The organism is Desulfuribacillus stibiiarsenatis (assembly GCF_001742305.1).
Classification (GTDB): Bacteria; Bacillota; Bacilli; order Desulfuribacillales; family Desulfuribacillaceae; genus Desulfuribacillus_A; species Desulfuribacillus_A stibiiarsenatis.
Map to the genome: position 1 here is coordinate 57,672 of NZ_MJAT01000002.1, position 57,671 is coordinate 115,342.

Consider the following 57,671-nt stretch of genomic DNA (forward strand, 5'->3'; position numbering starts at 1 on the left):
AAAGTCGACAATCTTCCGCCTGCTATCACTACCCATTTTTTTCACACACCCCACTATTCAATGGCGTTACCCAGACTTCATATTCCGAATACAAGTCTTCTTTCTTAGCGATATTTCTTGCAAGCCTCAACAGCTAATACATCTGCTCGCTCGTTCCATTTATCCCCACTGTGGCCCTTCACCTTATGCCAATGGACATCATGTTGTTCCACTAACTCTAACATCGTTTCCCATAAATCTTTATTTTCTACAGGCTTCTTCTGACTATTTTTCCATCCGTTCTTTTGCCAATTTACGTACCATTTCTGTTGAAAGCAATTATATATGTATGCACTATCGGTATAGATGTGAACTTCACAACGTTCCTTTAGATTTTCTAAACCTTTGATTACGCCAAGCATCTCCATGCGGTTATTGGTTGTGTCTTTTTCTCCGCCAGATAGTTCCTTAATATGCTCTCCGTACATCAATACTGCTGACCAACCACCTGGGCCAGGATTGCCTGAGCAAGCCCCGTCCGTATATATCACAATCTTCTTTACCATCGAAAAAAATCCCCCAAACAAAAAGCCTTTGAATCATCATTCAAAAGCTTCTGTAAATTTCTATATTTAATTATACCACTGAAATTCAATTGTTAAAGTGTGCGTAATACTTTTCACAGCATCTTACACTACTCTTGCTAGAAGTCTCTAATATAAAATATTTTTGGTTTAGTGCCCTTTTCAATTAACAGTTGTTTATGAGTATAACGGCTCAACAAATGATTAATTTCACTATCAGGGTCGTCTAAATCTCCAAAAATTCTTGCACGAGCAGGGCATGCAACGCAACAATACGGATATTCACCTTTTTTGATTCGATGATCGCAGAAATTACATTTCTCCACGACACCTCTTGGACGTACACCTCCGTAAGTTTCCTCGCGGTCAGGGTTGTAATAAGGGATAGGAGTATTGGTCTTATCAATCACTTCCTTAGGTGCTGCTGTGACATTCGGAATTAAAGCTTCATCACTTTGCCAACTCTGATGCGGGACTTTATAATTCACATTGATGACGCCATACGGATCCGCTAATACACAAGTTTTACAGCCAATACATCGTTCAATGCTATGTAATGTAAGGCCATTGTCATCTTTATACATCGCCTTTGTAGGACATGCTTTTACACAGGGGGCATCCATACAGTGATTGCATAAGGTCGGCAAGTACTGGAACTTCACATTAGGGAAAGTTCCTGTAGTACTGACCATATGATTAGACCAATAAAAGTCAGATGGGACGTTATTTTCGTTTTTACATGCAATATCACACGCACCACAACCTACGCAGTTTTGCAAGTCGATTACCATCGCATAATTTGGCATAGAATATCACCTCACTCATTTAAATTTTCACAATTTTTACTCTAGTTACCCCACCATGACGGGCTGTACTACCACTTAATCGATCATAGTCTGCAGGGAGTATCAAATTATTGTTACCACCACGCGGGATACCTTGTTGGAAGTCCTTTGCTGCTAACGCGCCGTATGCCCAATGGCCTTGTCCATAACACTTTGCAATAGTTCCTGGTCGAATCCCCTCCCAAAGCTTCGCATGGCATGATATTTCACCAACTGGAGATATAATTTTTACTGTATCTCCATTATTTACTCCTATTTTACTGGCATCTATTGGATTAATTTTTACTACATCATCCCAGCGTTCATCCCCAGGATCGACATCCTTATGAGCATAGTACCAAGTGAGATTCTGTGATCTTCCTTCACGATTTAAGCGCGACCTATGTTCGAAGAATATAAACGGAAACTCTTCCTCATTCCCCCACCTATAAGCTTCTTCATAATGAGGGACAAACGCAACTTCACCACGTGCTTGATATTTGGTTGTTTCTAAGACATCATCAATTGTTGTTACGTGTTTTTCAGCATGTTTTTTTAACGCATCTTTTAATGTTTCGCTATAGAATTCAAACTGACTGGTAGATGTATTGAAATTGCCCCATTTGCTTCGATAAATATAGTCTGAAGAATTCCACACTCCGACTTCGCGGAAATTTTCCCAACCAGTAAAGAAATCACCTGACCATCTACGTCTTCTTTCCTTTTCATCGATATCCCAAGACTCATCTTCGATTGGTGGTTGCTCATCCTTCGTTTTATAGAGAGTAGGATCCCACATCGGTTGTGTTAACATTTTTAAAGAAATTAACGAAAACTCTAATCCATTTTTAGGGCGATCCCCGGTTTCCGGATCTATAAACTCTGTACTATAGTATCGGTAAAGGTTATCGAATCCTTTTTCTGCTAGCTTTTCAGCCAACATCCACGGAATCTCTGTTTCATCCATTTTAACGTCCCATAGGTTATCTAGTACTGGTTGATTTAGTGTTGCATATGATACACGATTATATTTACTTTTTACATATCCCCACTTCTCAAACATCTGATGACCAGACGGAAGAACGATATCTGCATATTGACTCATTTCCGAAATATTTGTAGTAATATGAGCGAAAAACGGAATCTTCTCCATTGCCTGTTCCCATCGTGATGCACCTGAACAAGAAAATGTGAAGTTATTCCAATAACCAATTGCCATCTTGATATCATAAGGGTCATCAGTAAGTATTGAGTCCGCGACTTGGTTTATAATCGAACCTCCGCCAGACTTCCCGTCTTTTAATGAAGGATAAACTTTCGTCCCACGATGGTCCATTTTCTTTTTCTTGCCATTGGTAAGCGCAATTTCATCCTGATAATCCGTAAATTTGGGAATTGTATTATCTGGAACTTTCATACCTTGTAGCGTTCCGCCTACATTGTCCACTGATCCAACGAGTCCATTCAGAGCGTGTGCAGCCATTGCAGTGTATCCGCCTCTTACTTGCATACTAGCCCCGGGAGATACCCACGAAATACTATGTGGGGCAGCTGCTGCGAACTCTCTAGCCACATTATATATGGTTTCAGGAGAGATTCCAGTTCGCTCACTAGCCCATTCTGGAGTTTTATCTTTCAGTTCTATGTTCCACCATTTCACAACACCAAAGGTATAATTTTCTTTAAAAGAAGCCTCATCCACTTCTTTCCCAACATCAAATTGTACCGATTGGTCGATAAAATCCCCCACAAACTCTTTATTCCATAACCCTTCCGTTAAGATTACATGGGCAATCGCCACTGCTAATGCTCCATCTTCCCCTGGTATTACAGGAAGCCAAATCTTTGCTTTTGCTGCCGTAGCCGATAGACGCGGATCCACAACCGCTACTTTCGCACGATCAAGTACTTGTCCCCAAACATTTATAGCGTGGGGAACTTGTCGATTTGAAGAAATTGGATCGGCGCCCCAGGCTAATACGTATCGAGTGTTTAGAAGGTCATAATCGCGGTAATCCCAAAACCCTTCTGTATAATAAGAACCAAATTTCTCTGCTTCTGCGCAAATCGAACTATGTGAAATGTTGTTCGGAGTGCCATAAATTTTCGGTAATGCTTCATAGATAATATCTCTCATAAACGAATACCTACCACGAAGAAGCATGAACTTGTGACTTTCGTTCTCATTTCTAAGTTCAATCATCTTTTCAGCAATTGTATCCATTGCTTCGTCCCAGGTAATAGGCACAAATTGCGGATCGATGCCCTTTCCCTTTACTGGGTATGTCCTTTTCATTGGGCCTTTCAAGCGATCTGGGTCATACATTTGCTGAAGTGCCATATGCCCCCTTGGACAAACGTTCCAACGGTTTGCTCTTGCATTAGTATTTCCCATAACTTTAACAGCCCGCTGATTCACTATATAAACTTGAACTGGACACCACGATGTACAGCCTTGGCAAGTACTTGGCTTCCATTCTCCTTGCTGAGTCTCTGGATTGATGTCACCCTGCGCTCTTGCCTTTTCAGAAAAGTATTTTAGACTTAGACTACCACTAACAATTGTAGCACTTGAAATCGCTGTCGCTTTTATAAAACTTCTACGATTCATTTCCATTAGAAGACCTCCAATCTATCACAATTAGAAATTAAAAAATGGTACTAGGGTTTGGCCAATCGTCAAGATAATTTGTTTAGCTGTAAAAACACCTACCAGAATACAAATACTTATTACTCCAGCAGTACCTGTTGTAAGGGTTCGTTTGTTATACCACTGGACTAGCAATACTATAATAGGTAAAATTGTTCCAATCGCTAAAACTATTGTCCACCAATAGATTGAATATCTTTCTAGCATTAAAGCATATACAGTTTCAACCTCAACTCCAGCTCTGCTTGTGAAAAAGTGCCACAGCCCGATAAATATTAATTGCATTACCAATAATCCTAATAACCATGGCCTAATCACTGTTAAATCAAAACTCAACTTTTTCTTAGAAGAATAGGCAATCCAGATAATCGTAACGAGTGCAATTCCAGAAGCTATGGAAGAGACAAAAAAGATTGGTACGATTAGCTCAGACCAAAGTGGTCTTTCAACGGATGCTAATAATAAGCCATGGTAAAGTCCTACTGCAATAGCAAACGGCACTCCAATTAATTGGATCAGTTTTACTAATTGGTTATTTGTTTGCTGCTGATTGCTATAGAGCATGTAAGCATAACCAAGGGAAATGATTACAAAGGCAGTTTGCAAATATACTCCTATAGAAAGAACCGACTGAGGATTTACACGAAATAGAGTAGTGATAAATTTCTCTGGTCTACCAAGCTCTGTTACAAGAAATAACAGACCTAACATCACGGCTACAGGAGCAACATAAGCACTAATTCGTACCAATTGACCACTATTATCTTTCTTCGTTGAACTTAAATACACGGATAAAAGAAAAGCCCCTACCCCGACTCCACCGAAAAACAAATCTAATGTAACTCGAATATCCCATGGAAAAATAACAACCATACAATCCATCCTTCCTTATGTAAAAAATGGTGACATTACTATTTTGCGCATTAGATAAAATTTACATACAAAAAAAGCCTTTGCAATAATGCAAAGGCTTTTTAATACTATCTATTTAAACGTTTTTCTCGCTTCTCTTTGGTTCTGTGTCATCATCAAAATTCGTTAAGTCTCTTGTAGCACCCTTAAATTCTTTTATTGTTCTACCTGCAGCTCTTCCAAGCTCAGGCAATTTATTCGGTCCAAATACGATTAAAGCAATAACTCCAATTAAAATCATTCCAGGAACACCGATGCTTGATAACATGTGAACACCTCCTATATATGCTTGTATACCATTATACCATACCTAATAATAAAAGTCTTTGTTTTGTATTAAATCATAACATCTTACCCTTATATTATTCTCCGACTTTAATAATATCATGCTCAAGAGCGTACTTCACAAGGTCGGAACGCTTTTTCGTATTCATTTTCTCCATGATATTGGATTTGTGGCTTTCCACCGTCTTAATACTTACAAATAGCTGATCTGCGATTTCTTGTTGTGTATATCCTAAGGCAATCAGTCGCAATACATCTGCTTCACGCTTCGTTAAGGATACTTCTTGAATGGACGCCTTTTGTTTCTTATTCATCAATTGGTTTGCAACGTTTTCCTTCAATCCCTTGTATAACACAAATTCTCCTCGAGAAACGGCACGAATGGCATCTAATAATTCTTTATCTGCTGCGCTCTTTAAAATGTAACCAGCTCCACCAATTTGCAAGACTTTGCCAATGTATTCTGCTTCATCATGCATCGTAAGGAATAAAATCTTGATATTACCATACACCGAAATGATTTCCGCTGATAAATCCATACCGTTTTTGTCTGGCAAATTGATATCCATCAAAACCACGTCTGGCTGTAATTTCGCAACTAATGCAGTCGCTTCGAAAGCAGTCCCCGCCTCACCAATGACTTCCATATCATCTTGTGAATTTAATAACATTGCCAACCCACTACGGAGAACCGTATGGTCATCGACAACTAGAATTTTAATCGTCATAGTAGAATTTCCTCCTGGTCTTCAAACACGAGCGGTATCGAAACATAAATCGTTGTTCCTATTCCAACTTTTGATTCAATTTCAAAATTACCATTGATAAGTTCAGCCCGTTCACGCATCCCATGAAGCCCTAGATGCGTATCATGTGTATCACTTGAATAGTGCTCGTTGACATCAAATCCTATGCCATCATCTTCGATAATAATTTGAAGCGCATCCTGTTTAAAATTCATGATAATACTCACGTTTTCTGCTTTTGAATATTTAAATATATTCGTGAGCGCTTCTTGTAAAATGCGGTAAATCGTTATTTCTAATTCTGCTAAGAGGCGTTTTTCAAAAGTATGACCATGGACGATAAAATCAATATCTGTATGATTAAATTCCTGATATTCTTGAACTAATCGCTCGATTGCTGGTATTAAACCCATATCATCCAAAACACTAGGACGTAACTGCCTAGAAATTCGTTTTACTTCGCCAATGGTACGAGAAATCACTTTCCTCATATTATCGACGTTTTGATCGAAGTTCTCTTGTTTGCCTACTTGTTTAATACACTGCAATTGTACCATAAGTGCACTAAGAAGTTGACCGGTTTCATCATGTAGTTCACGACTTACACGCTTTCTTTCCATTTCTTGTGCAGTAATTACTTTTTTTAGTAAACTTTTTCTTACTTGTTCCTTTTTTTCTATTTCAGCTAATAACTGTTTATTCTCTTTTTCTTTATGCGCAAGGGTTTCCCCCATTTTATTAAATGCCTGTCCCAAATTCCCGAACTCATCATTACTTGATACTTCAACACGTTGAGTATAGTCTCCCGCAGAAAACTTATGGGTAGCTTCTACTAATCGTAGGATAGGTTGATATAAGACATTCGCAAGAATGTATGCCGCTAAGATTCCTATGATCGACATTAAAAGTGTCGTTTGAAGAATGGTAGTTGTAATCTTTTGAACAGAAAATATCACATTTGATTGGTCTAATCCTATTCTAACAACGCCCACTTTTCCACCTAAAATTGGCATTGCAAAATCGTGAATCTTTCCCTCGCCAGTATTAATAAGCCTACGGTTAGGATTGTCTTCAGATGTAAATGTGTTGATATAAATTAAATTAGTCGGTACACCATCCGCGAATGTATGAGCAATTACATCACCATCATGGTTGATAACAAAGGCATACCTGACATTTCGATTATTTTTCCTAGTGTCGTTGAGCAGTTGATGGAGTATAAAAACTTGATTTGTAAGAACTAAATCGGCACTTCGTGCTGACAAGTCCCGCGAAATTGAAACACCTTGCTTATCTAACTCTTCTAGCATTAGATTCTGAACAATATTTCTCATTTCTAGGGTAACCCCTGCCCCAAGTACAAGGATAAATCCTACTGTGATACCTAAAATCTTTATCTCGAGGTTCACTGCATCTGATACGCGTGTAATCCACTTAAAAATTTTATTTAACATTGTAATCAATCTCTGTCTTATTTAATAAGTCTCGAATATAATCGTAAGTCATATCGTCAGCCATAACGAAACGCTCAAATAATAAACTCTGCAAAGCAATTTTGCCCTTCTCATCGTTGTGCATATTTAACAATAACCTACGCAGCATTTGGAATTCTTCGTCTGATGTGTTAACCCCTACAACAACTGGCGGATTCCCAACTTCCGGAGAAGAATGAATGATCTGTAATTGATTCGTAATTTCCGGGTATAAGAACGCATGATAATCGTATACCATATGGTCAATGCATGCAGAATCTACTATGCCATCTAGTACTGCCTTTACCGAATTATCGTGGCTGTAGGTGTAGATAATACTGGAAAAATACTTTTCCGGCTTCTCTCCGATGTTCGCCAATTCGCCAATCATAGCGGCCCTTCCCGAGAACGACATCGGATCAGTAAATGCAAATCTCTTGCCACGCAAGTCCTCTAATGTCTCAATTCCACTATTTTTTCTTGTAATAACTATCGAACGATATACTGCACTCCCTTGTACTTGAGGGACACTAACAAGCCTAGCGCCAAAAGTTCGTTCGGCTTCGACATAGGATAATGTACAGATAAATGCTAAGTCTACTTCGCCTTGTTCAATTAAATCATTAATTTCTCCATACGTTTTTCTCTGAACTAGTTCAACCTTCCGACCGAGCTTTTCTTCGAAATACTCTGTTAACGGACGGTATCCCTTAACAGTTTCCGTTGGTGAAATAACGGATGAAACAGCTAAACGAAACACCTCTGGGTTCGGTGTTTTTTTAACTTGCGGCTCCACTTTAGTAAAGTCAACATAAACAGCTTCTGCCTCCGTGAAATCTACACTATTATAAATGGTTGTGCCTAATAACATGAGCACAAAAATGCACCAAAGGATAATGATATTCCGAACTTTAAGATTCACATTCACACCTTCTTCTATAGGACATGATAGACTGAGTAACAAGTATCATTTTCAAAACCTTATATAATTATTTTAAACGATTTAATCTCAAAAGAAAACAATATGAACAAAAAAAGAAGACAAATCGTAAAGATCCATCTACCTTCTTGTAATATTAAATGCAATTTTAAATACCTTACATATCAATAGTTTCAATTGTTTCTTGTATGTATATGATTTAGCTATGTAAAAATCACTAATTCCAATTACACGATTTTCTTGGATTTAAATCGCTTCGCTATTAGTGACAGCATGTCTAAGTTAAAGCCAACAGCTACTTGTTGCCCATCCGTCACAATTGGTCTTCTTAATAGCTTCGGTTCTTCTGATAACAACTTTAATAGTTCGCTAAACTTCATATCGAGATGATTGATTCCTAGTTGACGGTAGCGATTGCTGCGTACAGATACTAGGCTGTCAATCCCTTCTTCAGAAATTATACTCATGTGTTTTAGTTCCTCTGGTGTAGGTGGTTTCTTAAAAATATGACGTTCTTCGAATGGAATACCATTTTCTAAGAACCAAGATTTTACACGACGACAAGATGTACAGCTTGGGTACGTATAGAATATAACTTTGTTTTTCATTTGAGACACCCTCCAGAGGATTTTTTTCCAAAACATAGAATTATTCCTGTTGCTATTTTCCTGATTATTTGGATATCTTTATTATATTTTAGTAATAACACTATGTCAATAGTGTTTATGTTAAAAAACGTTAAAAAGTTTGCATTTTTTTGTAAAGTTGTTTATTATTTTCTTTGGTAATACATTTGTACTAAATCAAATGGTCTGTGCGATACAAATTTAACGCATAGGAGGATAGGACAGAAGATATATAGAAGAAAAGAAAATTTATAGAAGCTATATAGTGATGTGTTTATTAGAGGATTATTGTTAATTAATATTATGGATTATTGTAAATAATCATGATAATGAGAGGTGTATCATGAATGAAAGAAAATATGTATAAAATTGCAACGGTTTTAGCAGACCGCACTCGTTACTCGATTTATGACTTTGTTTGCTCTACCCATGACGGTATATCCGTCCAAGACGTCGCTCAAGAATTTTCAATTCATGCGAATGTGGCGAGATTACATTTAGGCAAGCTAGAAGATTCCGGACTCATTCAATCTCTTTTTGACAAAAAAGAAAAAAAGGGCGGACGCCCTAATAAACTGTATCGTATTAGTAATGAAACTATATCGTTTCATTTTCCATACCGCGATTTTTCGTTATTAACTACCCTTGCAATGAAGACTTTATCAAGTCTTGGGCCGTACGCCTGGAAGGCGTTTATTGCGCAAAATTATCAACATGGCAGAGATCATGGTCTACATGCACGGAATCGCCAAAACATAACGGTTGATTCATCAACAGACCAGATTATTGCTGGCATTAAAATTACGTTAAGTGAACTTGGGCTCAACCCAGTGATTGAGCTAAATGAAGAAGGATACATTATTTTTAACATCCGTAATTGCACCTTTAAAGATTCTATAGATATCTTTCCAGAAATATTATGCAAGGCCCATCAAAAATTGCTTCAAGGGCTGTTCGAATCGTATTTTGAGCATTTACGATTTGAACCAGTGAAAACCTTGCAGGACTTTAATAACTGTAGCTTCTGCCATTATCGCATTCAATTAGTACCATCTGACTCAGACACGAACATTCCCAATGATGACCCAGAAGCGGACTATCACATTTAATCAAGTCGGTTTCGATGTATGCTCACAAGGGTTGACATGGATTAATACATCTTCTACATCCTTCATTTCAGTAAGGATCTGATGTTTGGCTTTCCCAGCAATTTGGTGACCAACTTCAACTGTCAGATCCTTATTGACACATATTTTCATATCAATAAAGATCCGCGGGCCATTAAATCTCCCTTTCACATCCTGTACCGTATATACTCCTTCCACAGTTAACGCAACTTCTTTGATCTTGTCTAAGATCTCCGACGATGGCGCTTCATCCATAAGCTCCTTAGTAGCAGTCCAATATATTTCAATAGCAGCATAACCAATCATGATTGCTACAATGATACCGGCAACAGGGTCCAATATTGGATAGCCAAGCAATGCCCCACCTATCCCTATAAGTGCAGCCACCGACGATAACGCGTCCGTACGATGATGCCATGCATCAGCTTTTATGGCAGAACTTCCAATCTTGTTCGCAACATTCATCGTATAACGATACATCGCTTCTTTAGAAATAATGGATATACCAGCTGCCCAAAGGGCTGCTTTTTGTGGTATCTCAATAACTGGCTGAATTAAAGTAGTATAGGCTGCATATGCAACTCCCAACCCTGTAAGAAATAACAGGAACGCAATTAACTTTGCTACCACAGATTCTGCTTTTCCATGACCATAATGGTGATTTGCATCTGCAGGTTTTTGTGCTAACTTAAGACCCCATAAGACTATGACAGAACCTAATACATCAGATAATGAATGGAATGCATCGGCAACCATTGCCATACTACCAGATATAAATCCTATAATTGCCTTAAAAATCGTCAATATTACGTTCCCTATAATTCCTATATACGTCGCTTTTTTACCTAACCTATAGCGTTCTTCCTTTTCCAAATCCTCACCCACATTTCCCATTTATTAAAACCTAATAATTTTCATAATAACTTATAGAAAGACTAACACTATAATTGCAGGCATATCTATATTCAATCTTACATTGAAGGAGGTAATCGAATGTTACCTAAACCTCGAATTGGGTGGGCACCTTGGGCGATTTGGCATGCAATTGTAATTCCTGCGCTATTCTATCTTGGATATGCATATTTGTAAGTATTATAAAAATATTTACTTATTACGACAGTGGTTTCTCGCTGTCGTATTTAATTTTTCTCATCCGAACTCCTCTTTGAGTGTTTTCTTTTATTTTCTCTGAATTAAAACCTTAAAAGTATCTCCCATTCCACCAGGCATAATTAGCTGCTTTATTGCATTATTCCTTTTGAAAATTGGATCAAATGGATTGCTTGAAAGATTTTGGCTCAGTTTATCCAAAATGCCATTTTGCATTAAAAACTCATGCTGTGTCTGATACGAAACTGTTTGTAACCCCTCCACCTCACCCCACTGTATAAGCTGTGAGAAATTGACATGGCTTGTGATATCTTGCAAACCGATACGTACTAAGGTATTATCGGATACTTGATGCTTATTGTAGCATTGAAGAGTTCCCGTCATTCGTGCGGGAGCATAAATTTCATCTGCTGTATATCCATAGTCAATCGTTATTATATCTCCACCATTTAGATATTTCGCCGATTGTTGTATCCATTGCTTTGCTTGCAGATTCACTTCTGCTTCTTGATGATTGATTAGGATAACTTTTTGTTCATTAAAAAATTCACATAATTCAATACTTGCTGCTTTTAACTGAAATTCAAACTCCCGATTCAGAGGATTATAAGTAACAAACTTTTCATGCAATTGATTATCTATCATTTGTACTATATGCACAGGAAATGCATCGAATAACTCATTCGAAAGAATGCAACCAACAACATTATCAATCTCTTCTAGACTATTCACCCATTTTACTGGATAACCCTGCAATAACTGCTGTTGCATGTGTCGAAAGCTTTCGCTTGCATCAATGATATAGTACTGCAGACTTGCGTATAGCTCTTGTTCGTTAGAAAGCACACCCAATATTGCGTGTGCTAGTTGTCCCTTGCCTGCACCGAACTCGACAATCTTGAAGTTTTTCGGGCATTCTAAACGTTCCCAAAGTTTCTTAATATAACTTGCTATTACCTCTCCAAAGATCGGAGATACATTCGCCGATGTATAAAAATCACCTTGTTTGCCAGTTCTTTCACGATCTGCTTGGTAATATCCAAGTTTCGGGTAATATAAACACATATCCATGAAGTCTTTAAAAGAAATTGGACCCTCTTGATTGATGCGATTTTTGATAATATGAATTAACTGCTCGTTTCCCATTACTTACAACACCGCCTGTGATTAAACTAACGCAGAAAATATTTGATTTGGAATTAAAATGGTAAACTATACCGTTATAGTTTACCATTTTATTATAATTGGCGGTGTGCGTAAAAGCAATTCGCTAGTCCCAGCCGACCATACTGTCAATGCCATATTTCTCAAAGTGATTCCTTAAATGAAATATCGTCTTCTCTGGAACGTGGAACAAGTTTGCCATTTCCTCATCACTCATATTGAGTTTTAAACACTCGATAAATTCATCGAAATTAACTTTCACTTCCTCAGTTTTTGCTTGTAAACTTTCTTGCCAGCCCCAAGGTGCTCCTCTAGTTCCATAATCTTCTTGGCTTAAGTGGCGTTGCGATTCCTCACTATTCGTCATATTAACCCTCCTTAAAGCATTTGATGTAATTCTATACTTATTCTTTGCGAATTTATCTTTGGTTATGAAAATACGAAAGGGGAAAACTAAAATTCGAGGAGGTGTATTTATGCCAACTAATAAACAAAAGAAAAACGGCTTAGTCCCAGAAGGCTTAGGCTCTGCAGACTTGGTTAACCTACACGTGAATAACTCAACAACAAACGCAAGAGGCAAGTCGAAGCGTCCAAAGAAGATATTGGAGGTGAATCATAACAGTGACGGAGCGAACTCATAATCAAGCAGTCGGAGAAGTAAGTCCATCCATCGGTTGGGGTAGCTGGATTGTACTACATGTCATAGCGATTCCCGTTGTCGTGTTTCTAGGGAGTTTATTAACAAGGTTTTAGTCATTACCGCCCCGACTGGTTCGGGGCCTTTTATATTTGCAGATTCACAATATGATTCTTCCTAGCACAAAACCATGAAATCATGTATACTACGATTCATGGAGGTGTACAACTATGGCTCGATCAAAATTATTACAAATCCGATCCAAAAGCTTTATATGGTTAGTCGTTGGTATCGGCTTTTTATATCTATACTTTATCTTCAAAATCGCGAAAATCTTTGCGCTCATTGGTGTCCTAGCTATGGGAATCAGTTTTTTCATGTTTAGTAGAGCAGGTCATTTTGCTGCAAAAGCAAAAGAAATAGACTGCCCAGAATGTGGACGTATAATTAGGGTTGTTTCTAGAGCAGATGCTTGTAGCCACTGTCGTGCCCCACTGATTGACGAGGGGAACGGAATTTATAAAAGTGTAAAGCCTAAAAAATAAAATTTCTTAGGAAAAGTTTCTAGACACAGAAAAAGGCAGTCGCTTATGACTGCCTTTTTTACATAGTAATAATTAATAGTCTTAGTTATCAGGTATTGGATTCCTAGTTTTAATTTTCCAAGCATTAATTCTCAAGAACTAATTCTGCTGGCTGTTTCAGAAGAAACGTTTCAATTGTCTCCCATATTTCTGGAACTTCGAAACCTCGCCTCCACGATGCCACACCTGCTAAATCATATTTACGCACCAACTTGATTCGTTCCTGCATCGATTCCGGTGTCTCAAGCCAGATGCGGTAGCGATCTTTCCCAATCGAATACTCTGCATAGAATTGCATAGTCAGAGCATCGAATTGCACTTCCGCCTTTTGTTCTTCTACGATATCCCACGCACGCTGCATCGACACAGCACTAGAGGATACTTTTATTTTACCATCACTTTGCATTTCTTCTTTCCATACCCTTGTATAGAACGGCACTCCAAGTACTAATTTGTGCTTCGGCACTTCATTCAGTACTCCCTGAAGCCCCTTTTCTACCCACGGTAATGAAGCTACAGAACCAGCAACAGGACTGGAACCCCAATGCTCATCATACGTCATGACCATGACATAATCGACAGTGTCTGCAAAGGCTTTGCGATCATATACCATAGACCAATTCGGGCTTTGCGATATAATCGTGACATCGATGGATACCACTAACCCTTGTTCCCGTAGATACGGAGCAAGCTCTCGCACGTATTGGGTTAATAAATCCTTATTCTCTAGGTACACGTTTTCAAAATCAATGTTAATCCCATCTAATTGATACATCTCTGCATAGCCAAGAATCTGTTGAATGGACCGTTTCCTAGCCTCTGGATTGCGCAGGAAGTCCTTTGTTAATTCTGGATCAAACTGATTACTATAAAGTGCCCACACTTGATATCCGCGGTCATGGGCCCATTTCACATACTCCTTGCTTGCCTTTTCGCCGCTGACATTGCCTTGAGCGTCTTTCAAATGAAACCACGTAGGCGAAATGACATTGACGCCTGGCATCACGGGTAAATCTTTAGGGTCTGGCGTAACTCTATGGACATGTTCCCAGGTTAAATTGATTCTGCCACCAAGGGGTTTCCAAGCTAATTTTCTTTCTTCTTTTATCGCTTCATGAATTTTAATTCCCGCAAGCTGAATATCGGATTTTAACCCAAAACCAAAAATCCCTTCTTCGGTACGTACTTTATACCAAGAGCCTTTTTCCCCTAAAATATATAGTTTCGTGTCCTTGCTGATATGTGCTACAATTGGTTCTTTGACATTCGCATCAAGACGAATCTTGCTTTCGTCTTTGCCTACAACCCCTCTTTGCACTGGAATTCCGATGCTATCGATGATTAGGGTATTGGTCTCGGGATAATATTGCGTCATAATCTTATAGTACTTAGCGAAGAACTCTATCGGCAGGAAAGGTTCATTGTCTACGACTGTAACCGGCACCTCTAAGGCAATTGATTGGTCGTTCATAAACGCCGTTAATTGATCCGTCTTCATTTCCAATACAACGGTTTCTGTCGTCATAATTAATAACTGATTGGTTTCATCCCAATGAATATACGGGTCAAAGTTTGATTTCACAAAATCATAGGAAAGATACGCTTGATTCTCAATAATTTCTATTACTTTCCCTTCCGACTGTGCGGAATGAATTAACTCATTATCTAGAATCAATGTTGCATTCTCCAAGGAATACGTTTGTATTTGAGTAGCATTTGGCACTAAGAACAGCCACGCATATACCCCAAACAGCAAACATCCGACAATTGTAATCACGGTAATGATGATGCTTTTGATGGATTTTCTCTTAGGAGATTTCCTATGCAATGAGTAATCTTCTGTATGAATCGCTGTTTCCATGTTAATCTCCCCCCTCTTCTATTATACATGACTTCTATCAAAACCTGTATAAAGAAAACTTGGTATTCGCCAAAGAGGTGGAAAATATATTACTCACATCGCTCCGTGTTTAAAACATTCGTACGTATTTTATAAAAGTATGGCCCTTGTTTTTTGGCTGATTTGACAGCCTTATGGTATAAGAATAATTGCGCATTCAGTTTCATTTCTTCGTTCGCTTGTTTTTTGTACACACCATCCGATGCTAATAAACGCGCTTTCATATTATCCTGTAGTTGCACACACAGGACGTCTTTGACGCGCTCCTTTAAGTCTGTTTCTAAAATCGGAAACATTGTCTCTACACGGCGGCTTAGATTGCGTGTCATCCAGTCCGCACTAGCTAAGTAGATACTCTCTTCGCCATTATTATAGAAATAAAAGACTCGACTATGCTCTAAGAACCGTCCGACAATGCTTCGTACGCGGATGTTTTCACTCACCCCTGGCACACCTGGACGCAAGCAGCATATACCTCGGATTATTAGTTCAATCTTGACCCCTGCCATCGAAGCAGTGAATAGTGCTTTAATGATTTCTTTATCCGTTAAAGAGTTCATTTTCGCAATGATTTTTGCAGGGCGTCCAGCCATTGCATGCTGGATTTCATTTTCAATCAAGCCAATAAACTTGTCTCGCATCCCTAATGGTGCTGCGCTAATCTGGCGCCACATCGGTGCTCTCATATACCCTGACAAGTGATTAAAGATTGCGGAAGCGTCTACCCCAATATCTTCATTGGCAGTAAACAGTCCGTAGTCTGTGTAGAGTTTCGCTGTCGATTCATTATAATTGCCTGTACTTAAATGCACATAGCGTTTGATCCGGTTGCGTTCTTGTCGAACAACCAACAACAACTTACAGTGAATCTTGTAACCTACTAACCCGTAAATAACGTGGCATCCTGCTTCTTCAAGCTTCTTCGCCCATCCTATATTATTCTCTTCGTCAAAACGAGCCTTAAGCTCTACAACGACCGTGACCTGCTTCCCATTCTCGGCCGCTTTCATTAAATATTTAATGATTGGTGATACGCCACTGACACGATACAGGGTCTGCTTAATCGCAAGGACATTTGGGTCCTCTGCTGCTTGCTTCATCATCAGTATGACAGGTTCAAAACTTTCATAAGGATGATGGACCATGATGTCTTTCTTCGAAATCGCTGCAAAAATATCTGTTTCTCCAATAAAGTCTTGCGGCGGTTGCGGTGGCAAATCCTCGTAACGCAAATTATCATAGCCTTCTAGATTCGAGAATTTCATTAGAAATGTAAAGTCAATTGGGCCATCTACAATATAGACATCTTTTTCGTGGATTTCTAGGGCATCTCGAAGGAACTCTTCGACATACGGGTCACAGCCTGATTGAATCTCTAAACGAACGGCAGAACCTCGACTTCTCTTCTTAACTTCCTTCTCGATTTCTTCCAGCAAGTCACTCGCTGATTCTTCATCAAAGTTAATATCCGCGTTACGCGTAATACGAAACGTAGATACAGACACAATACGGTTACCGAAAAATAAATGCTCAACAAACTCACGGATTATATCTTCTAGCAATATAAATTTAGATTCTTCCTCATCATCCCAAGGAAGTTCGATAAAGCGCGGTAGTACCCCTCCTGGCACCTGAACAACAGCAAATAATTCAGATTCTAGTACAACTGCTAAATTCACCGATTTATTCATGAGCATTGGAAAAGGCCTACTGGAATCCACCGCTAGCGGTGTTAAAGTAGGATAAATTTGGTTGAAGAAATAGTCTTTAATAAAACATAACTGTTGTTCATTGAGTTGGTTCGCTGAAAGAATTTCTATTCCCTCCGCTTGAAAAGCAGGCACAAGACGTTGATTCCAAATTTCATACTGCTTCTGCACAAATGCATGCGCTTGTATGTTAATTGCCTTAATCTGTTTCCTTGGGGTAAGCATCGTCTTATTCTCAGGTGTCGCGATTCCTGACTTAACTTGGTCTTTAATGTGGGCCACACGCACCATGAAGAATTCATCCAAGTTTGAAGCGGAAATCGCTAAGAATTTACCCCGTTCTAATGTCGGGTTTGAATCATCCTTAGCTTCTTCTAGGACTCGCTCATTAAATGCTAGCCAACTTTGTTCTCTATTTATATAGTACTGAATGGAATCTAAATCTATTTCTTGATTGATTAGCGCCTGCTTATTGCCTTCCATAAGAATTTTCTCACCTCAATAGCTTTTTTAACTTTTTTATCGGTCGTAAAGAAATTTCCATGCCGAAAAACTTCTTCGATTTTTTCACTAGCTCCGCTGCTAGGTCTGTTTCAATAATCCTTTTTCGATTGACATGACAGACTATTACCAGGCCCGTTTCTTCTTGAAGTACTTGTATTTCTTCCACTTGTTTACTTGCCGTACGGTCTAATGCCCTTGCAATCAAAAGGATAAACCCAAGCTGTCGAATCATGAATTCATCATCTTCATTGACTATATCATTAAATTGCTGAATTCGTTCTCTTAGAATGTGCGGTTTCTTAAAAGATGCGACCAAAGCCACAAGTAGCCGCTCCTTATGGGTTAAGCCTGGTAGGTTGACATTACTAAGCAAGTAGAACGTATGATTATGCGTGTGGTAGACGTTAATCGATCTTCCGATATCGTGAAGATAGGCAGCAATAGCTAGTAGCCTTGCTTCCTTTTCCGAATACTTTATTGCCCCTTTTTCCGCTAACTGCCGGAATAGCATGACAGATATTTGCATGACATGCTCAGCGTGATCCACATTAATCTTATAATAATGGGCAAAGCGCTTCATGTGCATGCTGACAATATCTTCATCAAGGGATACGTCAGCTTCTTTCATGACTATTTCATGACAGATTCCATCACGGATACCTTGCGTACTCACATAGAATTCTTCAATATCAACGTATTCCATAATTGCCTTGTAAATGCTAACTCCAGCAACAATAATATCCTCTCTCCCACTGGATAAGCCCTCAATATTTTTCCGTGCTTGTAGTGGTGTTCGGCGTAAGTAATGGAAAATCAACTCTATATCATAAGCATCCATTTTATAATTATGTATACTATTGAATGAGTAACGACGTTTCGCCTGATGGATACTTGCTAGCGATCGAGCAGTACCTCCTAAGCCAATAACAGGACATTTGAGATTCTTCAACCATGGGATTCTTTCTAATTGAGAGAAAACCTCTAGTAGTAGTGGTGCTACATCTTGTCTAGATACAACATCGAACCCTTTAAAATATTTTTCCGTCATATTGACTGCGCCATACGGTAAGCTAATGCTATTGATTAACTTACGACTTTTCATATAGGAGATTTCCGTACTACCCCCACCAATATCTACGATGATTGCTTCATCGATATCCATACTGGAGCGCACTGCTAAATACCCATAGCGCGCTTCTTCTTGACCCGATAGTATCTCGAATGTAATCCCTGTCTCTTTGTGGATTTCTTGGAGAATTTCCTTTTGATTTTTCGCTTGACGTAGTGCTGCTGTCGCCACCCCACGAATCGAAGTTACTTCCCTAGAATCGCATAGCTGTTTAAATTGCTTTAATGATTGAATCGTTAATTTTCTACCAATCTCATTGATTGATCCATCCACATCAAAGTGGCTGCTGAGCCGAATACTATTCTTCAAGTCATCTAGCTTGTAGACTGCTCCTCTATCGTTAATGTAGTAAATGACCAAGCGTACAGAGTTTGATCCCATATCAATGATTGCTACATTTTTTTCCTTCAAATCAAGACCACCTTTACTTCCATGAATGATATTTCTTTCGAAACATCTACTTATTAAATGACTTTACGTTACTTTAATTTATTAGTGATGTTGCCTGCGATTTCCTTATATATCCTCCCGATAAAATGTTCATCTTCTAGTGCTACAGGGACTCCTTCATCACTTTTTTCACGGACAGAGGTTTCTAATGGAATCTCACCAATTACTTCTGTTAGTAGGTCATCTGCTAATGCTTTCGTTTCTCCTGAACCGAAAATATAATGTTTCTCATCACAATTCCCGCATAGGAAGTATGACATATTCTCGACGACTCCGATGACTTCTAGTTTTGCGGAGATTGCCATATGCCCTACTCGTCCAGCTACATGGGATGCTGACGATTGCGGCGTCGTTACTAGCAGCATTTTTGCGTGTGGAATCTTCTGCATAATCGTCAACGGTATATCTCCCGTGCCTGGTGGTAAGTCTATCAGAAGATAGTCAAGCTCACCCCACGCGATATCTTGCATAAATTGGTCAAGCACCTTCATTAACACAGGGCCTCTCCATATCAGCGGAGTATCTTCATTCTCTGCAAAACTCCCCATCGATACAACCTTCACACCATGTGCCTCTACCGGGATAATCCCTTCTTCTGACCCTTGGGGCTTTACTCCGACAATCCCCAATAACCTCGGGATGCTAAATCCATAAATATCAGCATCCATGATTCCTACCTTCAATCCTTGCTTTGCTAATGCAACAGCAAGATTTGCCGTAACGGTTGATTTGCCAACCCCACCTTTACCACTTCCTACAGCGATTACAGTTGTATTTTGAAATATTCCTTCACTCATTGATATACCTCCGTTTTTTTAGATTACATTGTAATCTTAGAATTATCAGTATTAACGCATAAACCACATATAACATTTACGATTAATAATACTTTATACAGATAGTAAAAAAGCCTGAAAAGCTTGTTTCAGAATTAGCTAATCCTACTCATTACCTAATTCGACAATATATGATATATTATTGTGAGATAGGGGGTAATGTTTATTATGTATGAATTGACCTTAATTCTTACAGGTTCCATATTAGGGTACTTCATTGGTTCGACTAAACGTATACCCTTAAAATCACTCGTAAATAAACGAGCTTCTACTGCTGTAACTGCAGAAGAACGTGAACTATTATTGAAATAGGCTGTATTATGGTGATTTATACGAATTCCCTGCATACATGTTGCAACTGGCATTCGCTACATTTAGGATTTCGTGCAAGACATATTCTTCGCCCGTGAAAAATGATTTGATGATGAGCCTGTGACCATTGTTCCTTCGGAATGATGGTCATTAGTTGTTTCTCCGTCTCTAACACATCTTCGCTAGCCGCTAAACCTAATCGATTCGCTACACGGAACACGTGCGTATCCACTGCAATTGCTGGTACGCCAAACGCATTACTTAATACTACATTCGCAGTCTTTCTACCTACACCTGGTAACTGCTCTAAATCCTCACGTTTCCCAGGAACTTGTCCTCCATGAACTTCTTCAAGAATCGCAGCTGTTTTCTTAATCGCCTTACTCTTATTCTTATATAAACCTAGACCATATATGTCTTGGGCAATTTGTTCCTCGGATACGTGTAAGTAATCACTCGGTGCCTTATACTTTTGAAATAGGTTTTCTGTAATCTCATTGACACGCTTATCTGTGCATTGAGCGGAGAGAATCGTTGCAATCAGTAACTCAAAGGCATTACTGTGATTAAGTTCGCATTTTGCATCAGGATACATTATTGTCAATACTTCTAGCATTTCCGCTGCTATTTTCTTCGTGACTCGTTTTCTGTTTTTCTTCTTCACTTTTTGCTCCACTCAAGAACACCTCCTTTTAAATCTCAACGGAACAAGTACGACTAAGATTAACTTGTGTTAATGCTCCACTTGAGCACAAGTCGGCTTTATACAGTGCAAGATATTGCTTCGCTTCATGCATGGCAGAATAGTTCATCTGTGCGATTCGGTAAGCTTCATCCACTAATTCCTCTGTTTTTGATTGGTCGCAGATAATTCTTTGTAATGATTCCACAAATTCACTCTCATTCAAGAAGAGATACCCATTTTTACCATGGATAATCATTTGCTCATTTCCCGGGCACTTACTTGCGACTACAGGTGTACGCATGTGAAACGCTTCAATAATGGCAATTGACTGACCTTCCGAACTTGAGGAGTTTAATAGTACATCTGCATGCTCAACGATTTTCAATACAATCCCTTGGGGTAGTTCGCCTAAATATGTAACATCTTGACTCTTATGTATTTGCAGTTCAATCTTTGCCTGTTCTTCTTGCTCAATCGTCGGGCCAACAATATATAACTTCAGCTTTTGCTGATTCCGTTGGTTAAAACGTGTAACGAGTTCAATGGCCCAGGGCACTCGTTTCACTTTGCGTATTCCTGCAGGGAGTACCGCTACGCGAAAACCCTCTTGCCTATCTCTTTGGAGCTGTTCCAGTAACTTTGCAGTGTCGATTGTACCATGAACCGAATACGGTTCCTCCAACCGGTAAAAACCTTGGGGCACAACGTGGACATTATTAGCAACTTCTGGGGAAAAGTTTACGACCTTATCCCGTGCTTGATTATGAAAAACAGTAATGAATGATGCCTTATTTAATAAATCAACTACCCTTGAATCATGATGGTCTAGATGTTCGTTGACATCCGTACCTGTAAACGTAACACCATAATGTATTGCAAGTTGTTGGATTTGTTTCAACAGAGGAGATTGTATAAAGCGTACTGGATTTAAAATATGCAAAAAATCATAAGCTTCGTTTATTGATTCTGTCGTATGGTAATCGATTACATCGATATTCATGTCTGTTGAGGTTTGTAGTGCTTGGATGGATCTTTGAATCCTCAAAGCTGTAAGGCTATTCCCTCTCATTACAGCTAAATAAGGACTTGCAATTAAAACCTTCATAACGCCTACCATCCTCCTCTCTTAGATTCTTCCATTATACTACACTCATTCATTTCTCATTGTATCATAAATCGAAAATGTATAAGAATCAAAAATGTATCATAAATCGAAATGTATCATAAATCGAAATGTATCATGATTAAGTTCAATAAGGCGTATGTAAGAATCAGTTGAAAACGTAAAGAAGCAAGGAACCGAATTTTCCAGCACCTTGCTTCTTACTCATATATATTCTCTTTACGACAATCCAATTTCCTGAAATACATGTTCATTACAGATTACATAAGTATTGAAAATGTAATACTAAGGTTGACGATTAGCTCCAGTTTGTTCTTGGTTTGTGCTTGGGTTTGTGTTTAGGTTTGTGTTATTCTTATTGGTGTTCTTTTTGTTCTTTGCCATCAATATCGCCTCCTTTCGTTAAATAGAATTCCACGAAAGAGACGAATCATTACAGGTAAATTCTACTAGCGCTTTAGCAGTTTCACAATAGTGGCTGCTGCTTCAGCTCTTGTTGTAAGTTTCTTTGGCATAAACATTCCATCAGCACCACTCATAATCTTCATACCATGCAAAATCGCAACTGCACCTTGACGATCCTTAGCAATACTTGCATCATCTTTGAAATTACTAGTAAAAATGTCAAGAGCCGCCACTTCGTGATAATTTAAAAACTGCACTAAAATTTGCGCCATATCTTCTCTTGAAATTGTTGTTTTATCGTCCCACTGTCTTGTTTGCACTGGGAGTATGAATGACCTTTCTGCAGCATATAACTCTACATCTCTTACAGAGAATTGCGCTAAATACGGTCGTTCAATTTTTAACAGCATTTTAATAAATTCCCCTTGGGTAATCGCCTGACTTGGCTTAAATTCATCCTCATCTACAAAAATCAAACCGTACTTCTGTAAGAATTCCACATCATTTTCAACCCAATGATTTGTAAGATCTTTAAATTCCTTTTTTGTATCAAGTTTCTCTTTTCCTTGGTAATCTAGTGCCTTGCCCGTATGAGCATCATATATCATATTATCTAGTTGCGTGAAGCTATAGACTAACTTTGATTGCGGTGTTTGAAATTTATAATCATAATATTTATTGTAATTTAACTCAAACGTATTATCTGATAAAAATTGGTTCAATGCATTTTCTTTCGTGATTACATTCTCGACTTTTGGGAAATCTATGTCATACCAGCTGCAGTTAAAATGTTGAACTTCCCCTGTAGCTGCTTGTACATTGACCATGATATAATTCGAGTCAAAAGGAATACCATTAACCATGCGTTGAAAATGCAAATTATAATTGTTCGGTTTCCCTTGTGCATCGAGAATTTTATTATAAGCATCTGTTCGTAGTTGCAGCGAATCTAAATATTCTGGGTAATGCAATGCAATATATGCCTTTGCTATCTCAATTGCTTGCTGTTCACTTTGAACTTTAAAGTCTTTTTCGTCAACCTTTTCCGTTTCCATTTGATTATTATACTTGCCGTAGCGGACTAGCTTACCCGTCTTCGCATGGATAGCGATTTCTACGCTCTCATAATAATGACGTTCGCCATCTTGCTCGTTCTTCTCCCAGCGCATATCCCAGTGTCTGTTCTCAGGAAATTCCCAGTTTTGTTGCATACTAATATATGTAAGCTTTAATGAGTCTGGTATTGAAGTAATTTTTTGTGCTATTTGTAAGGCTTGATCTTGCGAAATTAAATTGGCTAATTTTTCTAATTCAACCTTTTCAAAGTCTTCTAAACGACTATCTCTGGTTGCTTCCTTCGTCATTTGTGGACTTTCATATCCATAATACTGGTTTTGCTGGAACATCTCACCTGTCGTTGCATCCACAGCAAACTCGTGGACTTTCACAGGGCGATATACTAATTGCACACGCGGCACTTCTTTTCTCATAGCATCGTACGGTCTTAATAAATACGCAAGTTCCATTCCATTTGCTTTCTTAAAAGTTTCTAATGCTTCATCTTTTGACACCATGGCCTTTTCTTCTTTTGGGAAGTTCGGAATCCATTGCGAGTGATAATTCATCAATTCACCTGTATCAGCATTGATTGAGATTCCGATTGTCTGTCCTTTTACTGGTACGCCATTGATGACTTGCTCAAACGTATAATAGTGACTTTTTGCCCCTTTTTGCAAAACGAATTGTTCCTTGTTTGCTAATACGTATTCATGAGATTGTTTATTCGTGAATCTGCGAATTACATCGGATGCAACGGTTCGTCCTTGCTCCCAACTAATTTTCGGTAAATAGGATTGCGAAGTTGCCGCAGGATATTTCTCTGAGTATATATAATAGTTAATAATATCTCCACTCACAACATCGATTTGAACCGATAGCTCCCCTATGTATTGCTTACTAGACGTCCACGAGAAGCTCCATATCTTACGATTGAGATCCTCGTAGTAATTCGATCGCATAGCATCCATCTCCTGAGGAATTGAGACTAAACGCTTAACTCGAATTAATGCTTCTTCTGCGCTCATTGCATTTTCTGGTGCAAAGATAGTGTTCGGAATCTCCCGCGTCACGACAGGCTCTGAAATTGATAATGTCATCGCTTGGACATTAGGCATTCCACTAAATACAATGGTAGCTGCTAGCATACTAATAGCACCTTTTTTTATCATAAAAAAAGACCTCCTTATCTCTTATAGAACAAGCTGATTTCTCAGCTCTCTTATAATGACGATAAAGAGGTAAAATTTGTTTCATCTTAGAAAGGTGGCTACGAAAAAATGTTATTGGATTTCTTGCGCGCACAGATAGGACATAATTCATCCGTTTCAAGCTTCGCAGGAAAGTTATCCTTGCATTTGGTACAACTATTTAATTTTGTGTAGAAAACTTCTTCTTCCTTCTTGCTAATAAAGTCTGCAACGAGTACTTGGTCTCCGAAGGAAATTTGATTGCGCGGACATAGGGTTTCACATAGATAGCATTGATTACAGCTTGCAGCACGGAAAGTGATATTTCCATACATCTGCTCTTCATCCTTGATCTGCTGAATCGACCCAGTTGGGCAAAGTTTACTACATATATTACACAAGCTACAGTCATCACCGATTTGTAACTTTTGAATACTACAGGTGCGATCGCCTACTAAATGGTTTTTGGCAATGCTTTGCATAGCGATTTGCAATATTTCACGCTGCTTCGTCTCGCCTTGCACTCGACCATGCGCTTCAGGTTGTTCTGATTTCTCTTCAAATACCTGATCTGCGAAATCTCCAAACACACCCAGGGTATTACTTTTAACTCCTTGCTTGAGGTGTACGAAGAATGAGCGGCGGTCATAAGCACTCTTATCAATATGGTTTTGCACTGCCTCGCGCTTTAGATGAAGTGGCATCTGCTCATGAATTACGAGTCGTTGTTCATCTGCGCCGAGACTAGATAGCCATTCGACTGTTTGTGCAAAGTTTTGTTCAATTCGATTGGTAATTTTACACTCTATATTATGAACACAATCACTACAGGCGGAAATATCTACCCAAACGTGCTCTACGCCAAGGGCTAGTGGAAGCATAATCATCCCTGGATGAAGGCGCGCTAGGCAATCCACCTCTAAGCGCTTCACGTGCTGTAATGCTTCTTCTTGATTCGCAGCAGATTTTTCGCAGGAAATGGCAACAATCTTCTCACCTTGGCAAGTGTTCACTGTGTTCCTTATGAAGGTTTCATCTTTGTATTTTTTCATTGCAATAGCTCCATTCAGACAACTTGTTACACAAGTCCCACACCCAATACAGCTTGTGTCATCCACTTCTAGCATCTCTGAAGAAGTTAGAGCTTGCTTCGGACAAGATTGTATACACACCTCTCCGCAATTACGTTTGGCCATTTTACATCGGTCATGATGTATTTCAATTGGACAATCTGCAAGCTTGTTGTCAATATACTTATTAAAGTATCTCGATAGAATGCCCATTCTGTCACTTCCATTCTAAAGTCATATAACCTAATTATAGGTCTATCACTGTAGTTTGTATCTGGTGATTTTTAATTATTTTATAATAATGGTTATGCCAAGTCTAAGTCTAGTGTAAATCCTTGTTTAAAAAACGTTGCTTCTCTTCTGCTATCAGTGTTCTAGTCACATCAGCTAAAAGCTTATAGAATTCCTGTTCCGCTTCTTTTTCAACATCTCCAACAAATGCATCGACCCAAGCGCCAATTTGTTCTGTTAAGAACTCTTTAATATCTGCAAGGTAAGCGTCAGCAAGCTCAGCATTGTCTTCTTTTCTTAATGTGCGCTCTTTATATAATAAGAAGTACATAACTTCTAACTCAACTTCGATATGATCAGGAAGCTCTTTTTGTTCTTTAGACATTTGTAGACCAATCTTGTCATAGAAGGCAAGTGCTGCCATAGTAGAGTCTCCCATAACGCGTCTGCCGCCATCTAGATATACTGATCCATACGGTGCAGCTAATAAGCGGTCAGGACCAACGAAAAGCTTTGCGAAATCTACTTGTAAGTCTGTAAAATCCTCAGTTCCCTCAACAATCTCAAGCATTTTCTTCGCACTGTCTACGGCTTTACTATTCGCAGTTTCTAATGCTTGTACTAAGCCTTCAAGTAATGAAACTGTCTTCCAATCTTTATCTGGTAATTGATAGCATGCTGATAATAGTTTAAAAGATACCTCTTTAGCTTTCTCTTTTGCGATTATTACTTCTGTCATTGAATATATCCCCTTCCTAATGAACGAATTAAGTATTGAAAAGTTCTTCCCTACTTAATTATTAAGCATATCGATTTACACAAGTCTTGTATAGTGTTCGATATATAGTGTCAAAAAATTTACTTAATTTAATAAACCTTTTTTATACCAAACAATTTCCTAAATTAAATAAATTTTAAAGCATTATCCTTCTTTAAACAATCTTCAATTTAGTGTAAGAGAGCGGTCAATACCGCACCGCTCTCTTATCCTCTAAATGTCACGAATTGAATTCAATTCGTTATTATATTACTTCTTACCGTAACTATTGATATAAAACACGTTAGGCTTTGTATTTGCTTCTGGCTTTAATACAAAGTTCGCATTCTTCGCAACTAGTTGACTTACTTCACTGTTAGGATCATCTAAGTCACCAAATATACGAGCGTTTGCTGGGCAAGTCTCTACGCAGAATGGATCTACGCCGTTACGCACTCTGTGGTCACAGAATGTGCACTTCTCTACTTTACCCTTCTTACGAAGACCTTGAGTTCCACCCTTTTCCGTTAATGCACGGTCAGGATTGTGGTAAGGCTTAGCTTCTGCATCCACTGCATTGAACGTGATTTGTCCATATGGGCAAGAGAATTCGCAAGCTCTGCAAGAGATACAAGTATCAGAATTATAAAGCGTCATTCCGTTTTCTGCCTTATAAGTTGATTTAGGACTTGTAGGACATGCCTTCACACATGGTGCATCTGTGCAATGGTTACATAAAGTTGAAATATATCTTAATTTAACGTTAGGAAAAGTTCCTTCAGTTTCTTGCTTGTAATGGGACCAGAAGATTCCGTCTGGAATATTGTTCTCCATCTTACATCCGATTGAACATGCAGAACATCCTACACATTTCTGTAAATCGATTACCATACCTAGTCTTGTCACTTATAACACCCCCAAATTTATACTAGTTTATTATGCTTTTGTAATGTTAACACGAGTATTCGCGTAGTAAACAGTAGCTCCACTTAACTTCTCATAGACTGCTGAAAGGACTGCGTTGTTGTTACCGCCCTTGCCGTTAGCTTTCTTACCGTAGTTCCAGTGTCCTTGACCATAAGACTTTGCAGCGTGGCCAGGACGGATACCTTCCCATACGAATGCAGTTACTTCAATGCTTCCAGCAGGTGAAGTTACGCGAACTTTATCGCCATGCTTAATGCCAAGTTTCGTAGCATCAACAGGGTTAATCTTAATTGTGTCGCCATTCTTCTCATCGCCGAAGTCAACGTCCTTAAAATCTTGGTACCATCCGCAGTTTGCTGAACGGCCTTCACGGTTTAAACGAGACTTTTGGTCGATGAAGATTAGTGGATACTTATTAGCATCGCCAACAGTGATTGGTGTTTCGTAGTGAGGAACGAATGCTAAGTCTCCTCTAGCAGTGTAATTCATTGCTGCTAATGCTTGGTCAATTGTCGCTTTATTGTTATCTGCATGCGTTTGAAGGTTCTTCTTCAACGTTTCGCTATAGAATTCGAATTTCTTCGTAGCTGTACCCATGTTGCTCCATGCAGCCTTGTATTTGAAAGCTCCGCCGTTCCAAACGCCAACTTCTACGAAGTGGTTCCAGCCATTGAACTTATCTCCACTCTTATACTTTTCTGGGTTCCAAATTGGCTCTGTAAGAATCTTAGTCATGTATAAACCAAGTTCTTCGCCATTTGTTGCTGCTTTACCTGTTTCTGGATCCTTGAAAGTCTTCAAGTAGTCTAAGAAGTTTGTGAAGCCTTTTGCTGCTAATTTCTCAGCGATTCCCCACATTACTTCTGATTCATAGTTCTTCGCGTCATAAACCTTATCAATCATTGGTTGTTGAATCGCTCTATGCGCAACCATGTTCTGGTATGTTCCAGTTACGCTCCACTGTTCGAACATATGGTGAGTAGACGGTAATAAGATATCTGCAAACCAGCTCATCTCTGAGTTATGCGTTACGCAATGTGCGAAGAATGGAACCTTTGCCATTGCCGCATCCCAACGATGGTTCTCAGCGCAAGAGAAGTTCAGGTTAATCCAGTATCCAATAGCCATTTTAATTTCATTTGGATCTGCTGCTAGGATTCCATCAGCAACACGGTTTGTGTTAACACCGCCACCGACAGAACCTGTTGGCATGTTCGCCCACTCTAGACGACCACGGTGGTCAATTTTCTTATGCTTTGCTGTAGCCGCTGCTTCTTTTGTTTGGAACTCTGCAAATGCTGGGAATGAGCCATATGTTGCTCCACTTGGGAATCCACATCCACCTTCGTGTTCTACAGAACCAACAATACCGTTTAATGCATGGATTGCCATAGAGTTGTATGCACCACGTTGTTGCATTACGCCTCCGCCACCCATCATTACACAAGTGTAAGGAGCATTATTACCCATTTCAGTAGCTACACGAACGATTTGCTCTACTGGGATACCGCATAGTGGAGATGCCCATTCTGGTGTACGATCCTTAAGCTCTAAGTTCCACCATTTCACAATACCATTTGTATGCTTCTCTGTAAAAGCAGCTTCGTCAACTGTTTTACCAGCTACGAATAAGTTCTTACCATCCTTGAAGTCACCTACGAACTCTTTAGACCATAATCCCTTAGTAAGAAGAACGTGTGCTAATGCAACTGCTAACGCACCATCTTGACCTGAGATAACTGGCAACCACTCATCAGCCTTCGAAGCAGTTGATGTAAAGCGAGGCTCTACAACAGCAATCTTCGCATCGCCGATAATCTCTCCCCAGTTCTTCAACCAAGTAGAAACCTGACGGTTTGTTGCTAATGGGTCCATACCCCAGATCAAAACATATTTAGAATTGATTAAGTCATAGTCACGGTAAGAACCTTTTCCATGAGTATACATAGGACCAAATTTCTCTGATTCAGCACAAATGGAGCTGTGGGAAATGTTGTTTGGAGAACCCATTAACTTAGGGAAAGTACTGTATGCTAAGTCATTGATGTCAGTATAACGACCTCTAAATGCTACTAATTTGTGACCTTCATTTGCTTTGATAAGCTCTAATAACTTGTCAGCAATTGTATCGAATGCTTCGTCCCAAGAAATAGGTACGAATTTAGGCTCTTCGCTACGGCCCTTTTTAGGGTTCGTACGCTTCATTGGTTGCTTAATGCGGTCTGGATCGTATGCCTGTTGAATTGCTAAGCGCATTCTCGGACAAGCAGCACCTTGTTGGCTCTTTGCATTTACGTTACCACGGATTTTGATAACACGACCATCTACCACGTAAGCTTGTGATGAACACCAAGATGTACACCCTTGACATCCAGTTCCTACCCATTTACCTTGCTTAAGAGCACCGATTGGCTCAAGCTTACGGCCAGCAGGAGTTTCTGTTACTGTGTCAAGCTGTGCTTCTTCTAATTCACAACCGACTAAGCCTAGTACGCTAACACCTGTTAGAGCAGAGACTTTCAAAAAACCTCTTCTTGTTAAACTCATTTCAAAGCCCCCTTCAATTGTTTACACTTAAATAGTTTTGTAAGCATGTCTCAAACCTTAACGTATCTTTAAAAGAATTCATGATTTCAGTGTTTCTTGTTGAAAAACATTTTCATAGAACCTTCTTAAGATTTGTGACATTTGTCTACCTAGACTTCATTATAAAGAAATACAGTATTGTATCCTATCAGCAAATAACCTACTTTTTGACGTTTATCACTAAGGAATATACCTATCGTTATATAAGGAAAAACCCTAGTTATGCTGATTCGATAAGGATTTATACGCATAAAAATAAGACTTATCCCCGAACTAGCCGAATATTAAGTCTTATTATATCGATTCTATTATTCATAATTGATAGGCTATTTCAATCTATCTATAACATAATCTTCAATATTGCATCACAATTTCTTCCATTACAGTTACACAATACTATCTTCATACTTTCTTCAATTTCAAGTATGAATTTTCGTCATTGCCATCATTGTAATTGATTCATTGTAATTTACAACATGTTATTTGCAATTACTAATTCGTTAATGCTTGAATCGGCGCAGGAATTCTTCCACCACGGCGGATAATCTTCTCACTTGAGTATTGGCTTACTTCCATAATCGGTGCTCTACCCAGTAGACCTCCGAATTCAACCATTTCTCCAGCTTTCTTCCCCGCTACTGGAATAATACGAACAGCTGTTGTCTTCTTATTAATCATTCCAATCGCCGATTCATCTGCAATGATCCCAGAGATTGTAGTTGGTGCAGTATCGCCAGGAACTGCAATCATATCTAGACCAACGGAGCACACACACGTCATTGCCTCTAGCTTACTGAGAGTGAGAGCTCCTTTTTCCACTGCTGCAATCATACCATTGTCTTCGCTTACTGGAATGAAAGCACCGCTGAATCCACCGGCATGGGAAGTAGCCATTGAGCCACCCTTTTTCACGGCATCATTCATTAGTGCAAGTGCCGCTGTTGTACCAGGTACTCCGCAGACTTCTACTCCAATCTCTTCTAAAATCTCCGCTACACTATCTCCCGTAGCATTCGTAGGCGCAAGTGATAAATCCACAATACCAAATGGAGCGTTTAAGCGATCTGCAGCTAAGCGACCCACCAGCTCCCCTGCACGGGTGATTTTGAAGGCGGTCTTCTTAATTACATTTGCCACTTCTGTTAAATCTGCATCTGGGTACTTCTTCAGTGCATGAAGAACTACACCCGGCCCGCTAACTCCAACGTTGATTACAACATCTGGTTCACCTTCTCCGTGGAACGCACCTGCCATAAATGGATTATCCTCTGGAGCGTTACAGAACACTACCAATTTCGCACAAGCAAGGCTATTCTGATCCTTCGATGCTTCGGAAGCTTTAATAATCGTCTCACCTACAAGGGCAATTGCATCCATGTTAATACCCGCCTTCGTGGTAGCTACGGATATAGAAGCACAGACTCTTTCAGTCGAGCTTAATGCTTCTGGTAACGAAAGAATCAGGTTGCGCTCATCATTTGTCATTCCTTTATGTACAAGAGCAGAGAATCCACCAATGAAATCAATCCCCAAAGTCTTAGCAGCTCGATCTAGGGTCTTAGCGATTTCTACGTAATCGCTAGAAGAGAATTTCACTCCGACACTTGCGATTGGTGTAATAGAGATTCTTCTATTGATAATAGGAATCCCAATTTCTCTTTGAATCTTATCAGCCACTGCTTTCAAATCCGCTGCTTTTGTTGTTATTTTCTGATATATATTCTCTTGGAACAGTTGTACATCTGGGTGCGCACAATCTTTAAGGCTTATTCCCATTGTTACCGTACGTATATCTAAATTCTCCATCTCAACCATGCGGATGGTTTCCATAATCTCCTGAAAAGCTAAACTCACAATGTTACCCCTTTCTTATTCACAGATTCAACTTGATTCTTTTTAGAGAACCCCGAATCGTTTTGAAATCATTTAGATACGATGCATGAAATTAAAAATGTCCTCATGCTGCAAACGAATCTTTAGCCCCATCTCGTCTTCTAATGGTTTAAACTGAGCACTTAGCGCTTCCGTGTCGCCTTGGAAGTCCTTAATATCTACGACCATCACCATTGTAAAGAAGTCTTGCATGATAGTCTGGCTAATATCGAGTATATTTACATCATTTTTCGCTAAAATTGCTGTGACCTTTGCAATAATCCCCTTTTGGTCTTGTCCAATAACACTTACTACAACACGATTGCCTTTTGTATGATTCACTCAAATAACGCTCCTTTGGTATTTAATAAATTCTTATAATATAAAAAATTTCGCCTTTTTTGTCAAGGTCTATTGTAATACTGTCTACTTATTTCGTACAATAGAATTGCGCCTTAAGTTCTGTTAGTGCTTGATCTAAATTTCCTAATAAGATGTGAATATCTTGTTCGGATGCCTGATCAATATGTATACCACCAGTGATGACAATATTCTTCTGCAATACTCGCGCAAGATCATCACCGATTTTCGTAATAATTTCACCTTCTTTATGGGGTACGATGACTAACAGTGATGTTGAGGCGCTTGGCTTGTTAGGGTCTTTCATGCTGGGATGATACTGTGATAAGCAGACCGCTCCGATATGAGGCTTTGTACCTCCAGCTATACATACATATAAATCCTCGCCTATGTTTTGCCCTAATATTTCAATACAATAAGGCTTTTCGCCTATTTGAACAAAATAGTCCCATCTTTTATTCATACATACCTCACATAAGGGAGTGCTTAGAATGGAGAAACAACAAGTCAGCCCTCTATACCAAGTGTCTTTCACTTGTCCTAATTGTACCTATAATTTCATGTCAAGTAAAGTTCGGACCAGCTTTATCAAAACGCAAAAGACAGATACTGATTTCTGTATCCATTATGCGGGTGTGAATCCTGATTTCTATCTTGTCCGTGTGTGCCCATGTTGCGGGTTTTCTTTTACAGACAATTTCAAAGCTAGGTTTACTCCAGTAGTTCAGCAGCGAATCGAAAATTTGATTACGAAGAAATGGAATCATAAGGATTACAGGGGAGAAAGAAGCCTACAAGACGCACTTACTGTATACAAAATCGCTCTATTATGTGCGCAACTCTTAGATGAAAGCGATGTGGTAATTGGCGGCTTATGCTTCAAAATCGCTTGTTTCTACCGCTTTCAAGAAGATACGGAACAAGAATTGCGTTTCTTGCAAAATGCCCTCGATTGTTACATGGAGTTCTTCCAAAACGAATCGAATGTGCAGGTTGATGAAGCGAAGATGATCTATCTCATGGCTGAGCTACAGAGGCGACTCGGCGATTATCGCGGTGCTATCAAGTGGTTCGATAGAGTCATTAAAGATAAATCGATTACAAATATTGCGATTATTAAGAAAGCCCGTGAACAATGGCAGGTTGCCAAGGAGCAGTTAAAAGAATTAGAAACAACAAGTCATCCAAATGTAGATTCTGCAACATAAGTACTGATAATTCTACAACATGAGGACTGAAAATCTATATTATAAGTACTGAAAAAGGAGCCTAGTGGCTCCTTTTCTAATCTCATTGACTTAAATTTAGAATTAAAACTCAAACTAAAATTCAAATTCTACATCTGTTAAACGGCATCTAATTTCTTCGATTACCTTCTTCTCCGCTGCTTCACCTTTTGCTTGGAATGTTACTGAGAAACGGATGAAGTTACCTGCGTCATCCCAAGGTACAGTAGAGATCAACTTTTCCGTAATTAAATACTGGCAGAATTCTTCTGCAGATGCAAAGCTTCTTCCACCTTTAATGCCCTTTGGAATTGCTACATATAAGTAGAAAGAACCTTTCGGCTTTTTCACTTGGAATCCGATTTCGTTTAGTACATCTACTAACATATTATGACGACGAGAGTATTTCTCGGAAATCTTTTCTGTGATTTCTGGGTTTTGCAATCCATACATGGCCGCCTTTTGGATTGGAATAAACTGCCCAGAATCATTATTATCCTTTACCGTCGCGAATGCTTTTACTACCAGTTCATTACCAGCAACAAAAGCCATACGCCATCCTGTCATATTGTACGCCTTCGATAAAGAATGAATTTCTACTCCTACTTCTTTCGCACCTTCTACCGATAAGAAACTCAGTGGTTTTTCACCATCGAATGTTAATGCCGCGTATGCCGAGTCAGAAATTACGATAATATCGTTTGCTTTCGCAAATTGTACGATCTTCTCATAGAATTCCTTGGTAGCGCTTGCACCTGTAGGGTTGTTCGGATAGTTAATATATAGTAGCTTTGCGCGTTTTTTCTGATCTTCTGTCAATGAATCGATGTCTGGTAAGAAGTTATTCTCAGCAGTTAATGGCAGGTTCACAACTTCTCCACCTAACCATTTCGTATGTGTTCCCATCACTGGATAACCAGGAACTGTCATAATTGTAATGTCACCTGGATTGATAAATGCAGCTGGCATCATAGCTAGGGCCGGCTTAGAACCAATCGCGTGGTTAACTTCCTTCTCTGGATCGATACCTGTCACACCAAACACCTTTTCAAGGTATTGTGCTGCAGCTACTTTAAACTCTGCTACACCATTATCAGCATACCCTCTGTTCTCAGGCTTTGCTGCTTCTTCTGCAAGCGTTCTAACGATTCCTTCGTCAGCCATTTCGTCAGGTTCGCCAACACCCATATCAATCAGTTCTACATCAGGATGAGCTTTCTTCGCTGCTGCTTTCGCACGCTTAATTTTCTCAAACTTATAAAGAACTGTATCCTTACCAAATTGATTACCACCAATACGATCTGCAAACAGTTGTTGAATGAAGCTATCAGACATCATATTACCTCCTAAAATATTTTAAAATAATTCTATGTAATTTTTCATACTCATTATCATACCTAAAACTTGTACAATTCGTAAAGTGATTTGAAGACATTTGCAAAATTTTACGTAAATCTTCTTTAATTTGTTCTTTTTCTAACATTTGTATGTGTAAAGAAGATTGTACGTATAATGAAGATTGTACGTATAAAAAAAACACCATGTAGGTGTTTATCTCATAATTCTCTTTCTTTATATTTCTTTATATTTCTTTATATTTCTTTCTCCCATTCACGAAGAATTGCTTCTGCACGTTGAAGAATCTCTGGCATAGACTGCGCGATTGGATCCGATAATTCTGTTCCCCATTCTAGTGAACCTGGCTGAACACCTAAGAGAATTAGTTTTTCCGGATACATGCCACGGAATTTCGCTAATCCGAGTAGCTCTTGTAGGGTCCCTTGATGTGTAGAAAGTCTTATTCCAGTATATAGAGGTACTTCATCATCTTCGATTTGTACAATTGTTCCTGGTTCTTCATCGGCATTTATCGCATCAATGATTAATAGCTTGTCTGCACGCTCAATAAACTCTAATAATTTCAGTCCATCGCAAGCTCCGTCTATTAGTTCAATCGATTCGTGCCAATTTTGCTCCATCAGTTGATAGATTGCCTTGACTCCTAATCCCTCATCTGTACAAAGAGTATTGCCTATCCCCATTGCTATAATATTTGTCATAATTCACCTCTACGTTTACCTATTCTACTCATTTCCAACGCCTATAACAATAACCATATCATGGTAGCATAAATCTCCCATTTCTGCAAATGGGAGATTCACGTTTACTTCGTATAGTACTTATACTATTAATTTGACTACTAAACTTTACTTATGGTCCGCATCGTGTGTTTCTTCTGTCTTGTATCCTGTGATAATAGAAGAAGTCGCGCCACTCTTGCTTAAGAAGTCATGTCTTAATGCAGTATACAAGTGAGCTACTATGAATAGTACGAATGACCATGCTAACATATGGTGCAGAACTCTAGTATTGACTGAGTTACTCATCATACTAGCAAACCAAGACGTAATATCATATAAAAAGCCCGTTGTATAAATTTCGGCCTGCATCGTTAACCCTGTCAAGATAATGAAGAACGAACCAACCCAGATAAAGAATAGATAACTAATCTCTGCTAACGGATTGTGACCAGTGAAGTGCGGCTCTTCCTTCTTAATAAATAAGTAGAATAGAATCACATCTTTAAGGCCGATCCACCATTCCTTTTTCCAAAACTTAATCTTCGCATACTGATTCCCCGCAAAGAACCAATAGAATCGGAACAGTAAGTTCGCGATAAACACATATGCTGTTACAAAATGTACGAATCGTGCAGTACCCATCACAAAATAATCATTGGCTTCAGTTCCTGGAGCATGAAGAAACGGGTTGTAGATGAAGTATCCTGTTGCCAGTAATACTACGATACATAACGCGTTCACCCAGTGGAAAAATCGAACTGGTAGCTCCCAGACGTATACATCCTTTTTTAATCCATTGTTTGTCATTTGCAACCACTCCTAACGTATAACATTAACTTGAGTGATTTCGCGCTTCTCTTTATCAACTAAGTGAACTGCACATGCTAAGCATGGGTCAAATGAGTGGATTGTACGGATAACTTCTAATGGTTGATGTGGATCTGCCATAGGAGTTCCGATTAGTGCTGCTTCATACGCACCACGCGCACCGTTTAAGTCTCTTGGTGAAGCATTCCATGTAGATGGAACTACCGCTTGATAGTTCTTAATCTTCTGATCTTCTATTACGATGTAATGAGCTAAACCACCACGAGGAGCCTCAGTCCAACCTACCCCTTGTAATGTCTTGCCAGCTCTATGCCATGTGCTAGGATCGAACTTCGTCTTATCAAACGTAACTGTATCTCCAGCCTTAATATTTGCAACTAAAGCATTGAAGGTATCTTTCAAACGATTGACTAACAGCTTCGTCTCTAAACCACGAGCAGCCGTTCTACCTAATGTAGACATAAGTGCTGTTAATGGAACATCGAGAGTACCTGCTGCCCAATCTGTAACTTCCTTAACTTCCTTAACGCCCTTCGCATATCCTACTAAAATACGCGCTAAAGGCCCTACTTCTACTGCATGACCCTTCCAACGAGGAGCCTTATTCCAAGTATAAGGCCTTGTCATATCTAATTCCTTGTATGACTTAGGACCAGTGTAATCGAATGTTGTCTCTCCAGCCCATGGGTGTTTACCAACGCCCGGCTTATCATCAGAGTACTTCAACCATGTAAAGTCAACAAACTCTTGTATATGCTCAGGATCGGTTAAACTTACCTCGTGAACCGTTGAAAGGTCACCATTTAAGATTACTCCACTTGGGAATAGGTAGGAATCTGTATCACGGATGTCTTTACCTGGTGCAGCGAAATCACCAAATGTCATGTAGTTTCCAATTCCCTTACCATATGTCCAATCCTTGTAGAAGGATGCAATCGCCATAAGGTCAGGAATGTACATTTGCTCAACCACTTGAATCGCTTTGTTAATTAAGCGTTCTACTTGGTTTAACTTCTCTGTGTTAATTGCGTTGTCGCTATTGATATCAATCGCGCTCGCAACACCACCAACTACATAGTGTGGATGCGGGTTCTTACCACCGAAAATCGTGTGAATCTTAACAATATCCTTCTGCCACTCAAGCGCCTCTAAGTAGTGCGTTACAGCAAGTAAGTTTACTGCCGATGGTAATTTGTATGCTGGGTGACCCCAATATGCATTTGAGAAGATACCTAATTGTCCGCTTTCTACGAAAGACTTTAGACGATTCTGTACATCACGGAAATACCCTGGAGAAGAATTCGGCCAGCTAGAAATGCTTTGCGCAATTTGGCTAGTTTCGTTCGGATCAGCGCTTAACGCACTTACCACGTCAACCCAGTCTAACGCATGTAAATGATAGAAGTGAACCACATGGTCATGAACATATTGCGTTAAGTTCATGATATCACGGATTAAGCTTGCATTCTTAGGAATACGAATATCTAACGCATCTTCCACAGCACGAAGAGATGCTAATGCGTGAACTGTTGTACAAACACCACAGATACGTTGTACATATGCCCAAGCATCACGTGGGTCACGCCCTACAAGGATTTGCTCTAGACCACGAATCATTGTTCCTGAACTAAGGGCATCGCCAATAACATTGTTCTCATTTACATCAATTTCTACACGAAGGTGACCTTCGATTCTTGTAATAGGATCTATGACAACTCTTTGTGACATTATTTACTTACCCCCTTGTTCTGCTGATCAGCTACTGATGTTGTCGTGTCTTTGTCCTTCTTCATCTTCTCCACAACCACTGTAGCAGCAGCATGAACAGCTACCCCTGCAGCAGCAGCTCCTACAACAGCAGCACCTACTTTATCTGGGTTGTAAATGATGTTCGTTCCTGGTACTTGAGCTAATGTTGTAAACATTGGTCCGAAGTCCCAGAAATTATCTTCTGAACATCCAAGACAAGGGTTACCAGATTCAACCGGCCAGCATGTTCCTTCGTTCCACTTCATGTTTGCACAGGAGTTATATGTAACAGGTCCTTTACAGCCCATCTTATATAAGCACCAGCCAAGCTTAGCACCTTCATCATCAAAGCTCTCTACGAACATACCCGCATCGAAGAACGGTCTTCTTTGGCAGTTGTCATGAATACGATGACGATAGAATACCTTTGGACGCTTACGAATATCTAACTCTGGAATACCAAAAGTTAAGATATGTGTGATAACTCCAGCCATAACCTCAGCAATTGGCGGACATCCTGGTACGTTAATTACAGGTTTATTCGTTAACTTGTAAATTGGTGTTGCTTGCGTTGGGTTCGGATGAGCCGCCTGCACGTTACCGAATGCAGCACATGATCCGTAAGCAATAATCGCCATACAATCTTTCTCATACTCACGGAATAACTCAAGCTGGGTCTTACCGTCTACCATACTGTGAATCCCGCCATCTGCTAAAGGTATACTACCTTCACAAGCTAAAATGTACCCACCTTTGTATTTTTCCTTCGTCATATGGGCAGCTTCTCTTGCTTGGTGACCTGCAGCTGCCATTAACGTATCATGGTAGTCTAGTGAAATCATGTCCAAGATTAAGTCTGCTACTACCGGGTGAGCTGTACGGATAAAAGATTCCGAACATCCTGTGCACTCCTGGAAGTGCTTATAAATTACTGGTATTCTTTCTTTGGTCTCCAAAGCTTCTACTACCTTTGGCGTTAATGACGCATCTAATCCCATCATTGCTGTAATTGCTGTGCAAAATTTCAAAAAATCTTTTCTTGAAATTCCCCTTTTTTGCACATACTCGTAAAACGTTTCCTTCAAGATAGACCCCTCCCTTATCACTAGTTAACATAATAATTTCTACTTCCCAAATCACTAATAGTAGCATATTGGTGCTATTATGAAGATATTCTACAGCATCCGCACCTGTACCACAACAGGGTATTTCCCTAGAAATTGGCACAAATTAAGTGAAAACAGCAATATATACCTATTTATCGTCGATTTGCTTGGCATAGCTTATTAGTCATAACAATCCTTTAGTACTATATAGTCATTTTATATAGTACAATATTAAATCTCTTAATATGATATATTTTGTCCCTCTATTAAATATGCATTGCCGCAGATTTTTTTTACTTCTTTTTTCAAAAATGCCGCTCTCTCTCCTACTGAAATGACATCTGCAAATCTACGATTCAGTAAGACTCCAGCAATTGATAAGGAAGATAGTGGATACACACAACTTCTTCCGAGACGGTCGGTGGCAATAATGGCTTGACACTCCCATTCTTGTAGATTGTAATAATATCGTAGAAGCCGTTGGTAGATTCGAATGATGCGCTTACTATACTTCTCTGCCTTATGAAAAGGACATATTATGACAAAATCATCGCCGCCTACATGCCCTATAAAAATGTTATCTTCACCCTTCATGACATGCTTCAAAATTCTACTTATAAGCAGTAAGAATCTATCCCCTTGCTCAAAGCCATAAGTATCGTTATATGCCTTAAAAAAATCAACATCTATATATAAAATGACTCTATGATTCTGTTTTAGTATGATACATTGCTCTATTTCTTTCTCGATAATGATGTTACCTGCTAACCCTGTTAATGGATTTGCATATCGCGCTTGCTCAATTTTTAATTGCGTCAAACTTTCTAATAGGTTTTGTACCGTAATGATGCCTAGATAATTATCACGATCCATCACGATAATAAAATCATATAAACGTTGAGCGTCACGTTTCATGGCAAGGTTTGCTACCAATTCTATTGGTGTCTCTGCCTGTACGGATAAAGGCCTTGTATCCATAATTTCTTCTATTGGTTTGCGATAATACAAGGCGACTCCATATCTAGCAATTAATGTCTTGTAAAGATTCTGACGTAATAGAAAACCTGACGGTTTGCTGTCCTTATCTAGTACTACGATACCTTGCAGCTCACTCTGATTTTCAAATAGTTCTGCCACTTCCTCAATAATCGAGCCTTCCTGAATCGCTGGTACATAGGAAACTAAATCTCTGGCCACCATTCCTCGATCATACCATTGCGCCACCTTTGGACGCTTAGCTAACCCTTGAATCGCTTGGATGCATAGCTTAGATGGTAGCTCTTTAGGAAATGTTGGTTTCCCTATATAGTAGCCCTGGCCTAAATGCACCCCTAATTTCGTCACAACGGCAAGCTCCCGATCCGTTTCTATGCCTTCTGCTATAAGCTGACAGTTAATCTTCTGCGAGAATGTGACGAACGTCTCTAGTAATGCTTTTTTTACAGGATCTTTATCTATACCACGAATAATCGACATATCTAGTTTAATAAAGTCAGGCTTAATTTCCGCTATCGTTTGCAGACTTGAATATCCTGCTCCTGCATCGTCGACAGCAATAAGGTAGCCTTGGCTGCGGTAGTGCTCAATTGTTTTACGGAACGTTTTAAAGTTTTGTATTGCTGTTCGCTCTGTAAGCTCAAACACAATTTGTTGTGGTGATAAATTGTATTTCTTCAACATGGTACGCGTTACACCTTGATGGAATTGCGAGTCTTTAATAACTGAAGGATCGACATTGATAAATAACTTTTGGTTCGGTTTCATCCATCCTATTTTCTGTATAGAAAGCTCCCGTGATGCCGTCTCGAGGGCAAATAAAGAATTGACCCGTTCCGCAAAAGGAAATAGGTCATTGGGAGAGTGAAAAAAACTACTTTGCGGACCACGTGTTAGGGCTTCCCATCCATAATTTTCTCCTGAATCCAGTGACAAGATTGGTTGAAATACGCTTTCTAGGGTCTTATTTTTTAAAATGTGATGAAATTCCTCCATGATTTTTTGGGGCGGATTATAGCACTCTCTTTTTGCAATTTTGTAAGCTTCCTTTAAGGCTTTGTAAAACTGTTTTTCCACATGTTTGGCGGGTGGACTTATGGTTGTATATCCAACATGGATTCCCTTGTAATCTTTAAAATACGATGGTAGATTACTAGAAAATACTTGGGTGATATTCGCATCCAACGACGTTCTGACCTTACATAGTTCTTCTTCTGGTATTCTATTTTTCGTAGCAATTAGTAGTATGAAGTCATCACCCCATAAATTATGAGTGGATATCAGCTTCGAAGTGTCGGGAAGCAGCTTCTTAATCTCTCTGTTAATGATACCTGTAAAAGAATTGAGGAACTCATAGGCGTATTGTTCGCCATAACTCTGTTCCACTTGCTCGAATTGAATCAAATCGAGGTATATGATGTGTATATATTCCTTTCGTTCTAAATGCTTCTTTACTATCCCAACTGTGCTATTTCTATTCGTATATGGTTCAGCCACTATAGGCTGGAACGCTTTTTTCATCAACTCTAACAAAGATTACACCCCCACATATTGCTATCCATATCGTACTTGTTCTAATTCGTTGAATGGTTAAGGGAATGTAAATTTTTCTTTAATTTTTCAAGGATTTCTTCACTACAAGAGAATCATACGCAGTGCGACTAAAAAGATAATCAAGCGTAAAATTGCGAATAGAATTTTAGAATTGAGTCTTTTAGCAATAATTGCACCTATTACACCACCAACATAAGCTCCCGGCGCTAATAATAAGACATAATACCATTGAATATTTCCCAATAAGAAGTGACTGATGGAGCCGAACACTGAGGTTGCCAAAATAACTAGCATGGAGGTGGCAGTGGCGATATGTGGGGGAAAGGAAAATAGCATAATCATCGCTGGAACCATGAGTGCGCCACCACCGATTCCAAATAGACTGGAAAGGAGCCCTACACAGAAGGAAACTCCAAGGGCAAAACTACGGTTAAATTGATATTTATATTCTTTACCCGTGATATCTCGAAAGCGACGACGCGCAGAAGGCGGACCCATGCTTTTGGTATGCTTTTGATCAATGGATAGGAACACTGATATCAGTATCATCAAGATACCAAAGAAAACTGAAAATGCTTGTTCTGAGAAACCTCGTCCAATATAAGCACCGATAACGGCCCCAGGGGCACTAGCAATGATAAACTGACTCGCACTGCGAAAATCAATTCTCCCTTGCTTCGCAAAGGTTGACACCGCAGAAATCGCAATAAATACCATGACAGCTAGGGATGTCCCAGCAGCAGTCTGAGAGGAAATCCCAAAAATATAGATTAAAGCTGGAACAATGATGATTCCGCCCCCAATTCCAGCTATACTTCCTGTAAAGCCAGAAATAAAACCTATGATTGCTAAGACTAACATATCAAACATAACCAAGCTCCTTATATGCTTCGAATCGTTTTGCTAATGTCAACTCCATAAGGGCATACACTTTCACATATCGGTTGTTCTTGACAGTCGTCACAGTCATTACACGTACTTACCTTGCCTTGGCGCGACCTCCATAATTCATTCCCTTGATTGTATGGCGGTTGTAAGTTGCCAAGGTAGTACATCGGAATGATTGCATCAGTAATCTTAATCCCTTTCGGACATTCGCAAGCATTGCAACGCCGGCAACCATGTTGACCCGCTCGTTGTGCCATTTGCAAAAGATAATCGGCTTCTTCTTGTAAAACAGGTTCAGATAATATTTTTAAATTTTCATCAATTTCATGTCTATTCATAAACCCTGGGATTATTACATCCACTGGTTGCGTTAGTAGGTATCTCAGGTGCTGTGGCTGTATAAACCCTCCTGCTAATGGACGCATAGCTACTGTTCCAATGTTCAGTCCCTTTGCAACAGGAATGATATCGGTAGCAGCAAATGGTTGACAAATATTGAGGTGAAACAAGACCGAATCAAATGGAAACTGGGTTACCCACTCAGCCAATTTGTCTGGCCTATGACCAGAGATGGCAATGTAACGAACGTACCCCGCTTCTTTCATTTCTAAAATCGCCTTCATTGCCCCTTGCTCAGACATCACTTGCGTGAATTCTTCATCTCGATTGACGTAATGAACGTGTACAATATCTAAGTAATCCGTATTCAGTTTCTTCAAGCTATCGACTATCTCATTTTTCGCTTGTTGATAATCTCGCTTGTTCGTTTTCGTGGAGATAATCATTTGATCTCTACGCCCTTGAATGACTGGTGCTATTTTCGTTTCACTATCACCATAGGTTTTCGCTGTATCTATATAGTTAATCCCTTGCTCAATGGCATAGGATAATGTATCCGCTGCTTCTTTAGGAGTGAGTTTTGGAAATTGTAGCGTGCCAACCCCTACCTGCGAAGCTTTTAACCCTGTTGAACCAAATGTCTTGTATCGCATGGTTCACCATCCTTTTCATAAGCATAAAGCCAACCACATGACGTAGTTGACTTTATGATAGTTGAAATATAGAAATTATTGATTGTTAGAGAATCAAGGTTATTTTAGTAGTTTTTCGCGTAAATTTGGAAATGCGCTTGTGGATGATCACAAGATGGGCAAACTACTAGCGCTTCTACACCCTTGTGTACGTAGCCACAGTTTCTGCACTGCCACTCAACTTCATTCTCTTTCTTGAATACAGTTCCATTTGTAAGGTTCTCTAATAGTCTTCTAAAGCGCTTCTCATGCTCTTCTTCTACTTCTGCTACTTCATGGAAGAAATCAGCGATTTCTGTAAATCCTTCCGCACGAGCAACCTTTTCGAACTCTGCGTACATTTCTGTCCACTCATAGTTCTCACCTTCAGCAGCAACTTCTAAGTTCTTCTTCGTATCGCCAATACCGCTGAGGAATTTAAAGATTCTCTTCGCATGCTGCTCTTCATGACCAGCAGTTTCTTGGAAGATTGCCATCATTTGTTCATAGCCTTCTTTTTTTGCTTGCTTTGCAAAGAAATCATACTTATTTCTTGCTTGTGATTCGCCAGCAAAAGCAGTCCATAAATTTTTCTCCGTTTGACTACCTTTTAATTCTTTCGCCATATTTTTTACCTCCGTTGATGATTTTATTTTGGTTCTCAAGTTTGTATGTAATCTGTAACATGTATTACTATAGCATAGACTTTACCATTTTAAAAATCGATAAGCAAACAATGATACTCTCGAATATTAGGATATATAAGCAAAAAAAGTAGCTATATTCAAAAATCCTTTGAATATCTACTACTTTTTAGAATTATTCTAAGTTGTACAAAAATGCTCTAAAGTAGCATAGAGATTTAACTCCACATAATAATAAAGATTTATCTCGCTAATTATAGAAATTTATCCCATTGCCATACTAATATGCATATCCATGCTAAAGGCTTATAATTTTCTTAAGGCTTAGAAATGTCATTTAGTGCATTACCAGCTTCATCGATATGATCGCTCTCTAATGCTAAGTCGCCAAGCGCTACCATACCAATTAATTGATCATTGTCGATGACTGGTAGTCTGCGGATTTGATTGGAAGCCATAATATTCGCTGCTTGGCTAATATCCATATCTGGAGTTGCTGTAACCACATTGGTCGTCATGATTTGCCTTACACTCACTTGATCTAAGTTCCCACCAGTCGCCACAGAACGAAGAACGATATCTCGGTCTGTTAGCATTCCCACTAATTGACCGTTATCGACTACTGGAACAGACCCAATATTGTACTGACTCATAATTTGCGCTGCCTTAATTACTGAATCTTGTGTTGTTACTGTTGCAAGATTGCCAGACATAATTTCACGGATTGTTTGTGACATTTATGTACCTCCTGTTTCTTGTTATAAAAGTCTAATCCATATTAGCTTGTTCAGAAACAAAGAATTTACACATACAAAAACAAGGAAAGAGTTTCCTCCTCCCTTGCGTGTTGATGCCTGTTAGTGCCTGTTCAATACTTATGAAAATTAAATAATTAGCAGCCTAAAATATTCTTCACTTCTTCTCTGTCAGCATCCATAATGTACTTAATACCACTAATCTTAGCAGCTTCTTCTGTTAAAGCAACTAAATCGTTACGATCAATATGAGCCAATGTAAACTTACGAGCTCCACACATGAATTGCTTTAATCCTTGTTGTAATCGGTTGTAATATGTGTATACACCTAGAGCGCCTTCTGGCAAACGATCAAACGCGTCCTTACCTAAATCTTTTCTCAATTGCTCTGCTAAGATAAAGATTTGGTCCATGTTCTCGCCATATTTTTTCTGCTCATTAAACACTTTACCATTCTTGATTGCTTGCTCTACATTTTTACCAACCATTGCAGCCGTTAGTGGAGCACGAGCCATTCCTACAACTTTTACATATGGTGCACTCATAGCAATTGTCTTGAACATATGATCTTCTAAAGAGAATCCACCTGCCATTGAGATTGGAGGAACATATTCACCAGCAGCAGCTAGGCGGTCACAGTATTCCGTTAGCATAGATTGGATATACGCAGTTGGAACACCCCACTCATTCATCATTCTCCAAGGGCTCATTCCCGTTCCGCCGCCTGCACCATCTACAGTTAATAGATCTAATTTCGCTTTTGAAGCGAATTTCAATGCTAGGGCAAGATCAGCTGGACGATATGCGCCAGTTTTTAAGAAAATTCTCTTTGCACCCGCTTGGCGTAACTCCTCTACGCGCTTCATGAAACCTTCTTCATCTACCATACCAACTCTTGAATGACGCTCGAATTCCTTGAAAGCGCCTTTTCTATATGCTTCCTGTACGGTTTCGTTCTCAGGATCAGGTAATACGATATATCCACGCTTTTTCAGTTCTAGAGCAAAATCTAAAGACTTGATTTTAACCTCGCCGCCAATATCTTTAGCACCTTGTCCCCACTTTAATTCAACTGTGTCTACACCTAACTTCTCTAATGTATATTCTTGCACGCCTAAACGCGTATCTTCTACGTTTGCTTGAACAGCAATTGTACCATAACCATTATACCAGTCAGTAAATGAAGTTACACGCTTCACCATAGCAGGTGAATGAACAACTCTTCCATTCTTCACTTCTAACTCAGGGTCCATACCACAAATGTTCTCACCAATTACAATTGCAGCACCAGCAATTGCAGTACCACAAGCTAGTCCAGCCCAGTTGTCTTTAGCAACAAAAGTAGAACCCATTCCTGCTACAATTACAGGAGTCTGTAGCTTCAATCCGCCATCAGCACCGATTGCAGTCTCTATATTTACATTTGGGAAAATCGCTTTATCACTATCTGCTTCGATTCCATGAGCGCCAACAGTTGTACCCATTATATTGAAATGTGAATAATCAATTGGATAGTCTTTCTCAGAAGCTGATGTTGTAGTTCCAAAAGGTTGTGGATACAATACTTCTTTACCACGAACTGCAGAAGTTCCTACTTCGCAAAAACCTGGACATCCATCAAGACATGTAGAACATAGTCCACTACTAGGTACATACGCATTTGGAGTGCGTAACTTTGTTAATGTTGCAGTACTAAAATTCGGTTTACTAAACGTCATTATCGTCCCAGCTCCCTATTATGTAGTATAAAGTTTATCTCAGCGGCGTTGCCTCGAAATAAGTGTAACTAGAGTTCAGTTGGAATAAAAACTCCATCCGAACTAAGTTATTCTTTATAAAAATCTAACATATCATGTTAGATTTTTCAATATATTATAGCATTCTTCTCTTGAATTCTACAATAAAATTATTCATAATCTATTCACGAAAATCCAAAAAAAACAAAAAACCTAGACCCCAACTAGGGTCTAGGTTTTTTGTAAGTAATTATTTTCTAATAAAAATTATGTCAACTTATTTGTAGCTGATTTCGTGGCAAGTTTTGCAGTCAGCATACGTTCCATCTAATGCATGTGGTGGTACTTTTGGAAGCATTGCTCCACCTACGTGACATGTTGCACACGCATCATACATAGGGTTATCCTTATGAGATGCTGGTTTTACAAGAGCCGGTGCAGCAGGAGCTGCTTGACCTTCCTTGTAAGTAATGTCATGACAGAATGAGCAGTCAGCATACGTTCCATCTAATGCATGCGGAGGTACTGCTGGTAACATTGCTCCACCCACGTGACAAGTAGCACATTGTGCAAATGCAGCGTTATCCTTGTGGTTTGCAGGTTTTACTAAACCAGTTGGAGCTTCTCCACGCTCGTGACAGTCAAGACATTGAACGTTTGCAATCTCAAACTTTGCATGAGCTGCAACTAGCTCAGGACTCTCTACATTATGGCACATAGAACAATTAGTGTCAGCTTCTACACTATGTGGTATTGTAGCAGGTACCGGCATAGGTTGTTTGTCTGGTCGGTCTACTGCGTCCTTCGGAGCGCAAGCTACTGATAAAACAGCAATTGTTAAAATCAGTGCAAATAATACGATTCTTTTAAAATTCACTATTTTCACCTCCCTTCAAAGACGGCCTTGTTCGTTCTAGCATAGTTAGAAAAATCTTAGGCATTGGATATTTGTCAATATCACAAAGTGTTATCCATTTCATGGAGGAAGTAGTATAATCCTCGTCCGATAAGTACGTCGGTATCTTTTCATATATATAATCTGTGTAGTCAGTATCTTCACGCAATTCCACTTTATAAACCTTTAGATACCAATGCAAGTGCGAAAATATATGTTCACCATGTGTAATGACATGTTTTGTCAGGCGAGCGTTCGGCACTTGTTGTATAAGCTTTTCTTCCAGTAACATCCACCCTTGTTCTTCATCTTCACACTCAACCGATGGCAGTTGCCACATATTTGCGAGTAAGTCGGAAGATCTTTGTTCCAATAATAATCTGTTGTCCTGATATACAAGGGCACTAGCTACCATCACTGGCTTTTGGCGTCTGTTGTTCGATTTAATCGGCAATGCCGTCTGTTGTCCCTCTTGATAAGCTAGACAGTAACTGCTAATTGGGCAAACATCGCATCTTGGTGTTCTTGGTATACAGATATTAGAACCTAAGTCCATAATCGATTGGTTGAAATCGCTGGCAAAACCCTCAGGGATGTCCCCAGTAACAATCTTTGTAATTATAGTTTTTGTTTTATTTTTTGTAATATCCTCGAAAATACAATATAACCGTGAAAATACCCTTAGTGCATTACCATCTACTGCTGGAAATGATTGATTATATGCTATGCTCATAATCGCACCTGCTGTATACTCCCCTATACCAGGTAATGAGCGTAGAAGAAAGTAATCATTTGGCATGATTCCAGAGTGCTCTAAAATTATTTTCTTAGCGGCTTTATGTAAGTTTCTTGCCCTAGAGTAATATCCTAACCCTTCCCACGCTTTCAATACTTCCTGCTCAGTTGCTTCTGCCAAGTCTTGAACAGTTGGGAATATTTCCATGAATTTTTCAAAGTAGGAGCGGACTGCCTCTACTCGCGTTTGCTGCAACATGATTTCGGAAACCCATATTTTATATGGATTCCTGTCTTCCCGCCAAGGTAGCTCGCGCTTATGCTCCCAGTACCAAGCTAATAGTGAAGTGACAAACATTTGATTGCTATTCAATTCCATCTAAAAATCCTCTTGTTGTTATGAAGTAAATTTGAATTTTCTATGAAATTTAATTCCATAGTATTGTATCCATAATATTATTATTTTTCAATAGGGAAAGGCACTTATTTTCTCCATACCCGGAAAAATAAGTGCCTGAACTTTTTCTTAAATACTGTAAATGATCCTTCTAAACTATAGCCGTAACGCCTCTAACATAATACCGATATTGTCTTCATAAATCTTCGGATACTGAGAAATCGGCAATGGGTTTACACCAGTTCCCACTTCGACTGTAAAGCCAGGTCTTCTCCATTCAAGGATAAACCAGTCTTTATATCCAGCATCACTTAGTACTGTGCGGATTGGCTGGTATCCACTTTGTGCTTGGAATCTGTTGACGATTGTCTGTGACTCCGCTGGCTCTAAATCGCGATAACCCCAGAAGATTACCTCGCCTTGAGAGTGGAAAGCTAATACCATACGGAAATTCCGTTGTCTTGTGAAGTTCGCCATCGCCCGTGATTCAGGCTCAGATAAAGGTGTTGGGCCAGGATAATTGAGTGGTGCGGGTTGTGTGACACCTTTTCTGTCATATTCCTCCTGCCAAAAAGCGGGGAATTGGTTATTCAAATCTACACCGCGGATGTTCGCTTTCCAGCGATCAAAATTTAATGAGCCACGATTAATTCTCACAACTTCCTCATATCGAGGGTTCGTTGGGTCGATTCCTTCTAGCACCAATTCTACACCATCTGGGTTTACCATTGGCACAATATATAGCGACGTCTGCTCATATAATGCAGGTATATCAAATCCCCTTAGCGGTTGCTTCGCTTCATATGCGATAGCATAATCTTCAATGAAATTCATTAAAAGTGGTGTCGTAATCCATTCATTTGCATGGAAAGAACCGTTGAAATGTACTTCCCTTGCCCCAACCCCTAAACGAACGACAAATAACTCTCTTCCTTCAACGGATCTGCCAATGGAAGACACATTAATGAAATCGTATCGCTGTTGTAATAACTGCAAATCTCTGACCATTTCGTCATAACCATATTCTTGCATAGGTTCAACAATTCTTGTTGCTGGCGCATCTGGAATATAGATAATCTGCCCAACCTGCAAACGCTGCGGGTCTACTTGAGGATTCGCCTGTAAGATAAGATTAAGCGGAATATTTAAACGGCGTGCAATGATGTACATCGTATCTCCCGGTTGAATCACATATTGACGTAACATCTGATTTGGCACATATATCACTTGCCCCGGTACGATACGATTCGGATCTTGCAATTGTGGATTTGCGGCAATTAAGGCCTCAACATTCATTGATCTTTGTCTTGCTATACGAAAAAGCGTATCTCCTCTTTGCACAACATAACGAGTGTACGGCATAAAAAACCTCCTAGAATTAATACTCTTGTAGGCATTTTATTCAGTACATCAAACAGTGTGCAAAGAAACGACAAAGAAATCGCTACTAATCAATGACTTCCCCTACGATTACTGACCATGCAAGCCCTTTATATGAATTATATCCTTTAGTACGGCAGTATGCATAAATCCTTTGCCCATTACCGAATTCATTTTCAATCGTATAACCCATCTTTTTCCCTGATTTCAAGCTCTGTACAGCTTGTAAGCGACTTAAATCCTGAGATAAAATCCCAGAACGATCGCGCGATGCAATGACAATTCCATCGGAGTTAATTAGGTATATATCACTTTGGGAATCTACTTTCACAGAATCTACGATATCGTAGATAAAATTCCAATTAAAACGCGTAGTGAATACTCCAATTGTTTCACCTTGATCGTCTCGAATTGGGCAAGAATAATTCATGGCATGTCCGTTCATCATATCTGAATAATACATATCATTGACATGAACATCGTTCTTTCGAATCGTTTCTTTAAACCATTCACGTTCCGATACATCTCGTCCGATTAAGTGCGTATTTACACCTGCGGCAATAATTTTCCCCGATTTATCTACAGCAAACATGTCGTAATACACTTCATATATGTCCACGATGTTCTTCATGAACTTCGATGCTTCTGATGCTTTCTCTTTATTATTAGGGTCTTGCACGCAATTTTTAATCGCATCAAACGTCGCCCAGGCTTGAACGTCACAATTTCTCTCAAACAAGTTCCTATCAATTTTATCAATGGTATCGAAGGCCACATCAACTGTTCGCACAGCGATAACTTCATTCGCCTTTTTTTGAATGTTTTGAATTTGCTCATAGCTTTTCTTATTCGTAGAAAGGCTTTGATCCGCAAACTTCTTAATTTCATTGGCTACAACTGAAAAACCTCTTCCAGCCTCTCCTGCCCTAGCTGCTTCAATCGCTGAATTTAACGCTAATAAATTTGCTTGAGACGCGATTTGGTTAATTGTTTTGATTACATCTTCCATTTGTTTGTTGGCTTGTTTGAGCTCATTTAATAATACAGATACGTTAAGGTTATTCTCTTTTGTGACTGTCAATACACTTTCCCCTTTTCCGTTTTCATAGTTTTATCTCAAAGACGTTACCAAAACTCCTATTACGTACCCTTAGGTGAAAATATGAGATAGTACCGTAAGTTTCACCGCAAGGGGTACACACGAAATAAGTGCGAGTAAGGTTTAGGCGGAGTTAAACTCCATCTGAACACAAATCTTTTTTATAACTAAATCAATTATAATACATCGAAGCAATGTTTTTAAAGGACAGGTTTTATTAAATAGAGGATTCAATAAAAAAATGGCGAATGTTTAATGTAGTATCTTTTGTCCATGTTTCCCTTTTTTCGAATCAAAATTGGAGCGCAAATACAGATAGGGGTGCAGGAAATGAGTAACAGTAAAGCACAAGAACAATTCCTTTTAGATTTAATAAACAATGTGAATGTTGGGGATAGATCTAATAGAGCTGGTCAGCTATTAGATGAAAGCAATTTTTCACAATTACATAAGGAATCTTTACTTTCAAGTGATGAGTTAAATGATTTCTTTGATACAATAGTAGATTACAAAGACTCTGATTCGACCTTGTGCACAGATGATGGTTATCTTGAAGTGAAAGAACATCATCTCTATGTTCGTGATGCAAAAAACAAAGGAAGACAACCAACACTTATTCCTAATCGAAGTTTAGTTACTTATATAAATGATAAAATGATAAACCAGCCAACAAAAGTCTATGAAAAGGACCGGATTAGTTGGCTTTTAATAAAAAAAGAAAGAATTTTTGAAATTACAGTTTCCTCTGACAAAATGGTCGTATACCTTCAACTCTCTATAAACATCAAACAAAGGACAGTATTAAAAAACAAGGCATGTACGAACAAATTATTACTAGAAACTGTTGAAGTCGAAGCACCTTATGATGCAGAAGAAGTTGTCTCCAATATAATTACTGAGATTTATAGTCTTGGAATTAAAGTTTCGTTTGACCATTCTGCAATTGCAAATGAAGTACTGGCGCCAACATATCAAAAAATTATAATCGCAGAAGGTTTACCGATCATTGAGTCTAGCGATAGTCACTTAGAAACTTATTTCTCTAATGAAACAACTGAGATTCTCGAAGAAGTCAATGGTAAAGTTGATTTTAAGAATCGTATAATAATACCTTCCGTAAATAAAGGTGATATTATCGCACAATTTCATCCCCCGATTGATGGCAAAGAAGGATATGATGTTTTCGCGAATACCATTCGTCCGAAGTCTCCTAAAAAGATGAATGTGAAAGCTAAGGAAAATGTGGAACAGGACCCTGATGGAAAATTTTATGCATTAAGATCTGGCAGGCCTGCTATGACTGGAAGAATTGTTAAATATCTAGATATCTATAATGTTCATACCGTGAAAGGTGATGTTGATTTAAAGACAGGTAGTGTGTATTTTTCTGGAGATGTAGTTGTTTATGGCGACGTTAAAGAAGGAATGCGTATAGAGGCGTTAGGGAATGTTCTTATTGTAGGAAGTGTATACTATGCAACTGTCATTTCTGCTCAGAATATAGAAATTCGAGGAAATGTACTTAATAGTCAAGTCTATGGTGGCCACCATATTCTCTTTTACAGTCAAAGCTATCGATTATTACAAGGATTAAAATATTATTTTGAACAGTTTTTTCAGGCATCGCAAACGATTATCCACCACTTTAAACAAAAAACATCATCGGAAACTGAACCTCAATATGGTCTTTTATTAGCGACTCTTTTGGACATGAAATTCAGCAAGCTAAAAAATGATGTCAATCAATATATCACAATGTACAACGAAGCGAAAAAGCAAGTAGACATTCCTAATGATTTTGCTATATTAGAAGAAAAGCTAATACCTTTTAGTAATTATCAACTTGCTAGCAAAATCGATCAAATTGAGTGCCTCGAAAATATTATTTTTTCAGTTGGAGAACTTCTTAAAAAAATAGAAAATTCGATTCAAGAGGAAAGTGAAATCACGTTAAAGTATGCCTCTTTTTCAGATGTAAAAACGAACGGCAAAGTAATATTCAATGGGAAAGGCTCTTATCACTCCACTATTTTCTCTGGGACTGATTGCGAATTCAAGCAGCAAGAAGGGGTTGTTCTAGGCGGCAGTATACAGGCTATTGAAGGCATCAATGCGGCAACCGTAGGTAACCCTCTAGCTCCTTCTCCACACCTAAGCACGAACGGGAAGATAATAATTAAAGAATTAATAAAAGCGAAGATTACAATTAATCAACGCTCTCTAAATTACGAAGGCAAACCAGTGAAAAGTATTGAATTTTATTACGATAAACAGTCAGATTCAGTAAAAAACAGACCTATGTAGGTCTGTTTTTCTATTGCTTATCGGAACTTATCCTTTGTGCCATGCTCTTCCCAGTCTTAGTCTTAGCTAGACCTCCTAAAGCAGTTTCTCTTAACGTATAAGGTATTGTTTTGCCGACGTTATACATCGCTTCGATTACTTCATCGGCGGGAATTGGGAATTCACAACCTGCCAGTGCCATATCAGCAGCTACCATTGCAATCGATGCACCAGTAGCATTTCTCTGGATGCAAGGTATTTCAACTAAACCAGCTACTGGATCACATACGAGCCCTAGCATACTTTGCAACGCAAATGAAATGGCGTGAGCAGATTGCATTGCACTTCCTCCGGCAGCTTCGACTAATGCACCTGCTGCCATGGCAGTGGCGGAACCAATCTCCGCTTGACAGCCGCCCACCGCTCCAGAAACTGTTGCTTGATTGGCAATCACGTATCCAATCGCCCCGGTGGTGAACAGAAAGCGTATCTGCTGTTCCTTTGTCAATGATAATGTGTCACGGGCAGAAAACAAACACCCTGGCACTACCCCAGCCGCTCCAGCCGTCGGTGTAGCACAGATAATCCCCATGGCAGCATTCACCTCACTGGTGGCTAATGCATTCTTCACAGCACTTAATATTGTTGGGCCTGATAGAGTCTTCTTTAACTCTAAGTATTCTGCCACTTTCACTGCACTGCCTCCAGATAGGCCGCTGCGAGAAACGACATTTTCCGTCGTGCCTTTTTCTATCGCACGTTCCATCACATCAAAAATTGATTCCATTCGTGACCATATTTCGAGCCGACTTCTACCTGAAATCATCTCTTCTTGTTTCATCATGATTTCCGAGATGCTATCATTACTATTATCAGCCAGTTGAATTATATCTTCTATTGTTTGAAACAAACCTTTGATTGCCACACTAGCCCCCCTAGCAAGTAAAGCCTGAGACCATTAATATATGGGTCATATCTTCTATTTCTCGCATTAACTCTTCCGATACAAGTTGATCTGTTTCAATTGCCATGAGAGCTTCTGAACCCCTGTCCTTACGAGATACTTCCATATGTCCAATGTTAATATTATGGTTACCTAACAATCCTGCGACCTTTGCAATCATTCCCGCACGATCTTCATGCAACACTAACAACGTAGGACTTTCCCCCGTTAAGTTGAGCTCAAACCCATTAACGGAAATAATTTGCACTTTACCTCCACCAAGAGAAATACCCACGATAACTAGTTTACCGTGAGCATCACTAAGCTCAATTTGAGCAGTATTGGGATGGCGCTTCTGTATTTCACTAAGCTCGAATTGAATATTAATCCCCATTTGTTGTGCTAACTCGAATGATTGGATTACCTTCTCGTCGTTCGTATCCAAATCTAATATCCCGCCTACAATAGCAATGTCAGTACCATGTCCATGATATGTATTTGCAAAGGAACCGTACAGAGTAATCATTGCTTGGTCAGGTTTTCTGCCAAACATTTTCCGAGCAAGTCTTCCAATCACAAGAGCTCCTGCCGTGTGGGAGCTAGAGGGACCGACCATGACTGGTCCTATTATTTCAAAAACCGAAGAGTATTTCAAAAGCTAGCCCCTCCTTTTCCTTATTCTCCCTTAGCCCATTTATCTAGTTTTTCCATAACTAAATCATATGTCTTAATCGAAACATCAGGTAAGTAATCACCTAGCATACGTTTCGCTTCATCAAATCCTTGAGTAATTGCATCACGCATCAGTTCAATCTTCGCTGGGTCGCCGCCTGTTATTGCTTTAGCAAAATCAACAATACGGTCACTAACCGCCTCTGCTCCTAGGGGACCATCATCAGCAATGAGTTTTGCTGCTTCATTCTGCGTTTCTAAATCTATTTTAATCTGCTCTGGCACATCACCATCTAATAACTGCTGAAATGTATACCCTTGCTTCAACAATAATTCTTCCACAAGCTTACGTAGTTGTTGATACGCTTGCTCACTCTCTGCTTTCAGTTGTTCTATCGTAGCGTGATCTGGTTCATGCTTCTTTGCTACTTGTGGCTTTTCATACGTAGCTGATTTGGCAGGTTTATCTGATGTAAGTGTCACTGAATCCGCATCTTGCTTTCTTACATTTGCCGATTCTTCCTTACCATCCTTTTGCACTGCTTTTTTATTATCCTGCTCATAACTCTTGTAACTTGCTACTGTTGACGCATTTTGAGAAATTTTCATCCTTGAAACTCTCCTTCCATCCTTTGAGTTAATACTGATTACTTATATTATCGGATGGGATATAGAAAAGTTTACCTATCAATTGATATCCAACGCTTATTTTCTAAGTCTTTTTCATAGATCACGTAAGTATCTGCAAACATATCATGCCAAGATGTCTTTTGTGGATGAAAAGCAATCCATAGATACCCAATGTGCGATCCAAATAGCTGAGAAACGGTTCTCCCAGCAACTTCACGAATCAAGACTGTTAACCAATCTAATGGTGCGCCATCTTGTCTTATCACTTGCAGACCAAACATAAGCTTCCCTAATGTCTGTGAAGAAAGCTTCGTGAATAGAACGAAATATAAAAAACCAATGACCCCAACAGATATAGCCCCAACTTCTAATAAGCTAACGTTCCAGGTTGATATATCAACCACTTGGCTGATTACCCATAGGATGATTGTTGTCAGAAACCCTATCGCCATTAGGTCAATTACATAAGCTAAGAAACGAATCCAGAATCCTGCCACACGAAATTTCATCATTTCACACCCCTCTACCAGTTCCAGATATACATAAGGTTTGGATGTGATGCAGGCAGCAATTCTTGAAGGTCGCTCGTGCTACGGAATAGCTTAGGAGCTTTATATAACAAACTTCTAAACTGTGACCATTGGTCTGCTGTATAGGTGATGACCGTAGGATTGACCACTCCAGCAAGGTCTGATGCTTTGGCTATAGCATCCTCTACCTGTCCTAAATCGTCGACCAGTCCAATTTCCTTCGCTTGGCTACCCGTATATATACGACCATCCGCAATTTCTAGGACGCGACTACGTTCCATATTTCTTCCTTCTACGATAATATCGACAAAGTACTGGTAGCTATCATCGATGATTGATTGCATAATGACGCGCTGTTCTTCTGTTAAGTCTTGATAAGGTGACATGATTGCTTTATTCGGTCCACTTGTAAAGGTTTGATCCTTGACTCCATACCGTTCCATTAATTCTTTGAAATTCAAGTTTCCCAGAATTACACCAATAGAACCAGTTAGTGTATTGCGATTAGCAATAATATAATCTGCCGGTGCAGACACAAAATATCCCCCAGACGCTGCCATTTTGCTCATATACACTACAATTGGTTTGTTGTATTGCTTTTTTAACTTTCGAATGGAATTGTAGATTTCATCGCTTTCGTAAACTCCCCCTCCTGGCGAATTTACTTGTAAAACAACTGCTTTGATGGCAGCATCAGAAAAAGCCTGCTCTAGCTGGCGCAGAAACATATCATGATTATATAGGCCGGTCGGAAACAATGACTGCTGAACATCTACAATCTCTCCATCA

53 protein-coding genes and 1 pseudogene (2 of these 54 cut by a window edge) are annotated in these 57,671 nt (G+C 39.2%); 7 read left to right on the top strand and 47 right to left on the bottom strand.

What is annotated here, in order from left to right; genetic code table 11:
- The 10 genes from queG to BHU72_RS02195 all read right to left on the bottom strand — a co-directional run.
- Positions 1 to 36, bottom strand: the start of a protein-coding gene (queG, locus tag BHU72_RS02150; protein WP_069700986.1) for a tRNA epoxyqueuosine(34) reductase QueG. Its footprint begins 1,017 nt before the window's first position; only the first 36 of its 1,053 coding nucleotides appear in the window; it begins with the start codon at positions 34 to 36; its stop codon lies beyond the left edge, outside the window.
- 68 nt (positions 37 to 104) lie between these two features.
- Entirely contained in the window at positions 105 to 545 is a 441-nt protein-coding gene (gene rnhA / locus BHU72_RS02155) for a ribonuclease HI (RefSeq protein WP_069700987.1), read from the bottom strand.
- Positions 546 to 682: 137 nt separating this feature from the next.
- On the bottom strand, positions 683 to 1,369 hold the full coding sequence (locus BHU72_RS02160; protein WP_069700988.1) for a 4Fe-4S dicluster domain-containing protein: 687 nt from the start codon (positions 1,367 to 1,369) through the stop codon (positions 683 to 685).
- Positions 1,370 to 1,388: 19 nt separating this feature from the next.
- Positions 1,389 to 4,004 carry a molybdopterin-dependent oxidoreductase gene (locus BHU72_RS02165; protein ID WP_069700989.1) on the bottom strand — a complete coding sequence of 872 codons (2,616 nt, stop codon included), beginning with the start codon at positions 4,002 to 4,004 and terminating at the stop codon, positions 1,389 to 1,391.
- Positions 4,005 to 4,028: 24 nt separating this feature from the next.
- A complete protein-coding gene (nrfD, locus tag BHU72_RS02170; protein WP_069700990.1) occupies positions 4,029 to 4,910 on the bottom strand; it encodes an NrfD/PsrC family molybdoenzyme membrane anchor subunit in 882 nt (293 codons plus the stop codon).
- 115 nt (positions 4,911 to 5,025) lie between these two features.
- On the bottom strand, positions 5,026 to 5,217 hold the full coding sequence (locus BHU72_RS02175) for a twin-arginine translocase TatA/TatE family subunit (RefSeq protein WP_069700991.1): 192 nt from the start codon (positions 5,215 to 5,217) through the stop codon (positions 5,026 to 5,028).
- A 94-nt stretch (positions 5,218 to 5,311) separates the two neighbouring features.
- Complete coding sequence (locus BHU72_RS02180; RefSeq protein WP_069700992.1) at positions 5,312 to 5,962, bottom strand: response regulator transcription factor; 651 nt, start codon at positions 5,960 to 5,962, stop codon at positions 5,312 to 5,314.
- Entirely contained in the window at positions 5,959 to 7,434 is a 1,476-nt protein-coding gene (locus BHU72_RS02185; protein ID WP_069700993.1) for a HAMP domain-containing sensor histidine kinase, read from the bottom strand. Before BHU72_RS02185 ends, BHU72_RS02180 begins: the two co-directional genes overlap by 4 nt.
- Positions 7,424 to 8,323 carry a substrate-binding domain-containing protein gene (locus BHU72_RS02190; RefSeq protein ID WP_069701053.1) on the bottom strand — a complete coding sequence of 300 codons (900 nt, stop codon included), beginning with the start codon at positions 8,321 to 8,323 and terminating at the stop codon, positions 7,424 to 7,426. The genes BHU72_RS02185 and BHU72_RS02190 overlap by 11 nt, the downstream gene beginning before the upstream one ends.
- A gap of 296 nt (positions 8,324 to 8,619) precedes the next feature.
- Positions 8,620 to 9,000 (bottom strand): Spx/MgsR family RNA polymerase-binding regulatory protein, encoded by a 381-nt coding sequence (locus tag BHU72_RS02195; RefSeq protein ID WP_069700994.1) that lies wholly within the window; start codon positions 8,998 to 9,000, stop codon positions 8,620 to 8,622.
- A 365-nt stretch (positions 9,001 to 9,365) separates the two neighbouring features.
- Here BHU72_RS02195 and BHU72_RS02200 point away from each other — a divergent pair, with 365 nt between their 5' ends.
- Positions 9,366 to 10,127 carry a helix-turn-helix transcriptional regulator gene (locus BHU72_RS02200; protein WP_069700995.1) on the top strand — a complete coding sequence of 254 codons (762 nt, stop codon included), beginning with the start codon at positions 9,366 to 9,368 and terminating at the stop codon, positions 10,125 to 10,127.
- Here BHU72_RS02200 and BHU72_RS02205 read toward each other — a convergent pair whose 3' ends face one another.
- The 3 genes from BHU72_RS02205 to BHU72_RS02215 all read right to left on the bottom strand — a co-directional run bounded on the left by BHU72_RS02205 (position 10,128) and on the right by BHU72_RS02215 (position 12,786).
- Positions 10,128 to 11,039: a cation diffusion facilitator family transporter gene (locus BHU72_RS02205; RefSeq protein ID WP_069700996.1), complete on the bottom strand. Its 912-nt coding sequence runs from the start codon at positions 11,037 to 11,039 to the stop codon at positions 10,128 to 10,130.
- A 285-nt stretch (positions 11,040 to 11,324) separates the two neighbouring features.
- Positions 11,325 to 12,401, bottom strand: a complete 1,077-nt coding sequence (locus tag BHU72_RS02210; RefSeq protein ID WP_069700997.1) for a class I SAM-dependent methyltransferase — start codon at positions 12,399 to 12,401, stop codon at positions 11,325 to 11,327.
- Positions 12,402 to 12,525: 124 nt separating this feature from the next.
- Positions 12,526 to 12,786 (bottom strand): hypothetical protein, encoded by a 261-nt coding sequence (locus BHU72_RS02215; protein WP_069700998.1) that lies wholly within the window; start codon positions 12,784 to 12,786, stop codon positions 12,526 to 12,528.
- A gap of 109 nt (positions 12,787 to 12,895) precedes the next feature.
- Between BHU72_RS02215 and BHU72_RS15730 the strand changes: the two genes are divergently transcribed.
- The 3 genes from BHU72_RS15730 (at position 12,896) to BHU72_RS02220 (ending at position 13,604) form a co-directional block, all read left to right on the top strand.
- Positions 12,896 to 13,063, top strand: coding sequence for a hypothetical protein (locus BHU72_RS15730; protein ID WP_176720379.1), 168 nt, complete (start codon positions 12,896 to 12,898; stop codon positions 13,061 to 13,063).
- Positions 13,044 to 13,175: a hypothetical protein gene (locus BHU72_RS16340; RefSeq protein WP_301553473.1), complete on the top strand. Its 132-nt coding sequence runs from the start codon at positions 13,044 to 13,046 to the stop codon at positions 13,173 to 13,175. The genes BHU72_RS15730 and BHU72_RS16340 overlap by 20 nt, the downstream gene beginning before the upstream one ends.
- 114 nt (positions 13,176 to 13,289) lie before the next feature.
- Complete coding sequence (locus BHU72_RS02220; RefSeq protein ID WP_069700999.1) at positions 13,290 to 13,604, top strand: DUF2614 family zinc ribbon-containing protein; 315 nt, start codon at positions 13,290 to 13,292, stop codon at positions 13,602 to 13,604.
- Between the two features lie 124 nt (positions 13,605 to 13,728).
- Here the strand turns inward: BHU72_RS02220 and BHU72_RS02225 are convergent, their stop codons facing one another.
- From BHU72_RS02225 to BHU72_RS02240, 4 genes and pseudogenes are all read right to left on the bottom strand, one after another.
- Complete coding sequence (locus BHU72_RS02225; protein WP_069701000.1) at positions 13,729 to 15,504, bottom strand: glycosyl hydrolase family 18 protein; 1,776 nt, start codon at positions 15,502 to 15,504, stop codon at positions 13,729 to 13,731.
- Positions 15,505 to 15,593: 89 nt separating this feature from the next.
- Positions 15,594 to 17,735, bottom strand: a complete 2,142-nt coding sequence (locus tag BHU72_RS02230; RefSeq protein ID WP_083248201.1) for an RNA degradosome polyphosphate kinase — start codon at positions 17,733 to 17,735, stop codon at positions 15,594 to 15,596.
- A 10-nt stretch (positions 17,736 to 17,745) separates the two neighbouring features.
- Complete coding sequence (locus BHU72_RS02235; protein WP_069701001.1) at positions 17,746 to 19,296, bottom strand: Ppx/GppA phosphatase family protein; 1,551 nt, start codon at positions 19,294 to 19,296, stop codon at positions 17,746 to 17,748.
- A gap of 68 nt (positions 19,297 to 19,364) precedes the next feature.
- A pseudogene (locus BHU72_RS02240) lies at positions 19,365 to 20,120 on the bottom strand (Mrp/NBP35 family ATP-binding protein); the annotation flags it as partial.
- Positions 20,121 to 20,339: 219 nt separating this feature from the next.
- On the opposite strand from BHU72_RS02240, the gene BHU72_RS15735 reads away from it, so the two are divergent.
- Complete coding sequence (locus BHU72_RS15735; RefSeq protein ID WP_176720380.1) at positions 20,340 to 20,483, top strand: hypothetical protein; 144 nt, start codon at positions 20,340 to 20,342, stop codon at positions 20,481 to 20,483.
- 16 nt (positions 20,484 to 20,499) lie between these two features.
- Here BHU72_RS15735 and nth read toward each other — a convergent pair whose 3' ends face one another.
- From nth to lpdD, 10 genes are all read right to left on the bottom strand, one after another.
- A complete protein-coding gene (gene nth / locus BHU72_RS02245; protein WP_301553474.1) occupies positions 20,500 to 21,159 on the bottom strand; it encodes an endonuclease III in 660 nt (219 codons plus the stop codon).
- A gap of 16 nt (positions 21,160 to 21,175) precedes the next feature.
- Positions 21,176 to 22,273: a glycosyltransferase family 4 protein gene (locus tag BHU72_RS02250; RefSeq protein WP_069701003.1), complete on the bottom strand. Its 1,098-nt coding sequence runs from the start codon at positions 22,271 to 22,273 to the stop codon at positions 21,176 to 21,178.
- Between the two features lie 467 nt (positions 22,274 to 22,740).
- Positions 22,741 to 24,924 (bottom strand): YcdB/YcdC domain-containing protein, encoded by a 2,184-nt coding sequence (locus BHU72_RS02255; RefSeq protein ID WP_069701004.1) that lies wholly within the window; start codon positions 24,922 to 24,924, stop codon positions 22,741 to 22,743.
- Positions 24,925 to 25,022: 98 nt separating this feature from the next.
- Positions 25,023 to 26,225 carry a hydrogenase iron-sulfur subunit gene (locus BHU72_RS02260; RefSeq protein WP_069701005.1) on the bottom strand — a complete coding sequence of 401 codons (1,203 nt, stop codon included), beginning with the start codon at positions 26,223 to 26,225 and terminating at the stop codon, positions 25,023 to 25,025.
- A 109-nt stretch (positions 26,226 to 26,334) separates the two neighbouring features.
- Positions 26,335 to 26,982 carry a TorD/DmsD family molecular chaperone gene (locus BHU72_RS02265; protein WP_083248203.1) on the bottom strand — a complete coding sequence of 216 codons (648 nt, stop codon included), beginning with the start codon at positions 26,980 to 26,982 and terminating at the stop codon, positions 26,335 to 26,337.
- 288 nt (positions 26,983 to 27,270) lie between these two features.
- Positions 27,271 to 27,906 carry a 4Fe-4S dicluster domain-containing protein gene (locus tag BHU72_RS02270; protein ID WP_069701006.1) on the bottom strand — a complete coding sequence of 212 codons (636 nt, stop codon included), beginning with the start codon at positions 27,904 to 27,906 and terminating at the stop codon, positions 27,271 to 27,273.
- Positions 27,907 to 27,936: 30 nt separating this feature from the next.
- Positions 27,937 to 30,474 (bottom strand): molybdopterin-dependent oxidoreductase, encoded by a 2,538-nt coding sequence (locus BHU72_RS02275; RefSeq protein ID WP_069701007.1) that lies wholly within the window; start codon positions 30,472 to 30,474, stop codon positions 27,937 to 27,939.
- 531 nt (positions 30,475 to 31,005) lie between these two features.
- A complete protein-coding gene (locus BHU72_RS02280) occupies positions 31,006 to 32,367 on the bottom strand; it encodes a PFL family protein (RefSeq protein WP_069701008.1) in 1,362 nt (453 codons plus the stop codon).
- A 72-nt stretch (positions 32,368 to 32,439) separates the two neighbouring features.
- Entirely contained in the window at positions 32,440 to 32,727 is a 288-nt protein-coding gene (locus BHU72_RS02285; protein ID WP_069701009.1) for an ACT domain-containing protein, read from the bottom strand.
- An 88-nt stretch (positions 32,728 to 32,815) separates the two neighbouring features.
- On the bottom strand, positions 32,816 to 33,208 hold the full coding sequence (gene lpdD / locus BHU72_RS02290) for a prenylated flavin chaperone LpdD (protein WP_083248204.1): 393 nt from the start codon (positions 33,206 to 33,208) through the stop codon (positions 32,816 to 32,818).
- A 28-nt stretch (positions 33,209 to 33,236) separates the two neighbouring features.
- On the opposite strand from lpdD, the gene BHU72_RS02295 reads away from it, so the two are divergent.
- Positions 33,237 to 33,953 carry a DUF2225 domain-containing protein gene (locus BHU72_RS02295; protein ID WP_069701010.1) on the top strand — a complete coding sequence of 239 codons (717 nt, stop codon included), beginning with the start codon at positions 33,237 to 33,239 and terminating at the stop codon, positions 33,951 to 33,953.
- A 114-nt stretch (positions 33,954 to 34,067) separates the two neighbouring features.
- Here the strand turns inward: BHU72_RS02295 and BHU72_RS02300 are convergent, their stop codons facing one another.
- The 15 genes from BHU72_RS02300 to BHU72_RS02370 all read right to left on the bottom strand — a co-directional run bounded on the left by BHU72_RS02300 (position 34,068) and on the right by BHU72_RS02370 (position 51,806).
- Positions 34,068 to 35,309: an LL-diaminopimelate aminotransferase gene (locus BHU72_RS02300; RefSeq protein ID WP_069701011.1), complete on the bottom strand. Its 1,242-nt coding sequence runs from the start codon at positions 35,307 to 35,309 to the stop codon at positions 34,068 to 34,070.
- Positions 35,310 to 35,563: 254 nt separating this feature from the next.
- Positions 35,564 to 36,031, bottom strand: a complete 468-nt coding sequence (locus tag BHU72_RS02305; protein WP_069701012.1) for a HyaD/HybD family hydrogenase maturation endopeptidase — start codon at positions 36,029 to 36,031, stop codon at positions 35,564 to 35,566.
- Positions 36,032 to 36,178: 147 nt separating this feature from the next.
- On the bottom strand, positions 36,179 to 36,859 hold the full coding sequence (gene cybH / locus BHU72_RS02310; protein ID WP_069701013.1) for a Ni/Fe-hydrogenase, b-type cytochrome subunit: 681 nt from the start codon (positions 36,857 to 36,859) through the stop codon (positions 36,179 to 36,181).
- 12 nt (positions 36,860 to 36,871) lie between these two features.
- Positions 36,872 to 38,608, bottom strand: a complete 1,737-nt coding sequence (locus tag BHU72_RS02315) for a nickel-dependent hydrogenase large subunit (RefSeq protein WP_069701014.1) — start codon at positions 38,606 to 38,608, stop codon at positions 36,872 to 36,874.
- Positions 38,608 to 39,714 (bottom strand): hydrogenase small subunit, encoded by a 1,107-nt coding sequence (locus BHU72_RS02320; RefSeq protein WP_301553476.1) that lies wholly within the window; start codon positions 39,712 to 39,714, stop codon positions 38,608 to 38,610. The genes BHU72_RS02315 and BHU72_RS02320 overlap by 1 nt, the downstream gene beginning before the upstream one ends.
- Before the next feature lie 261 nt (positions 39,715 to 39,975).
- Positions 39,976 to 42,264 (bottom strand): GGDEF domain-containing protein, encoded by a 2,289-nt coding sequence (locus BHU72_RS02325; protein WP_069701015.1) that lies wholly within the window; start codon positions 42,262 to 42,264, stop codon positions 39,976 to 39,978.
- Between the two features lie 102 nt (positions 42,265 to 42,366).
- Positions 42,367 to 43,155: a sulfite exporter TauE/SafE family protein gene (locus BHU72_RS02330; protein ID WP_069701016.1), complete on the bottom strand. Its 789-nt coding sequence runs from the start codon at positions 43,153 to 43,155 to the stop codon at positions 42,367 to 42,369.
- Positions 43,156 to 43,166: 11 nt separating this feature from the next.
- The gene (locus BHU72_RS02335; protein ID WP_069701017.1) at positions 43,167 to 44,165 is read right to left on the bottom strand and encodes an aldo/keto reductase; all 999 of its coding nucleotides are present in this window, start codon (positions 44,163 to 44,165) and stop codon (positions 43,167 to 43,169) included.
- A 104-nt stretch (positions 44,166 to 44,269) separates the two neighbouring features.
- The gene (rbr, locus tag BHU72_RS02340) at positions 44,270 to 44,809 is read right to left on the bottom strand and encodes a rubrerythrin (RefSeq protein WP_069701018.1); all 540 of its coding nucleotides are present in this window, start codon (positions 44,807 to 44,809) and stop codon (positions 44,270 to 44,272) included.
- A 335-nt stretch (positions 44,810 to 45,144) separates the two neighbouring features.
- Positions 45,145 to 45,564, bottom strand: coding sequence for a CBS domain-containing protein (locus BHU72_RS02345; RefSeq protein WP_069701019.1), 420 nt, complete (start codon positions 45,562 to 45,564; stop codon positions 45,145 to 45,147).
- 155 nt (positions 45,565 to 45,719) lie between these two features.
- A complete protein-coding gene (locus BHU72_RS02350; RefSeq protein WP_069701020.1) occupies positions 45,720 to 47,300 on the bottom strand; it encodes an FMN-binding glutamate synthase family protein in 1,581 nt (526 codons plus the stop codon).
- Between the two features lie 295 nt (positions 47,301 to 47,595).
- A complete protein-coding gene (locus BHU72_RS02355; protein ID WP_069701021.1) occupies positions 47,596 to 48,195 on the bottom strand; it encodes a hypothetical protein in 600 nt (199 codons plus the stop codon).
- Positions 48,185 to 49,327, bottom strand: coding sequence for an A/G-specific adenine glycosylase (gene mutY, locus BHU72_RS02360; protein ID WP_069701022.1), 1,143 nt, complete (start codon positions 49,325 to 49,327; stop codon positions 48,185 to 48,187). Before mutY ends, BHU72_RS02355 begins: the two co-directional genes overlap by 11 nt.
- A 174-nt stretch (positions 49,328 to 49,501) precedes the next feature.
- On the bottom strand, positions 49,502 to 50,707 hold the full coding sequence (locus BHU72_RS02365) for a M14 family metallopeptidase (RefSeq protein WP_069701023.1): 1,206 nt from the start codon (positions 50,705 to 50,707) through the stop codon (positions 49,502 to 49,504).
- Positions 50,708 to 50,792: 85 nt separating this feature from the next.
- Positions 50,793 to 51,806 carry a methyl-accepting chemotaxis protein gene (locus BHU72_RS02370; RefSeq protein ID WP_069701024.1) on the bottom strand — a complete coding sequence of 338 codons (1,014 nt, stop codon included), beginning with the start codon at positions 51,804 to 51,806 and terminating at the stop codon, positions 50,793 to 50,795.
- A 348-nt stretch (positions 51,807 to 52,154) separates the two neighbouring features.
- Between BHU72_RS02370 and BHU72_RS02375 the strand changes: the two genes are divergently transcribed.
- The gene (locus BHU72_RS02375) at positions 52,155 to 54,128 is read left to right on the top strand and encodes a flagellar assembly protein A (RefSeq protein ID WP_069701025.1); all 1,974 of its coding nucleotides are present in this window, start codon (positions 52,155 to 52,157) and stop codon (positions 54,126 to 54,128) included.
- A 10-nt stretch (positions 54,129 to 54,138) separates the two neighbouring features.
- Here the strand turns inward: BHU72_RS02375 and sdaAA are convergent, their stop codons facing one another.
- From sdaAA to sppA, 5 genes are all read right to left on the bottom strand, one after another.
- Complete coding sequence (sdaAA, locus tag BHU72_RS02380; protein ID WP_069701059.1) at positions 54,139 to 55,017, bottom strand: L-serine ammonia-lyase, iron-sulfur-dependent, subunit alpha; 879 nt, start codon at positions 55,015 to 55,017, stop codon at positions 54,139 to 54,141.
- A gap of 25 nt (positions 55,018 to 55,042) precedes the next feature.
- The gene (gene sdaAB / locus BHU72_RS02385; protein WP_069701026.1) at positions 55,043 to 55,705 is read right to left on the bottom strand and encodes an L-serine ammonia-lyase, iron-sulfur-dependent subunit beta; all 663 of its coding nucleotides are present in this window, start codon (positions 55,703 to 55,705) and stop codon (positions 55,043 to 55,045) included.
- Positions 55,706 to 55,725: 20 nt separating this feature from the next.
- Complete coding sequence (locus tag BHU72_RS02390) at positions 55,726 to 56,331, bottom strand: hypothetical protein (protein WP_069701027.1); 606 nt, start codon at positions 56,329 to 56,331, stop codon at positions 55,726 to 55,728.
- Between the two features lie 71 nt (positions 56,332 to 56,402).
- Positions 56,403 to 56,864, bottom strand: coding sequence for an RDD family protein (locus tag BHU72_RS02395; protein ID WP_083248206.1), 462 nt, complete (start codon positions 56,862 to 56,864; stop codon positions 56,403 to 56,405).
- 11 nt (positions 56,865 to 56,875) lie between these two features.
- Positions 56,876 to 57,671, bottom strand: the 3' portion of a protein-coding gene (gene sppA, locus BHU72_RS02400; protein ID WP_069701029.1) for a signal peptide peptidase SppA. It continues 161 nt past the right edge of the window; only the last 796 of its 957 coding nucleotides appear in the window; its start codon lies off the right edge, out of view — the gene reads right to left on this strand; its stop codon occupies positions 56,876 to 56,878.

Coding starts and splice junctions, on each gene's coding strand:
- BHU72_RS02180 (WP_069700992.1), bottom strand. CDS start 5,962: ATGACGATTAAAATTCTAGTTGTCGATGACCATACGGTTCTCCGTAGT.
- BHU72_RS02215 (WP_069700998.1), bottom strand. CDS start 12,786: ATGACGAATAGTGAGGAATCGCAACGCCACTTAAGCCAAGAAGATTAT.
- BHU72_RS02330 (WP_069701016.1), bottom strand. CDS start 43,155: ATGTTTGATATGTTAGTCTTAGCAATCATAGGTTTTATTTCTGGCTTT.
- BHU72_RS15735 (WP_176720380.1), top strand. CDS start 20,340: ATGTATGAATTGACCTTAATTCTTACAGGTTCCATATTAGGGTACTTC.
- BHU72_RS02395 (WP_083248206.1), bottom strand. CDS start 56,864: ATGATGAAATTTCGTGTGGCAGGATTCTGGATTCGTTTCTTAGCTTAT.
- BHU72_RS02225 (WP_069701000.1), bottom strand. CDS start 15,504: ATGGAAACAGCGATTCATACAGAAGATTACTCATTGCATAGGAAATCT.
- BHU72_RS02220 (WP_069700999.1), top strand. CDS start 13,290: ATGGCTCGATCAAAATTATTACAAATCCGATCCAAAAGCTTTATATGG.
- BHU72_RS02265 (WP_083248203.1), bottom strand. CDS start 26,982: ATGACAGAAGTAATAATCGCAAAAGAGAAAGCTAAAGAGGTATCTTTT.
- rbr (WP_069701018.1), bottom strand. CDS start 44,809: ATGGCGAAAGAATTAAAAGGTAGTCAAACGGAGAAAAATTTATGGACT.
- BHU72_RS02185 (WP_069700993.1), bottom strand. CDS start 7,434: ATGTTAAATAAAATTTTTAAGTGGATTACACGCGTATCAGATGCAGTG.
- BHU72_RS02210 (WP_069700997.1), bottom strand. CDS start 12,401: ATGGGAAACGAGCAGTTAATTCATATTATCAAAAATCGCATCAATCAA.
- BHU72_RS02250 (WP_069701003.1), bottom strand. CDS start 22,273: ATGAAGGTTTTAATTGCAAGTCCTTATTTAGCTGTAATGAGAGGGAAT.
- BHU72_RS02375 (WP_069701025.1), top strand. CDS start 52,155: ATGAGTAACAGTAAAGCACAAGAACAATTCCTTTTAGATTTAATAAAC.
- BHU72_RS02275 (WP_069701007.1), bottom strand. CDS start 30,474: ATGAGTTTAACAAGAAGAGGTTTTTTGAAAGTCTCTGCTCTAACAGGT.
- BHU72_RS02195 (WP_069700994.1), bottom strand. CDS start 9,000: ATGAAAAACAAAGTTATATTCTATACGTACCCAAGCTGTACATCTTGT.
- BHU72_RS02345 (WP_069701019.1), bottom strand. CDS start 45,564: ATGTCACAAACAATCCGTGAAATTATGTCTGGCAATCTTGCAACAGTA.
- BHU72_RS02200 (WP_069700995.1), top strand. CDS start 9,366: ATGAAAGAAAATATGTATAAAATTGCAACGGTTTTAGCAGACCGCACT.
- BHU72_RS02230 (WP_083248201.1), bottom strand. CDS start 17,735: ATGGAAGGCAATAAGCAGGCGCTAATCAATCAAGAAATAGATTTAGAT.
- lpdD (WP_083248204.1), bottom strand. CDS start 33,208: ATGAATAAAAGATGGGACTATTTTGTTCAAATAGGCGAAAAGCCTTAT.
- BHU72_RS02255 (WP_069701004.1), bottom strand. CDS start 24,924: ATGATAAAAAAAGGTGCTATTAGTATGCTAGCAGCTACCATTGTATTT.
- BHU72_RS02305 (WP_069701012.1), bottom strand. CDS start 36,031: ATGACAAATATTATAGCAATGGGGATAGGCAATACTCTTTGTACAGAT.
- BHU72_RS02350 (WP_069701020.1), bottom strand. CDS start 47,300: ATGACGTTTAGTAAACCGAATTTTAGTACTGCAACATTAACAAAGTTA.
- BHU72_RS02335 (WP_069701017.1), bottom strand. CDS start 44,165: ATGCGATACAAGACATTTGGTTCAACAGGGTTAAAAGCTTCGCAGGTA.
- cybH (WP_069701013.1), bottom strand. CDS start 36,859: ATGACAAACAATGGATTAAAAAAGGATGTATACGTCTGGGAGCTACCA.
- BHU72_RS02315 (WP_069701014.1), bottom strand. CDS start 38,608: ATGTCACAAAGAGTTGTCATAGATCCTATTACAAGAATCGAAGGTCAC.
- BHU72_RS02300 (WP_069701011.1), bottom strand. CDS start 35,309: ATGATGTCTGATAGCTTCATTCAACAACTGTTTGCAGATCGTATTGGT.
- BHU72_RS02260 (WP_069701005.1), bottom strand. CDS start 26,225: ATGGGCATTCTATCGAGATACTTTAATAAGTATATTGACAACAAGCTT.
- BHU72_RS02205 (WP_069700996.1), bottom strand. CDS start 11,039: ATGGGAAATGTGGGTGAGGATTTGGAAAAGGAAGAACGCTATAGGTTA.
- rnhA (WP_069700987.1), bottom strand. CDS start 545: ATGGTAAAGAAGATTGTGATATATACGGACGGGGCTTGCTCAGGCAAT.
- BHU72_RS02175 (WP_069700991.1), bottom strand. CDS start 5,217: ATGTTATCAAGCATCGGTGTTCCTGGAATGATTTTAATTGGAGTTATT.
- mutY (WP_069701022.1), bottom strand. CDS start 49,327: ATGGAATTGAATAGCAATCAAATGTTTGTCACTTCACTATTAGCTTGG.
- nrfD (WP_069700990.1), bottom strand. CDS start 4,910: ATGGTTGTTATTTTTCCATGGGATATTCGAGTTACATTAGATTTGTTT.
- BHU72_RS02295 (WP_069701010.1), top strand. CDS start 33,237: ATGGAGAAACAACAAGTCAGCCCTCTATACCAAGTGTCTTTCACTTGT.
- BHU72_RS15730 (WP_176720379.1), top strand. CDS start 12,896: ATGCCAACTAATAAACAAAAGAAAAACGGCTTAGTCCCAGAAGGCTTA.
- BHU72_RS02365 (WP_069701023.1), bottom strand. CDS start 50,707: ATGCCGTACACTCGTTATGTTGTGCAAAGAGGAGATACGCTTTTTCGT.
- BHU72_RS02165 (WP_069700989.1), bottom strand. CDS start 4,004: ATGGAAATGAATCGTAGAAGTTTTATAAAAGCGACAGCGATTTCAAGT.
- BHU72_RS02190 (WP_069701053.1), bottom strand. CDS start 8,323: ATGTTATTAGGCACAACCATTTATAATAGTGTAGATTTCACGGAGGCA.
- BHU72_RS02390 (WP_069701027.1), bottom strand. CDS start 56,331: ATGAAAATTTCTCAAAATGCGTCAACAGTAGCAAGTTACAAGAGTTAT.
- BHU72_RS02160 (WP_069700988.1), bottom strand. CDS start 1,369: ATGCCAAATTATGCGATGGTAATCGACTTGCAAAACTGCGTAGGTTGT.